61 protein-coding genes, 2 pseudogenes and 1 riboswitch are annotated in these 56,995 nt (G+C 36.2%); of the genes and pseudogenes, 7 read left to right on the forward strand and 56 right to left on the reverse strand.

Translation table 11 applies throughout. The features are described from left to right. Both HMPREF0072_RS01440 and HMPREF0072_RS01445 read right to left on the reverse strand, forming a co-directional pair. A pseudogene (locus tag HMPREF0072_RS01440) lies at positions 1-290 on the reverse strand (chromate transporter); the annotation flags it as partial. Next, positions 280-837, reverse strand: a complete 558-nt coding sequence (locus tag HMPREF0072_RS01445; protein WP_004826919.1) for a chromate transporter — start codon at positions 835-837, stop codon at positions 280-282. The gene HMPREF0072_RS01445 and the pseudogene HMPREF0072_RS01440, both read right to left, overlap by 11 nt. A gap of 88 nt (positions 838-925) precedes the next feature. Between HMPREF0072_RS01445 and HMPREF0072_RS01450 the strand changes: the two genes are divergently transcribed. Together HMPREF0072_RS01450 and HMPREF0072_RS01455 are read left to right on the forward strand one after the other, a co-directional pair. After that, entirely contained in the window at positions 926-1,414 is a 489-nt protein-coding gene (locus tag HMPREF0072_RS01450) for a dihydrofolate reductase (RefSeq protein ID WP_004826920.1), read from the forward strand. After that, positions 1,411-1,656, forward strand: a complete 246-nt coding sequence (locus HMPREF0072_RS01455) for a hypothetical protein (RefSeq protein WP_004826921.1) — start codon at positions 1,411-1,413, stop codon at positions 1,654-1,656. The genes HMPREF0072_RS01450 and HMPREF0072_RS01455 overlap by 4 nt, the downstream gene beginning before the upstream one ends. Positions 1,657-1,706: 50 nt before the next feature. On the opposite strand, the gene HMPREF0072_RS01460 is transcribed toward HMPREF0072_RS01455, so the two are convergent. From HMPREF0072_RS01460 to HMPREF0072_RS01490, 7 genes are all read right to left on the reverse strand, one after another. Further along, a complete protein-coding gene (locus HMPREF0072_RS01460) occupies positions 1,707-2,384 on the reverse strand; it encodes a transaldolase family protein (RefSeq protein WP_004826922.1) in 678 nt (225 codons plus the stop codon). 12 nt (positions 2,385-2,396) lie between these two features. Beyond that, positions 2,397-3,047 carry a ribulose-phosphate 3-epimerase gene (locus HMPREF0072_RS01465; protein ID WP_004826923.1) on the reverse strand — a complete coding sequence of 217 codons (651 nt, stop codon included), beginning with the start codon at positions 3,045-3,047 and terminating at the stop codon, positions 2,397-2,399. Between the two features lie 9 nt (positions 3,048-3,056). After that, a complete protein-coding gene (locus HMPREF0072_RS01470; protein WP_004826924.1) occupies positions 3,057-3,965 on the reverse strand; it encodes a class I mannose-6-phosphate isomerase in 909 nt (302 codons plus the stop codon). 59 nt (positions 3,966-4,024) lie between these two features. Further along, on the reverse strand, positions 4,025-4,852 hold the full coding sequence (locus HMPREF0072_RS01475; RefSeq protein ID WP_004826925.1) for a PTS system mannose/fructose/sorbose family transporter subunit IID: 828 nt from the start codon (positions 4,850-4,852) through the stop codon (positions 4,025-4,027). Between the two features lie 12 nt (positions 4,853-4,864). Then, entirely contained in the window at positions 4,865-5,689 is an 825-nt protein-coding gene (locus HMPREF0072_RS01480; RefSeq protein ID WP_004826926.1) for a PTS mannose/fructose/sorbose/N-acetylgalactosamine transporter subunit IIC, read from the reverse strand. 61 nt (positions 5,690-5,750) lie between these two features. Next, positions 5,751-6,245 (reverse strand): PTS sugar transporter subunit IIB, encoded by a 495-nt coding sequence (locus HMPREF0072_RS01485; protein ID WP_004826927.1) that lies wholly within the window; start codon positions 6,243-6,245, stop codon positions 5,751-5,753. A gap of 17 nt (positions 6,246-6,262) precedes the next feature. Then, complete coding sequence (locus HMPREF0072_RS01490; protein WP_004826928.1) at positions 6,263-6,688, reverse strand: PTS sugar transporter subunit IIA; 426 nt, start codon at positions 6,686-6,688, stop codon at positions 6,263-6,265. A gap of 161 nt (positions 6,689-6,849) precedes the next feature. On the opposite strand from HMPREF0072_RS01490, the gene deoC reads away from it, so the two are divergent. Together deoC and HMPREF0072_RS01500 are read left to right on the forward strand one after the other, a co-directional pair. Beyond that, the gene (deoC, locus tag HMPREF0072_RS01495) at positions 6,850-7,557 is read left to right on the forward strand and encodes a deoxyribose-phosphate aldolase (RefSeq protein WP_004826929.1); all 708 of its coding nucleotides are present in this window, start codon (positions 6,850-6,852) and stop codon (positions 7,555-7,557) included. Positions 7,558-7,564: 7 nt separating this feature from the next. Then, on the forward strand, positions 7,565-8,275 hold the full coding sequence (locus HMPREF0072_RS01500; RefSeq protein ID WP_004826932.1) for a GntR family transcriptional regulator: 711 nt from the start codon (positions 7,565-7,567) through the stop codon (positions 8,273-8,275). 287 nt (positions 8,276-8,562) lie between these two features. Here HMPREF0072_RS01500 and thiE read toward each other — a convergent pair whose 3' ends face one another. The 35 genes and pseudogenes from thiE to HMPREF0072_RS01675 all read right to left on the reverse strand — a co-directional run bounded on the left by thiE (position 8,563) and on the right by HMPREF0072_RS01675 (position 40,037). Further along, a complete protein-coding gene (gene thiE / locus HMPREF0072_RS01505) occupies positions 8,563-9,177 on the reverse strand; it encodes a thiamine phosphate synthase (RefSeq protein ID WP_004826935.1) in 615 nt (204 codons plus the stop codon). Further along, complete coding sequence (gene thiM, locus HMPREF0072_RS01510) at positions 9,174-10,001, reverse strand: hydroxyethylthiazole kinase (RefSeq protein ID WP_004826937.1); 828 nt, start codon at positions 9,999-10,001, stop codon at positions 9,174-9,176. Before thiM ends, thiE begins: the two co-directional genes overlap by 4 nt. Beyond that, positions 9,970-10,509, reverse strand: a complete 540-nt coding sequence (thiW, locus tag HMPREF0072_RS01515) for an energy coupling factor transporter S component ThiW (protein ID WP_004826938.1) — start codon at positions 10,507-10,509, stop codon at positions 9,970-9,972. Before thiW ends, thiM begins: the two co-directional genes overlap by 32 nt. A gap of 311 nt (positions 10,510-10,820) precedes the next feature. Further along, positions 10,821-10,916, reverse strand: a riboswitch (TPP riboswitch). Between the two features lie 47 nt (positions 10,917-10,963). Further along, positions 10,964-11,155, reverse strand: a complete 192-nt coding sequence (locus tag HMPREF0072_RS01520; protein WP_004826940.1) for a hypothetical protein — start codon at positions 11,153-11,155, stop codon at positions 10,964-10,966. Continuing rightward, positions 11,142-11,573, reverse strand: a complete 432-nt coding sequence (gene sufU / locus HMPREF0072_RS01525) for a Fe-S cluster assembly sulfur transfer protein SufU (protein ID WP_004826942.1) — start codon at positions 11,571-11,573, stop codon at positions 11,142-11,144. The genes HMPREF0072_RS01520 and sufU overlap by 14 nt, the downstream gene beginning before the upstream one ends. After that, a complete protein-coding gene (locus HMPREF0072_RS01530) occupies positions 11,573-12,793 on the reverse strand; it encodes an aminotransferase class V-fold PLP-dependent enzyme (RefSeq protein WP_004826944.1) in 1,221 nt (406 codons plus the stop codon). The genes sufU and HMPREF0072_RS01530 overlap by 1 nt, the downstream gene beginning before the upstream one ends. Position 12,794: 1 nt before the next feature. Continuing rightward, entirely contained in the window at positions 12,795-13,838 is a 1,044-nt protein-coding gene (locus HMPREF0072_RS01535) for a SufD family Fe-S cluster assembly protein (RefSeq protein WP_004826948.1), read from the reverse strand. Then, positions 13,838-15,250: a Fe-S cluster assembly protein SufB gene (sufB, locus tag HMPREF0072_RS01540; protein WP_004826951.1), complete on the reverse strand. Its 1,413-nt coding sequence runs from the start codon at positions 15,248-15,250 to the stop codon at positions 13,838-13,840. The genes HMPREF0072_RS01535 and sufB overlap by 1 nt, the downstream gene beginning before the upstream one ends. Position 15,251: 1 nt before the next feature. Then, complete coding sequence (gene sufC, locus HMPREF0072_RS01545) at positions 15,252-15,983, reverse strand: Fe-S cluster assembly ATPase SufC (RefSeq protein WP_037328009.1); 732 nt, start codon at positions 15,981-15,983, stop codon at positions 15,252-15,254. 131 nt (positions 15,984-16,114) lie between these two features. Further along, a complete protein-coding gene (locus HMPREF0072_RS01550; RefSeq protein WP_004826954.1) occupies positions 16,115-16,381 on the reverse strand; it encodes an HPr family phosphocarrier protein in 267 nt (88 codons plus the stop codon). Between the two features lie 268 nt (positions 16,382-16,649). Then, on the reverse strand, positions 16,650-16,832 hold the full coding sequence (locus tag HMPREF0072_RS01555; protein ID WP_004826956.1) for a hypothetical protein: 183 nt from the start codon (positions 16,830-16,832) through the stop codon (positions 16,650-16,652). A 130-nt stretch (positions 16,833-16,962) separates the two neighbouring features. Then, positions 16,963-17,469, reverse strand: a complete 507-nt coding sequence (locus HMPREF0072_RS01560) for a hypothetical protein (protein ID WP_004826957.1) — start codon at positions 17,467-17,469, stop codon at positions 16,963-16,965. Positions 17,470-17,479: 10 nt separating this feature from the next. Then, a pseudogene (locus tag HMPREF0072_RS01565) lies at positions 17,480-17,812 on the reverse strand (alpha/beta fold hydrolase); the annotation flags it as partial. Beyond that, positions 17,812-18,438 carry an L-2-amino-thiazoline-4-carboxylic acid hydrolase gene (locus HMPREF0072_RS01570; protein ID WP_004826959.1) on the reverse strand — a complete coding sequence of 209 codons (627 nt, stop codon included), beginning with the start codon at positions 18,436-18,438 and terminating at the stop codon, positions 17,812-17,814. The gene HMPREF0072_RS01570 and the pseudogene HMPREF0072_RS01565, both read right to left, overlap by 1 nt. A 53-nt stretch (positions 18,439-18,491) precedes the next feature. Beyond that, positions 18,492-19,319 (reverse strand): class I SAM-dependent methyltransferase, encoded by an 828-nt coding sequence (locus HMPREF0072_RS01575; protein WP_004826960.1) that lies wholly within the window; start codon positions 19,317-19,319, stop codon positions 18,492-18,494. Positions 19,320-19,819: 500 nt separating this feature from the next. Further along, positions 19,820-21,220: a beta-Ala-His dipeptidase gene (pepD, locus tag HMPREF0072_RS01580; RefSeq protein ID WP_004826965.1), complete on the reverse strand. Its 1,401-nt coding sequence runs from the start codon at positions 21,218-21,220 to the stop codon at positions 19,820-19,822. Positions 21,221-21,223: 3 nt separating this feature from the next. Beyond that, positions 21,224-22,525 (reverse strand): radical SAM protein, encoded by a 1,302-nt coding sequence (locus HMPREF0072_RS01585; protein ID WP_004826967.1) that lies wholly within the window; start codon positions 22,523-22,525, stop codon positions 21,224-21,226. A 45-nt stretch (positions 22,526-22,570) separates the two neighbouring features. Then, positions 22,571-23,209: a CpXC domain-containing protein gene (locus tag HMPREF0072_RS01590; protein WP_004826969.1), complete on the reverse strand. Its 639-nt coding sequence runs from the start codon at positions 23,207-23,209 to the stop codon at positions 22,571-22,573. A 55-nt stretch (positions 23,210-23,264) separates the two neighbouring features. Next, on the reverse strand, positions 23,265-23,807 hold the full coding sequence (locus HMPREF0072_RS01595; protein WP_039930944.1) for an ECF transporter S component: 543 nt from the start codon (positions 23,805-23,807) through the stop codon (positions 23,265-23,267). Positions 23,808-24,011: 204 nt separating this feature from the next. Beyond that, a complete protein-coding gene (locus HMPREF0072_RS01600; protein ID WP_004826972.1) occupies positions 24,012-25,136 on the reverse strand; it encodes an ABC transporter permease subunit in 1,125 nt (374 codons plus the stop codon). Continuing rightward, positions 25,129-26,205 (reverse strand): ABC transporter permease subunit, encoded by a 1,077-nt coding sequence (locus HMPREF0072_RS01605; RefSeq protein WP_004826974.1) that lies wholly within the window; start codon positions 26,203-26,205, stop codon positions 25,129-25,131. The genes HMPREF0072_RS01600 and HMPREF0072_RS01605 overlap by 8 nt, the downstream gene beginning before the upstream one ends. Continuing rightward, entirely contained in the window at positions 26,198-27,775 is a 1,578-nt protein-coding gene (locus HMPREF0072_RS01610) for a sugar ABC transporter ATP-binding protein (RefSeq protein ID WP_004826976.1), read from the reverse strand. The genes HMPREF0072_RS01605 and HMPREF0072_RS01610 overlap by 8 nt, the downstream gene beginning before the upstream one ends. A gap of 71 nt (positions 27,776-27,846) precedes the next feature. After that, positions 27,847-29,223, reverse strand: a complete 1,377-nt coding sequence (locus HMPREF0072_RS01615) for a DUF3798 domain-containing protein (RefSeq protein ID WP_004826977.1) — start codon at positions 29,221-29,223, stop codon at positions 27,847-27,849. 156 nt (positions 29,224-29,379) lie between these two features. Beyond that, positions 29,380-29,874 (reverse strand): FUSC family protein, encoded by a 495-nt coding sequence (locus tag HMPREF0072_RS01620; RefSeq protein ID WP_004826978.1) that lies wholly within the window; start codon positions 29,872-29,874, stop codon positions 29,380-29,382. Continuing rightward, the gene (locus tag HMPREF0072_RS01625) at positions 29,865-30,659 is read right to left on the reverse strand and encodes a nucleoside hydrolase (protein WP_004826979.1); all 795 of its coding nucleotides are present in this window, start codon (positions 30,657-30,659) and stop codon (positions 29,865-29,867) included. Before HMPREF0072_RS01625 ends, HMPREF0072_RS01620 begins: the two co-directional genes overlap by 10 nt. A gap of 67 nt (positions 30,660-30,726) precedes the next feature. Continuing rightward, on the reverse strand, positions 30,727-32,376 hold the full coding sequence (locus tag HMPREF0072_RS01630; RefSeq protein ID WP_004826981.1) for a permease-like membrane multi-spanning protein: 1,650 nt from the start codon (positions 32,374-32,376) through the stop codon (positions 30,727-30,729). Continuing rightward, positions 32,369-33,091, reverse strand: coding sequence for an ABC transporter ATP-binding protein (locus HMPREF0072_RS01635; protein WP_004826982.1), 723 nt, complete (start codon positions 33,089-33,091; stop codon positions 32,369-32,371). Before HMPREF0072_RS01635 ends, HMPREF0072_RS01630 begins: the two co-directional genes overlap by 8 nt. A gap of 73 nt (positions 33,092-33,164) precedes the next feature. Next, on the reverse strand, positions 33,165-33,491 hold the full coding sequence (locus HMPREF0072_RS01640; protein WP_039930946.1) for a hypothetical protein: 327 nt from the start codon (positions 33,489-33,491) through the stop codon (positions 33,165-33,167). A gap of 91 nt (positions 33,492-33,582) precedes the next feature. Next, positions 33,583-34,605 (reverse strand): sigma-70 family RNA polymerase sigma factor, encoded by a 1,023-nt coding sequence (locus HMPREF0072_RS01645; protein WP_004826986.1) that lies wholly within the window; start codon positions 34,603-34,605, stop codon positions 33,583-33,585. Between the two features lie 30 nt (positions 34,606-34,635). Further along, the gene (locus HMPREF0072_RS01650; protein ID WP_004826988.1) at positions 34,636-35,160 is read right to left on the reverse strand and encodes a YacP-like NYN domain-containing protein; all 525 of its coding nucleotides are present in this window, start codon (positions 35,158-35,160) and stop codon (positions 34,636-34,638) included. Next, positions 35,147-35,851, reverse strand: coding sequence for a 23S rRNA (guanosine(2251)-2'-O)-methyltransferase RlmB (gene rlmB / locus HMPREF0072_RS01655; protein ID WP_039930949.1), 705 nt, complete (start codon positions 35,849-35,851; stop codon positions 35,147-35,149). Before rlmB ends, HMPREF0072_RS01650 begins: the two co-directional genes overlap by 14 nt. After that, positions 35,851-37,269 carry a cysteine--tRNA ligase gene (gene cysS / locus HMPREF0072_RS01660; RefSeq protein ID WP_004826992.1) on the reverse strand — a complete coding sequence of 473 codons (1,419 nt, stop codon included), beginning with the start codon at positions 37,267-37,269 and terminating at the stop codon, positions 35,851-35,853. Before cysS ends, rlmB begins: the two co-directional genes overlap by 1 nt. Further along, positions 37,269-38,750: a glutamate--tRNA ligase gene (gltX, locus tag HMPREF0072_RS01665; protein WP_039930950.1), complete on the reverse strand. Its 1,482-nt coding sequence runs from the start codon at positions 38,748-38,750 to the stop codon at positions 37,269-37,271. Before gltX ends, cysS begins: the two co-directional genes overlap by 1 nt. A gap of 181 nt (positions 38,751-38,931) precedes the next feature. Next, positions 38,932-39,390: a PTS sugar transporter subunit IIB gene (locus HMPREF0072_RS01670; protein WP_004827000.1), complete on the reverse strand. Its 459-nt coding sequence runs from the start codon at positions 39,388-39,390 to the stop codon at positions 38,932-38,934. Next, entirely contained in the window at positions 39,390-40,037 is a 648-nt protein-coding gene (locus tag HMPREF0072_RS01675) for an HAD family hydrolase (protein ID WP_004827001.1), read from the reverse strand. Before HMPREF0072_RS01675 ends, HMPREF0072_RS01670 begins: the two co-directional genes overlap by 1 nt. A 151-nt stretch (positions 40,038-40,188) precedes the next feature. On the opposite strand from HMPREF0072_RS01675, the gene HMPREF0072_RS01680 reads away from it, so the two are divergent. After that, a complete protein-coding gene (locus tag HMPREF0072_RS01680; protein WP_004827002.1) occupies positions 40,189-41,631 on the forward strand; it encodes a nicotinate phosphoribosyltransferase in 1,443 nt (480 codons plus the stop codon). A 31-nt stretch (positions 41,632-41,662) separates the two neighbouring features. Here HMPREF0072_RS01680 and HMPREF0072_RS01685 read toward each other — a convergent pair whose 3' ends face one another. The 3 genes from HMPREF0072_RS01685 to HMPREF0072_RS01695 are packed head-to-tail and all read right to left on the reverse strand — an operon-like array spanning position 41,663 to position 44,742. After that, complete coding sequence (locus HMPREF0072_RS01685; RefSeq protein ID WP_004827003.1) at positions 41,663-42,925, reverse strand: beta-N-acetylglucosaminidase domain-containing protein; 1,263 nt, start codon at positions 42,923-42,925, stop codon at positions 41,663-41,665. A 1-nt stretch (position 42,926) separates the two neighbouring features. Next, entirely contained in the window at positions 42,927-43,871 is a 945-nt protein-coding gene (locus HMPREF0072_RS01690; protein WP_004827005.1) for a type I phosphomannose isomerase catalytic subunit, read from the reverse strand. A gap of 1 nt (position 43,872) precedes the next feature. Then, on the reverse strand, positions 43,873-44,742 hold the full coding sequence (locus tag HMPREF0072_RS01695; protein ID WP_004827006.1) for a D-alanyl-D-alanine carboxypeptidase family protein: 870 nt from the start codon (positions 44,740-44,742) through the stop codon (positions 43,873-43,875). Between the two features lie 211 nt (positions 44,743-44,953). Between HMPREF0072_RS01695 and HMPREF0072_RS01700 the strand changes: the two genes are divergently transcribed. After that, positions 44,954-45,823 carry an NAD(P)/FAD-dependent oxidoreductase gene (locus HMPREF0072_RS01700; protein ID WP_004827008.1) on the forward strand — a complete coding sequence of 290 codons (870 nt, stop codon included), beginning with the start codon at positions 44,954-44,956 and terminating at the stop codon, positions 45,821-45,823. 61 nt (positions 45,824-45,884) lie between these two features. Here the strand turns inward: HMPREF0072_RS01700 and HMPREF0072_RS01705 are convergent, their stop codons facing one another. The 4 genes from HMPREF0072_RS01705 to HMPREF0072_RS01715 all read right to left on the reverse strand — a co-directional run bounded on the left by HMPREF0072_RS01705 (position 45,885) and on the right by HMPREF0072_RS01715 (position 50,483). Further along, entirely contained in the window at positions 45,885-47,444 is a 1,560-nt protein-coding gene (locus HMPREF0072_RS01705; RefSeq protein ID WP_081447015.1) for an FAD-dependent oxidoreductase, read from the reverse strand. Further along, positions 47,431-47,733, reverse strand: coding sequence for an FMN-binding protein (locus HMPREF0072_RS11040; protein ID WP_004827011.1), 303 nt, complete (start codon positions 47,731-47,733; stop codon positions 47,431-47,433). The genes HMPREF0072_RS01705 and HMPREF0072_RS11040 overlap by 14 nt, the downstream gene beginning before the upstream one ends. An 85-nt stretch (positions 47,734-47,818) precedes the next feature. Next, positions 47,819-49,189: a DNA repair protein RadA gene (radA, locus tag HMPREF0072_RS01710; RefSeq protein ID WP_004827013.1), complete on the reverse strand. Its 1,371-nt coding sequence runs from the start codon at positions 49,187-49,189 to the stop codon at positions 47,819-47,821. Beyond that, the gene (locus HMPREF0072_RS01715; RefSeq protein ID WP_004827014.1) at positions 49,182-50,483 is read right to left on the reverse strand and encodes a glutamate-cysteine ligase family protein; all 1,302 of its coding nucleotides are present in this window, start codon (positions 50,481-50,483) and stop codon (positions 49,182-49,184) included. The genes radA and HMPREF0072_RS01715 overlap by 8 nt, the downstream gene beginning before the upstream one ends. A gap of 64 nt (positions 50,484-50,547) precedes the next feature. Between HMPREF0072_RS01715 and HMPREF0072_RS12410 the strand changes: the two genes are divergently transcribed. After that, positions 50,548-51,006 carry a methylated-DNA--[protein]-cysteine S-methyltransferase gene (locus HMPREF0072_RS12410; protein ID WP_004827015.1) on the forward strand — a complete coding sequence of 153 codons (459 nt, stop codon included), beginning with the start codon at positions 50,548-50,550 and terminating at the stop codon, positions 51,004-51,006. Between the two features lie 107 nt (positions 51,007-51,113). Here HMPREF0072_RS12410 and HMPREF0072_RS01725 read toward each other — a convergent pair whose 3' ends face one another. The 5 genes from HMPREF0072_RS01725 to HMPREF0072_RS01745 form a co-directional block, all read right to left on the reverse strand. Beyond that, entirely contained in the window at positions 51,114-52,199 is a 1,086-nt protein-coding gene (locus tag HMPREF0072_RS01725; RefSeq protein WP_004827018.1) for an ABC transporter ATP-binding protein, read from the reverse strand. A gap of 4 nt (positions 52,200-52,203) precedes the next feature. Then, the gene (locus HMPREF0072_RS01730) at positions 52,204-53,097 is read right to left on the reverse strand and encodes a sugar ABC transporter permease (protein WP_004827019.1); all 894 of its coding nucleotides are present in this window, start codon (positions 53,095-53,097) and stop codon (positions 52,204-52,206) included. 1 nt (position 53,098) lies between these two features. Further along, complete coding sequence (locus HMPREF0072_RS01735; protein ID WP_039930989.1) at positions 53,099-55,129, reverse strand: ABC transporter permease subunit; 2,031 nt, start codon at positions 55,127-55,129, stop codon at positions 53,099-53,101. A gap of 5 nt (positions 55,130-55,134) precedes the next feature. Continuing rightward, positions 55,135-55,449 carry a hypothetical protein gene (locus HMPREF0072_RS01740; RefSeq protein ID WP_248601156.1) on the reverse strand — a complete coding sequence of 105 codons (315 nt, stop codon included), beginning with the start codon at positions 55,447-55,449 and terminating at the stop codon, positions 55,135-55,137. A 137-nt stretch (positions 55,450-55,586) separates the two neighbouring features. Next, positions 55,587-56,921, reverse strand: coding sequence for a sugar ABC transporter substrate-binding protein (locus tag HMPREF0072_RS01745; RefSeq protein WP_004827027.1), 1,335 nt, complete (start codon positions 56,919-56,921; stop codon positions 55,587-55,589). Positions 56,922-56,995 lie beyond the last annotated feature (74 nt).

The raw sequence follows: 56,995 nt of genomic DNA on the forward strand, positions 1-56,995 counted from the left end.
TAAAAATATGATAGGGCGCCTACTATAATGGCTGATGGTAGGATGCAGCCTATTGTTGCGGCTAGGCTTCCAGGGAAGCCTGCCACTCTTTGGCCTACGAAGGTGGCTGAGTTTAGGGCGATTGGTCCTGGGGTCATTTGACTGATTGTGATTAGGTCGTTGAATTCTCCTACAGCTAGCCAGCTATTTTCGACTACTACTTCCTGTTGGATTAGGGCGAGGGCTGCGTAGCCTCCACCAAAGGAGAAGAGTCCAATTTTAAAAAAGCTTATGAATAATTTAATTAACATGGCTCCTCCTTTTTGCTAGAGAGTTTATTAGTCCCAATAGGATGAGACTGCCAATTATATAGACTATACTTACCTTGAGAAAATATCCTAATATGAAGGCTGTGACCATTATTGCCGGAACTATTTTGGATTTTTCTTTTAAGAGGTCACGCCCCATATCAAAACTGACTTTGAATATTAGGGCGGCTATGGCTGCTTGCATGCCTTTTAGAAAGCTTGCTATATAATAATTTGCTATGAAGGCTTCATAAAACATTGATATGACTGAAATTATTATGAGGGGTGGGATGGCTGTGCCTAGAATAGCTACTGCCATGCCAGGAAGGCCTGATATTTCATAGCCTACTACTATCGAGGCATTTATTGCCACTGCCCCAGGTGCCGACTGGGCTATGGCTGTCATGTCTAGCATTTGATCTTTGTCTATCCATTTTAATTTATCTACAAAGGTATCTTTCATCAAAGTTAGTATGACATAGCCCCCACCGAAGGTGAAGGCTGATAGGTATAGGGTTGATTTAAAAATTTTCCATAATTTATTTTCCATAAGTCTTTCTTTCTAAGTATATCTTACAATTTTTCTAAGTATAAATATATTTTACTATCTTTCTGGGTATAAGTAAGGTGAGGTGGATATGAAATTAATACTTGCAGTTGATAAAAATTGGGCTATCGGTAGGGATAATAAGATGCTTTATGACCTAAAAAAAGATCTTAACCACTTTAAGGAAATAACTACTGGTGGCCTTGTAATAATGGGAAGAAAGACCTTCGATTCTATTGGCTTTGCCCTTCCTAAGAGGGAAAATATAATTTTGACAAGGGATGAATCTTTGAAACGAAATGGAGCTTTGGTTTTTAATAATGTTTCTGATGTGATAAATTATGTGAATAAATCTCCCAAAGAAGCCTTTGTCATTGGTGGAGCGGAAATTTGCGAGCTTTTCCTAGCCTATATTGATGAAGCAATCATAACAAAAATTGATTCTTATAGTGTGGCCGACACCTTCCTCCACAATTTTGATGAGGATTCTGATTTTGAATTGGTCGAAGAAAGTGAACCCATAGATGATGAAGGAAAAAAGATAAAATTTGTAAGATACAAAAGAAAGGAAAATAAATGAAAGATAAAATATTATTTGTAAGTGACCTATGCCCAGATTGCGCAGGAATTTTACAAAAAATTAAAGAAGGCTCAGAAAAATACAATGAATATGATGTTGTAAATATCACATCTTCCATGCCAAGCTTAAAACTATTTCTAAAATACAGGGATACCCTTCCTGGCTACGAAGAAGTAAGAAAAACCCACAGGGCAGGCGTACCTTCTGTGGTAATCGGAGAAAGTGATGTTGAATTTCTATAAACTTTGCAATAAGAAAAGATGTAGCGAATTTATTGCTACATCTTTTTTCTTTAAATATAATCCAACCAAGTTTTTTTGCTTGAATCTAATTTGGAAAAATCATTCTTGAATGCGCTAATAGCGCTATCTATATTCTTATCATCAATTAGTTTGAAAATTACATCTGATGAACAAGTTGACGCCCCAATTCCAATCTCAGCCAATCTAATTAATTGGTTGCTATTTTTGAAACTAGCGGCTAGGATTTCAGTTTCGTATTTATTTTCAATTAGTATCTTCTGGATGTTTTTTGCTATGTTAATACCATCATAACCAAGATTATCTATTCTGTTAATGTATGGAGCTAAATAATTTGCCCCTGCTTGGGCTGCTAGATATGCCTGGTTTATTGAATATATGGCTGTAGCTGTGATTTTAAAACCTTTTTTAGAAAGGATTTTAATAGCTTTTAGACCTTCCGGATTTACAGGAATCTTAACATAGGTATTGGCACCTAGTTTTTTATTTAGAAACTCTGCTTCCTTAATTATCCTTTCAGCGCTATCCTCTAGTACTTGTACATGAAGTTCATCTTCACCAATGACTTGTCTAATCTTTATCAAATGTTCAAGTGGATTTCCACCAGCTTTAGCTAGGATGGACGGATTGGTAGTAACGCCCGATACAGGGTAATAATCGTATATTTTTCTTATATTTTCAATATTTGCATCATCTATTATTAATTTCATTTTCGCCTACTTTTATGATTTCAATCTCTTAATGATTTCTTCATATGATTCATCTTTGCCAAATAGAGCAGATGTTCCTAATATAAACCCATCTACCCCCTTAGTTTTTAGGTAGTTTACCTTTTCTTCAGATATGGCTCCGTCTACAAATATTTCAAAATTATATTTAGACTTTAGGTCTGCGAGTTTAAATATTTTTTCATCTACATAATCCAAATACTTTTGGCCCGCAAATCCTGGATTTACTGTCATAACCAGAACTATATCTACTAAATTTAATAGCTCTTTAATAGAATAGATACTTGTGCCTGGACTAACTGCCAAACCAACTTTCATTCCATTTTCTTTTATTTTTGCTAGAGTTGTTGATATTAATGAATCCCCTTCTGAATGGACATAAACTATATCTACTCCAGCTTTTTTAAAAAGCCCTATATGGTCAGAAGCATTTATTGACATTAAATGAACATCAATTTCCTTATTAGTGTTTCTCCTAACAGTATCAATATCTTGTAAACCCATACCAAAATTTGGCACAAAGTTTCCATCCATAATATCTATGTGAAATATATCTGCTCCAGCCTTATCTAGGCTAACTACTTCTTTTTTTAAATTGTCAAAATTTGCACACATCAATGATGGGCATATTTTAATATTACTCAAATCGTCTCCTTATAAAAAATATAAATTTGGTGTTGCAATCACCACTTCATCTGCTGGTTTATCAATATTAACACTTTCTCCAGGTAAAATCAAAACACTCTGACCCTGAATAAGATCATGGCCATCTATAACAGCACTTCCATTTGTAATTGTAATTGCTTGGGCTACATTGTTATTATTTATATATTCACCACTAATTTTTGTTCTTAATAAATCAAAAGGTTTATATTTTAATTCACAATCATTTTCAAAGTTTTTTATAGAAACTTTGTTGCTAGATACAATTGTATTGATTCCGTCTTCTAAGTGTAACTGTCTAGGATTGCCGTCTTTATCTAACCTATCGTAATCGTAAAGTCTATAGGTAATATCTGAAGATTGTTGAATTTCATATACTAATGACCCTTCTGTTAGGGCGTGAATAGTTCCAGCCTCTACAAAAACCATATCATCTTCATCAACTTTTACTTTATTTACAACTGACTCATAGTCTTTATTCAAAATTTTCTCTTTGATTATTTTTTTATCATCAATGTCAGTTTCTGCATATATCCAACCTTTGTTTGGTTTTTCTATGAAATACCAAGCCTCACTTTTGCCAATCATTTTCTTTTCATGCTCTTTCGCATAATCATCAGTTGGGTGAACTTGTATGCTTAGGTCCTTATCAGCAGATGTAAATGAAATTATAAGTGGAAAATCAACACCATTAGCTAAGCCAAATTTTTCTGGATTGGCCTTAACAGCTGAATAAAGGTCTTTATTCTCATCTCCATATATAATTTCGCAAGAAATTTCTTTAATTCCACTTACCGTATATACTGAACCGATTTTTTCAATGCCGGGATCCCCAAAATAATCATGCAATCTGCTTGTTCCCCAAACTTTTTCATTTGAAACTGTATTTAATATTATCACCTAAGATCCTCCTATAAAAAATAAACTGTTGCAGAGTGCTCCCTGCAACAGTCTTATACTTAAAATACTCCCAATACTACACCAACAGATACTAAAGCAACTTGGATTAAAATTACTTTTGTAGCTGATACCTTCTTATGTTTTAGTAACCAATAAGATAGCATTACAACTGCAAATGGTAGTAATTTTGGAAAAATACCATCTAGTAGTGCTTGTAATTGTTGTACTTCTGTTCCCATTGGAATCTCAATCTTAGTAGTTAGGTTTATATTTGCAGCCGCTAAAGCCCCTACTACAATAACTCCTATTACGTTAAATGCACTAGTTATTCTTTGAGCATTTTCACCAACAATTGTATCTATAGCATTTACACCGAGTTTATAACCGTAGTTAAAAGAAATGTAAGTTATAAATGTTCCTATGATTGCATAAGAGATGATATAAAACAATGGACCTAAGGCACTTCCTGATGCTGCAAGTCCCATACCAATTGATAATAGTGTAGGAACTATAATTCCTTGGATGATTGAATCACCAATACCAGCAAGAGGTCCCATAAGTGTTGTTTTGATATTAACTGGCATATCTTCAGAAATATCTTCACCTAGAGCAATTTGTTCTTCTAGTGATGTTACAATACCAGTAACAAGCTGACCTGTCTGAGGCTCGGTGTTATAGAACATCGAATGTCTTTCCATCAATCTTTTTGCCGCTTCTGGATCATCGCTATAATATTTTTTTGCAAAAGGTGTAAATGTGTATGCCCAAGCATGACCTTGTAATTTTTCATAGCTCATTGAAGCTAAGTGAGAGCATCCCCATCTTTTCCAAATTTGTCTTCTTTCATTTGGAGTTAATTTTTCTTTATTATTAGTATTAGTCATCATTACCCCCGTTAATTAAAATAAATCATCATCTTCATAGAAATCTGAATCTTCTGCTACACTTGCAGCCTGAACAACTGTTTTATTTCCTGAAGCAAGATAAACTATATAAGCAATTAGAGCAGATAGTATAACAACTGGAATCATAGGAAGTCCTGCGAAGGTTGTTAATGCAAATCCAACTAGGAAGAATATAAAATGAACCTTTTGTTTAATTACAATATTCATCAACATAGCAATACCTAGTGCAGGAAGAACACCACCTAAAATAGTAATAATATCAGTTACTTTTTCAGGAATGCTGTGTAATAACCAGTCTACAATAGGTTGTCCAAAATATACAGCTAAGAAAACAGGGACTGCTCTTAGTAAGAATGTTGTGATTGCTGGACCGATTATATGATTAAATCTAATTCCATTATAATCTAATTCTTCTGCCGCTTTTTGTGCACGGGTATTCCAGAATGAATATCCTGCCCTACCTGTATTATAGAAAATAAGTCCAAATGTTTGTCCAATCAAAATAGATAAGGTAACTGCTACAGCAGGATTTCCTCCGGTAGCCATTGCTAGACCAATACCACCATAACCTGCGTATGTGATTTCACTGTTAGTAGTACCACCTGTTGATAGGTTAGCTATAAACACACCTTGAACTGCAACACCACACAAAACACCTGCCTTAACATCGCCAAATGCCAAGCCCATAATAAGTCCTGCTACTAGAGGTCTACCTAAGATATAGAATCCTCCGGTCATACCAAATGCGAACGGAGTTTCAATGGCACCTAGAAAACAAAATATGCCCGCAATAAGAGCTGGTAAAAATAAATTATCCATAACTTCTCCTTATATAATATTTTTAGGTTTTAAAAAGGCACCTAAGACCTTAATAAATAAATTATTCTGCAGCATCGTACAATTTTTTAATTTGTTCCCATGTTCTTATAGAATCTTCAGGGATTATTTGAAATTGAAGTTCAATGTCATGGTTGTGCATATACTCAAAAGCATCATAATCAGCTTGGTCAATTGCTGTTGTCTTTCCTAATACTTTTGCACCTGGTCTTGTATTCATTGGTCCAATATTTAATACCTTTCCAAAATCTCCACCCATTTTTAAAATCTCAGCAAAGTTTTGTGGAGAGTCAGAAATAACAAAGAAATCTTTATTTGATTCACTCGCCATCTTTATTTTTTCTACAGATGTTTTATTATCATATATACCTAGTTTATGAGGATTAGCAGCTGATTTTAAAACTTTTTTTCTTAATTCATCACCTGCAACCTTATCACTTGCGATTACAAATGCATCTAATTTTCTTGATGCTGCCCATCTTGTCATTGTTTGTCCGTGAATAACTCTGTCATCAACTCTTGCTAGTGTAATTGTCATATATTCCTCCTTATAAATTAAAACTCTAAATCGTCATCATCGTCGTCTGAATCATCTATTTCACATTTTACAATAGAATCTTTACCGACATTTAATCCAATATTTACCAATTCTTCAATAGAAGAGCCTATATCAAGGCTTGTACCACACTCTATTAGCATAGGTAGGTTCATACCTGTTAAAATTTCTACTTTATCAGGATTTTCTAGCTTAAACCTATAAGCTTCATTATATGGAGTTCCGCCCTGGATATCAGAAAGAACTAAGACCTCGTCATTCTCAATTAATTCAGTAAGTTTACTTCTTAATTTTTCAGAGAAGACGCCTATTCCATCATCGCCTAAGCTTATTGAAATAATATTATCATTTTTACCTGCTATCATTTCATAGCTTTCTTTTATCCCGTGGCAAAAATTACCATGAGATACTAATAGTAGCTTCATAATACCTCCTAAAAAATGTATGTAAATACATATATATTCTTAGTTATTATGATAACCTTTACAAATCTAATTGTCAAGTGGTTTTTCAAATATTTCTTGCTATTTATTCAGAATATGGTAATATATACTATGTAATAACATATACGTGGAGGTTTTAAAAAATGACAAAACAGTATACACTCAAGGAACTAAGAAGATTTGTTGATCACACAAACTTACATGCTGATGCAAGCAGAGAAGACATGAAGAAATTATGCCAAGAAGCTATGGACTATAATTTTAAAATGGTTGCAATCAACTCTGTTCAAAGCAAGGCATGCGCAGAATTCTTAAAAGACTCAGATGTTCATGTTGGTGCTGCTATAGGATTCCCTCTAGGCCAACAAACAATAGCTACAAAAGTTTTTGAAACAGAAGATGCAATTAAAAATGGCGCTGATGAAATTGATTATGTTATCAATTTGACAGAAGTTGTTGATGGAAATTTTGACTATATTAAAGATGAAATGGAACAAATTGTAAAAATTTGTAGAGATAATGACGTAATTTCTAAAGTTATATTTGAAAACTGCTACCTAAACAAAGATCAAATAAGAAAACTTGCTGAAATATCAAAAGAAGTTAAACCTGACTTTATTAAAACATCAACTGGATTTGGTCCTTCAGGTGCAACTGTGGAAGATGTGAAACTTATGAAAGAAGTAGTTGGTGATACTGTTAAAGTTAAGGCTGCTGGTGGAATTAGAGATGTAGATACATTTATAGCTATGATTAAAAATGGGGCCGAAAGAATTGGTACTAGTTCAGGTATAAAAATTAGCGAAGAATTAGAAAAACTAGTATCTGATCAAGGCACCATCGAAATTTAAATAAAATTTGAAAAAAAAACTTTATGAAATCATTAGAGACGATTTATTAGAAAGGATCAAAGAATCTACTTATAAAATAGATGAAATGATACCTAAAGAAACCGATTTAGCTCTTGAATATGGGGTAAGTCGACCTACTGTTAGGCAAGCCATACAATCCCTAGTAGATGAAGGCTACCTTGATAGGGTAAAAGGTAAGGGTACTTTTGTAAAAAATAATAAAATAACCCAGGATTTTACAAATATAATAAAGAGTTTCGATGATGATATGAAGGCCAAAGGTATTAGACCTAAAACTAAATTAATATCTTCTGACCTTGTCGAATGTCCAGAACGTGTCGCTAATGCACTACATCTAAAATCCAAAAGCAAAGTAATTAAAATATGTAGACTTAGATACGCTGATAGTATACCAGCAGTATTGGTAAACACCTATCTTCCTTATGATGGGTTAGAAGATTTAATGGGAATAGACTATTCTTCAGTTAGTTTATACACTTGCCTAGACCAGCTAGGTTACAAAATAAATAAAGTTAGCAGAATACTAGAGATGAAAATATCTGATGAACTTTCAGCATCACTATTAAATATAGCTTGTGGAGACCCACTATTTTTCTTTAAAACAATAGGTTATCACAATGATTTACCTCTAGAATACTCTGAAGCTTGGTATAACGGAAATGTAAATTCCTTTAAATTTGATATTACAATTAGTTAATATCTAAGTTATCAAATACCTTAAAAGCACCTCCAGTTAGCTAGACTAATTGAAGATGCTTTTTTAATTTAAGCTAACTTAGCAAATTTTAGAAATAATATATAAGTTATATTAAAAACCACATCATGAAATATCAATACTAAGCAAAAATGTCGTTTTTATCACATGTTCTAAATCCTGATTAGGGATTTAGTTTTTATTATAAAACGTCTGAATATCTTATAATCCTTGTAAAATATTAGGATTAATTGCTTATCTCTTGTAAAATATTAGGATTAATTCCTTATCTACAGAATTTTATTTATTTTTTCCTTCAATTTTCTTGTGTCTTCTTCTACATTTGGGCTATCCATAATGGCCCTTACTACGCAGATGCCGTCTACTTCTGTGCCTTTTAGGATGTCTACATTATCAATATTTAGGCCACCTATGGCGTAGACTTCTATGCCTACATTTTTCTTGATTTCCTTTAGGGTTTCGACACTTGTTCTTTTGGTTTTAACGTGGGTTTTGGTTTCAAATATAGCTCCCACTCCAAGGTAGTCAGCACCTTCCTTTTCAGCTTTTTGAGCAGCTTCAACGGACTTAGCAGTGGCTCCTATGAGGGCCTTTTCTCCCAATAATTTCCTACCAAGAGCGATTGGCATATCATCTGCGCCGAGGTGAACTCCAAGGCCTAGCGCCCAAGCTATATGTGGTTTATCATCGATAAGCATTGGCACCTTGTATGAATCGCAAAGGGCCTTAACTTTTTTTCCAAGATTAAGAATTTCAAGGTCAGACTTGTCTTTTTCCCTCAATTGAAGAATGTCAACCCCTCCTTTTAAGGCAGCCTCTACTCTTTCCAAAAATTCTTCTTCGCTATACTTATCCGAATTTGTTACAAGGTATAATTTTTTCAAAATTTTATCTCCCTTACTTTTGCTTTTTTACTTATTTCTTCATTGCTAATTAGGCTTATCTCGTCCATGAGATTTACAAAAAATGTGTAAAGTCTATCCGTATCTATTTTTTCTGCGGCAATTTCCATCACAAGTAGACCACAAATAGCAGCAGAAACTGGGTCAGTAACTGCCATAAAACTTGAAATCATTGCAGTTAGCATACATCCTGTACCTGTAATTTTGCTTAGGTTTTCTACACCATTATCAATGGTGAAATAAGAATTTTCTCCTACAACTAAGTCTGTTTTTCCTGTGACTAGGACTATTGTATGGTATTTCTTAGCAAGTTCACATGCTTTCATAGAAATTTTTTCTATGTTAGCACCTTTAAGCTCATCAGCTTTGCCAACATCAATTCCTTTGGCGTTTGATGCCCCACTTGCAAGGGCCCTTATCTCCGAAGCATTGCCCTTGATGAGGTCAAATTTATACTTACTTAAAAGTTTATTTGCAAACTTATAGCGAAGAGTCGATGCCCCAACACCAACCATATCAATAGTTAGGGGGATATTTTTTCCATTTGCTGCATGACAAGCCTCATCAATGGCAACCATTCTCTCGCTTGTAATATTGCCCAGACTTACACTTAAGCAATCAGACATCCCTACAATTTCAGCCACTTCTTCGGGATGGGCTGCACAAATCGCCTTGGCTCCCATAAATAAAATGACATTAGCAACCATATTTATAGCGATTGGATGGGTGATGGCGTGGACTAGGGGCGATTTTTCCCTTAACCTATCCCTAGCCTCAATTATCTCTTCTAGATTTATCATAAACATTTACTCCTATATTTCTTTGGATTGGGTATAAGACTTTTGCCCTTTGCAAAGTTTTTAGGAAAATATAGGCAACTGATCCTCCCATTATGGTAGCTATCAAAAAACTTGGTAGGTAGAAGTACCAGGTAATATCTCCCTTGCCCCAAAGAAGGGTCATTACTGGATAGGATGCGATAGAACCTATTATTCCTGTACCGATTATCTCTCCTATAACGCAAGCAAGGATAGACCCCTTGCTTTTCCTATAAAGAAATCCTGATAAAAAGGCACCAAATACCTGACCAGTGATTGCAAGTGGTGGTATATTCAAAAGACTCATTCTTATTATCGCTGTTATTATTGCATTTGCCAAGCTATACCAAGGACCTAATACTACAGAGCAAACTATATTTACAAAGTGGGCTGTGGGTGCAAAACCTTCAAATCTCAGTATCGGTGATATAACTACCCCTATGGAAACAAACATAGATAGGGTTACTAAAATTAATATTTTTTGTCTATTTTTCATTTCTAACTCCTCTAAAATAATACACAAGACTCTTATAGGATAAGAGTCTAATTAAAATTGTTGCTAAGCACTTGTTTAATCATAATTTTTTCTATAAGATCCAATAATTTTCTCTTCAAAATGTGCTATGTACTTTGTTCGACCCGATTGTTTCTAGCTAATATAATATTATTCTCTCGCCTCCCTCAAAAAAAAGGCACAAAAAGGACAACCATACCCGAGGTGGTATGCCCCTTTAGTGCCTAGACTCTCTTTTTTTTATTTTTTTATAAGCCTTTCCCATTAAAAAAAGACCCTTCTAGGGGCCTTTAAACTCTTCTTTCTAGCTTTCTTACGCAGGTTCTAACCTAACAAGTTTAAAGGGTTGATGAATCATCTCTCAGCTAAAAGCACCCCTAGCTAATATCATTATAAGGCATATTCAAAATAATTTCAATTTTATTTTTGCCTCTTTTTAATTATTTTTACTTTTTTCAAGCTTTCTGTATTTCACATAGGCATTGGCAGTCATTAGGATGGCGGCAATTAGGATTAGCCACCAACTATCCTTACCCTTCCTATATTGGAGGAAGGCTAATATATAGACCAAACCTGCACTTGCAAATGATGTATAAAACTCTAACTTGTCTAAGTTATTTTTTCTCATCTATAACAGCCCTTAGGGTGTTCCAAGAAAGTAGGGCACAATTTACCCTTTGTGGCATGTTTTGGATATTTTTGAAGGCCACAGCATCTTCGAGCTCTTCAAGTTCTTCATCTGTCACATCTTCTCTTTTGATCATCCTTTGGTAGATGTCAGCCATTTTGTCTGCCTCTGCCATGGTTTTTCCAACCAACATATCGCACATTACTGATGTGGCAGCTTGACTTATGGCGCAACCATCACCTGTGAAGGCTGCGTCCACAATTTTGTCTCCATCTAATTTTAATTGTAAAACTATTTCATCGCCACAAGATGGATTGTGGCCGTCTTCTTTTATGTCAGGGTCTTCTAGGTCATGCTTGTTGGCTTGGTTCCTTGAATGATCTAGGATAATCTGACTGTAAATTTCTTGCATATCCATTATAGTCCCATCACCTTTCTAACTTCTCTTAAACTTTTTGCAAAGATTTCAACTTCTTCTTTTGTGTTATAGATTGCAAAAGATGCCCTGGCTGTAGATGAGATTCCTAAATAAGTGTGTAAAGGCATGGCACAGTGGTGGCCACTTCTTACAGCTACATTTTTAGAATCTAGGATAGATGCTATGTCGTGTGGGTGGATATCTTCAAAGGCAAAGGCAATTAGGGCCCCTTCTTCACAACTTGTTGGATGGATAATTTTTATATTTTCTATGTCCTTGATTAAATCGTAGGCATAGTGGGTTAGTTCCATCTCGTGGGCGTGGATATGATCCATGCCAATTTCTTCCACATATTTTATAGCTTCTATTAGACCAATAACCCCACCAACATTTGGTGTTCCAGCCTCAAATTTTAGAGGAGCCTTGGCAAAGGTTGAATAATCTTCATAGACATATTCTATCATATCTCCGCCCAAGTTAAAAGGTTTCATCTTATCAAGAAGGTCGTATTTTCCATAAAGAACTCCAATTCCCATTGGAGAATAAATCTTATGACCAGAAAACACTAAAAAATCACAATCAAGATCCGTAACATCAATCTTTTTGTGGGCAATTAACTGAGCTGCATCTACAATGGTTGTTGCTCCCACTTCTTTTGCCCAACCGATAATTCTCTTTAGGTCTGTGATTTCTCCAGTCACATTTGATGCACCTGTAACTGAAACTATCTTGGTTTTACTATTTATCTTCGCCTTTAAGTCCTCATAGTCAAGCGAATGATCGTCATTAAGGTAGGCAAAAACAAGCTTAGCGCCAGTTGCCTTTGCCACCATCTGCCATGGAACAAGGTTGGCGTGGTGTTCTAAAATAGTAATTAGAATCTCATCGCCTGCCTTTAAATTATCAAGTCCATAAGAATAGGCAAGGAGGTTCATAGCCTCTGTTGCAGTCTTTGTATAGACTATTTCATTACGAGATTTAGCATTTATAAATTTTTTTATTACTTCCCTACCATTTTCATAGGCTTCTGTGGCTACCCAAGAAAGGAAGTGTGCTCCCCTGTGGGGGTTAGCGTTTTTATATTTATAATAGGTGTCAACCGCTTCGATGACTTGCCTTGGCTTTTGGCTGGTGGCAGCTGTATCTAAGTAAATTACATCCTTTCCAACCTTGGCCCCATCAAGATAGGGGAAATCTTTTCTAATTTCTTCGATATTCATACTAATTCCTTGAATTTAGTGCATGAACTTCGTCTGCTATTTTTTTGCGAAGAGTTTCATCTTCAATCTTATCAAGGGCTGGAGCAAAATTTGCCTCAAGCATCATAGATTCTGCTTGTTTTTTGCTAAAACCACGGCTCATGATATAAAATAACATTTCCTTATTCATCCTGCCCACACTTGCTGCGTGCTTACCAGTTACTTCCTTTTCTTCATTTAAAAGCACTGGTGCAGATTTATTAACCACCTCATCTGAAAGCATCATTGAGTAATCACCAATCTTGCCATCAGCCTTAGTGCATCCACGTCTAAGATCAACAATTCCCTTGAAATTTTTAACAGCCTTATCTTTTAAAGCGCCATTAAATAGGGTATTTGAATCTGTATTTATGCCATAGTGTTTATTTACAGTTAAAATGTCTAAGTATTCTTCCTTAGATTTGAAGTAAACACCATTTTCTACAACCTTAGCTTCTTCACCCCTTAGGATGTTTCTAATGTTAACCATGGACTTAGTTGCTCCAATTTCAATATAAGTCACATCAAGCTCTGCCCTATCGGCAAGTCTGGTTGCAATTGAATTTAGGTTAGTAGATTCGTTTTTAAGGTCAACTACAACTACAAGTTTCACCTTAGCTTCTTTTTCTAAGTTAACTAAAATTTGTGAATTTATAAAAATCTTTCCCTCAGCAAGGTCTGAGAAGTTTACTAAAAACGAAGAAGAAGTATTGGTCCTTGCATTTATTTCTATATTTGATACAAGGATATTATTTTCGTCATTCATCTCTAAGTTTATAAATTCAGTTTCTCTGTTTTTGTCTATATCAAAACTTAAGAAGTGATTTCTAAAGTCTTCATTTTCTTTATTTATTTCCGCAGAAAGGCCATAGGTTTCGCACTCAAAAGCTTTTTTAACTTCGCATTGTTCCTCGCTAAGAGATTTTCCATAAAAAGGCTGGTTTTTTATTTCAACTAGGTTGTAATCAGCATTGTTAAGACCTAAGTAGGCCCAAGTATGGGCCCTCATTTCATTTATCTTTGCCATCAGCCGTTTGCTCCTTCCAATTCCATATCAATCAAATTATTCATTTCAACTGCATATTCTAGAGGTAGAAGTTTTGAGATTGGCTCTGCAAAACCTCTTACAATCATTGACTTAGCCTCTTCTTCGGGAATACCCCTGCTCATTAGGTAGAATACTTGGCCTTGGTCAATTGAACCAATTTTTGCCTCGTGGCCACAGTCTACATCGTCATTTCTAATGTCTAAAACTGGGATGGTATCTGATTGACTTTCTTCTGAAATCATGAGGTTTTCGCAATCAACAGTCGATTTTGATCCTTGGGAATTTTTCCTCATGGCAACTAAGGAACGGGTCATGGACTTGCCATTTCCTGCTGTAATTGACTTGGTTAGGGCTGTTGAGAAGGTATTTGGGGCAAGGTGAATCATAGAGCAACCGTTGTCTATATATTGACCGTCACCTGCAAAGGTAATACCTGTATATTCCGCTCTAGCCCCTTCACCAGCAAGGATGCTTGTTGGGTAAAGCATGGAAACTTTTGAACCAAAAGATCCTGATACCCAAATCATCTTTCCACCTTCTTGTATAATGGAACGCTTAGTGTTGAGGTTGTACATATTTCTAGACCAGTTTTCTATGGTAGAAAATCTTACTTCGGCGTTTTTTCCAACGAAAATTTCTACAGAACCTGCGTGAAGATTTACAACATTATATCTTGGCGCAGAACATCCCTCTATAAAGTGAACCCTAGAATTATCCTCAGCGATAATCATTGTATGCTCAAATTGGCCAGCACCTGGAGCATTAAGCCTGTAGTAAGATTGAAGTGGTATATCAACCTTCACTCCTTCTGGCACGTAAATAAGGGATCCGCCTGACCAAACAGCGCCATGAAGGGCTGCATACTTGTGGAGTGTAGGTGGAATTGCCTTTTGGAAATATTTTTTAACTATGTCTTCGTGTTCCCTAACAGCTGTTGAAAAATCAATGAAAATTACGCCTTGATCTGATAAGTGTTTTTGGATAGAGTGGTAAACTTCCTCACTATCGTATTGGGCACCAACACCAGCAAGACTTTCTTGCTCAGCTTGTGGAATACCAAGCCTGTCAAAGGTATCTTTGATGTCTTCTGGAAGGGCTTCCCAAGTAGATTTTTTATCTGTAGGTGGTTTTACATAGGTTGTAATATCAGCCATATTGAGTTCTGAAAGATCTGGTCCCCAAGATGGATTAGGAGTTTTTTCAAAAATTTCTAGAGATTTTAACCTTCTCTTTCTCATCCATTCTGGTTCATTTTTCTTATCGGATATTTCATTTACAATTTTAGCATTTAAGCCCTTTTCTGTAATATCTGAATATATAAATTCATTAAAGAAATCATAGTAACCGCGGTCTATGTCCTTTAATTGTTCTTCAATATTAATTTCTTTCATATTACACCCATTCGTAGCCACAGGCCTCAATCTTATCCATTAAGCTATCGTCTCCAGTTTCCTGAATAACGCCGTCTTTTAGGATATGAACATAATCAGCCTTAATATTAGACAAAATTTCCCTGTGGTGGGTAATAAGAATTACAGATTTTTCACCATCTAGGAAGTTTTTGATGCCATCAGATACAATCCTAACCGCATCTACGTCTAGACCAGAATCGGTTTCATCCAATAAAGCAAGTTTTGGACTTAGCATTTGCATTTGTAAGATTTCTGATTTCTTTCTCTCACCACCAGAAAAACCTACATTTACATACCTATTAGCATAGGAAGAATCTAATTTTAAATTTTCCATTTGCTTAGTAAGTTCTTTGTTAAAGGCCAAAATTTTTGGTTTTTTGCCAGTGATTTGTTCTTCTGAAATTCTTAGAAAATCTGAAAGCTTAACTCCTGGAATCTCATCTGGGTATTGGAAGCTCATGAAAATACCAAGTCTAGCCCTCTTATCAACGCTATAATCTGTGATATCTTCACCTTCAAAGAAAATTTTTCCTTCATTTACTGTGTAGGCAGGATTTGCCATAATTGTATTCATAAGGGTGGACTTGCCAGAACCATTGGCGCCCATAACAACATGGACTTCGCCCTTGCCAACTGTCAAATTTATTCCCTTAAGTATATCCTTATCTCCAGCCGAAACATGGAGATTTTCAATCTTTAATAAATCGCTCATCATTTACCTCTTTTATCTATTATTAACTCTTTTTAAATCATACCTTTTTGCTAGGGATTATCAATATTCCGCATTAACCAACATACCATAAAAAATAAAAAAAACGAGCCAAAGCCCGTTAATTATAAGTTCTAAAATTCATTCAATTTATTTTCAACTAAATCGATAAGACTATTTACAGCTTCTTCTTCCGCATCACCATCTGCTCTTATAATTATCTCGTCGCCTTTAGAAGCACTCATGCTCAGAACTGACATGATAGACTTAGCATTATAACTCCTTCCAGCTTTCTCAACAGTTATATCACAAGGAAACTGCACAGCTTGTCTTATGAAAATAGATGCTGGTCTAGCATGCAAACCAATTTCGTTAGAAAGTGTTACTTTTTGTTCGTACATAGGGCCTCCTTTGTCAAATATTTATCATCCTACAATAGATATTACTATCATTTAGAAAATTTGCAAACGATTTTTTGTTTAAATATCCAAGATATTTATGATTAGCTATTTATTAATGTATATTTTTTTATTTTTATTTATACTATTTTAGTTTCCCCCTGTGGGAATGAGTTGGAGGAATGTTTTTTTAATAAATCTGTGTAAGATTTTTTATTTATAATTGTTTCTTTAATATTTTTATTTACTTAGATTCTCAAAATTCTTATTCCTATAATTTATTTTCATCGACAATTACATTGCCAAAAAATTTAGGAAAATCTAAAATATCGTTTAAGGATTCCAGTTCTATTTCTACTGTCCACTTATCATTCCAAGGTGGAGCCTTATAGACATCTACCATTAACTTTGCTAATTCTTCTAAATCTGATTTTGATATTTTTCTAATTTCCAAATTTCTCTCTTCGTGATTTTTACTTAAATTTATTTTTCTTATTATTATCGTATATCAGTCACATTTTTTAAAGATATTTTTCTTGTGATTCTTATGTGTCACAAATTAATCATATCTTTCAAATTATATTTTATAATCCAAGTAATACCACTAGCCAAGCTTGGACTATAGATACGATTGGAATTATCAAAAATGGCATTAAGATAAAATGTTCCTTAATGGCCAAATGTTTCATCCAATTTCCAAATTTGTAATCCTCATGCCCTTCTGTGCCTGGTATGACTATCCTATCCTTGTACTTGCCTTGGAACAAAAGTAGATCCAACAAGAGGAAATCTCCCAAGTTTAATATTATCCACTGAATATAACTCATACAGAAAAGATCTCTAAGTCCTTTTATTCCTGTATGTAAAAGAGAGGTCACTCCATATATAAATACGATTCCTGAAATTATAATCGTAAGTATAAAATTTATTCTTTTTTCTTCTTTTGTCATCTTTTCTGGAGCCGAATTTTGTATTTCTTTTGGATAGGAATCGAAGAAAAATCTCGGGTCAATCAGTACAAAAGCCGCTACTGAACCGTTAAAGATAGCAACCATTGCAATTCCATCTAATATTGCTCGTCTTATATCCATAATATTCTCCTTATTTATTTTCCAAAAATATCTTTAATTTCTCAGCATATTCTTTGGGATGTTCATGGAGAAATTGTCCGTGACCCATTACTTCAAATACTTCTGTTTTCATTTGCGGAAGATAGTCTCTTAATATCTTTTCACTTTTTGCAGGGATTGGCTCTTCACTTCCCCTCCAAAACATTATTGGATTTGAAAACTTTCTTAAATTCTTTGGAGGCTTGTAATGATAGATAAACTTACAGGCATTTTTTATCGTATTTTTCGAAATTTGCGGATAGGTCATTTCTATTACGCTTAGATTATCCTTGCCCATAAGCTTATCTAATAAAAATTTAGGTATTACTCTTTATCTCCCACGATGAAGTAATCACAGTAATCTCCTCCCTTGGCGATAGTTTCTTTTCTGTGTAAAACTCCATGTTGAAAGCTTATCATAAGCTCATCAAGTTCACAGAATAGTGGCATTAATTCATCTACACTCAACTTCTTTGTATAAGCACAAATGGGACAACGTGTAATCCTATAGTAACAAGCACCCTCATAGGGTTGACCTTCAAAGTCAACCTTAAAAGAAGTTGGATAGAGTTTTTCTTTTTCCTCTGTATACCACTTGTAATACTTAAGAATATTTTTCTTATTGGCCTCTTTTCCCCTTTTAGTATTGAGATTAATCAAGGAAAAAAACCATTTGAAAGTATAAAGAGAGCAACGCATCATTTCCTGGACGGTCTCCGGCGGAATTTTTTTCTCACTTGCTATATATGGAGCAACAAAGACAAGGGCGAACATCTCATTGTATGCCATGGGATTATCCTCGCCTATATCGTCCATATTTTTTACAAGTTCTCGATAAACTTTTTTGCTCTTTTTAATAATTTCTGAAGCATATGCTTTATTATATTTTTCTATAAGAACTTTCTTCATTGGACCTTTAAATAATAAGAAATAAAAACCCTTGTATTTCATCTTACATACCCCATCAATTTTCTAAAATTTTTTATTTTGATTTAAATACAATTTTATTTTCTCCCAATTAGAAGAGTTGATCCAGAAAGCCCTAACAATAAAGCTTCTTTGTGGCCCATAAAAAGACCCTTTGTTGTATCAATTAATTGCACATCTTGGTAGCCATCCTTTTTCAGCTTTTCCATAAATTTATTCATATCTCCATAGCTTGACTTATTCATCAAATCGTGGATAACAAAGACTCCACCTTTTTTAAGTACACGAAAAGTTTCTAGTAAAAGTTTTTGTTTGTTTTGCCCTGCAATATTGTGATAAACATAGTTGCTTGTCACTGCATCAAAACTTTCATCTTCAAAAGGGAGATTCACTGCATTTCCTTCTTCAAATTTCACATTTTCTACTCCCTCTAATTTTGCATTGTCTTCACAGAGTTTTTTAGAAAATTCACTTTTATATGTCCCACTCCATATGTCGCAGCCCACCATGGTCGCTTTTGGATTTTTCTTTGCGCAAGCAATTGTAAGTGCACCGCTACCACATCCTACATCTAAACCCACGCCACCATCTGGGATCTTTACATAGTCGGCAGTCCCCTCTATTATGACTTTGGCAAGCTTTCTTTTCCCGTTGTAATCAAAAGCCCTATATAAAAATCTCATCCAGCTTGCAAAGAAAATAAGTATCAACGTTGCAAGCCCAAGAATAAGGGCACATATTAGACGAGTTCTTCCACTAAATACAAAATCACTGACACCAAAGGCTATAAATAGGATGAAAGCTGCAAGGCTTGCAAATATTAAATTCTTTAACAAGCTTTTGGGAACCCAATTTTTGTAGTCAGCCTTTGTTTTATCGTCATCCATAAAATTTACTTGTTTCATAAAATTTCCTCCTGTAAATAATAAATTATATAAAATTTTCCTTTAACAACTAAAACAATAATTTTAATCCTTTACTTTATAATCTTATAAATTGATATTAGTATAATTTATCAATAAAGATAAGTAGTAAACAAAATATATTAAGTTAAACCAGCCTCCGAGAATAATCATATGCAGTCCCTTTGGTAACCTGTCAGCAAGGGAAATAAGGATTAAAAGAAATATAGGTGTGAATAGGGCTTGCCATCTTGGAAATACTGTGTATTCAAATAGAATTACCAAAGTTAATCCTATGTTGCTAAAGCCGCAATCACAAAAACATCAAGAACGAACCCAAAAGATCTATCCATATAGTCTTGTACAAAGTCACAATTAAAGACCCTCTCTCATTATATGATATCGATTATTAGTTTCATTGTACCCCTAGTTTATCACATATTTTCTAATTTTACCAACAAAAAATCACCCCGTTTAAAAACAGGGTGGTTTTAATTTTTCTCTTAAATTCTTTCTAATAATTCTATTAAGAATTCAAAGTTATTTGCTATTGATTTTATGTTTACTCTTTCTTCTGGGCTGTGGGCGCCTTGGATTTCTGGGCCAAAGGAGATCATTTCGGTGTCTTTTAGGGTTTTCTTGAAGAGTCCGCATTCAAGACCACCGTGGGTGGTGGCTATTTGCATTTCATCTCCGTGAACGTCTTTCCAAACCTCTTTTGCAAGGTCAATTATTGGACTGTCTTCCCTTTGCCAACCTGAATATTCACTTGTGATTTCTGCCCTTGCCCCAAAACTTTCTACTATTTTCTTTGAGATAGCTGCCTTGTAGAATTTTTGAGAGTCAATTTCTGATCTAAACATTGATGATATCCAGATTACACCTTCCCTATCTTCGATTAGGCCAAGGTTTGAGCTTGTTACTATTGAATCTCCTACTTTTTTGTAAAGGCCATCTGGGATTACAAAAAGTAAATCTATTATATTTTTAGAAAGCTCTTTTGTGAGTACTTCCCCATCAAAACTAGCTTCTTTTACCCAGATTTCTCCCTTTGGGTCCACGTCTTTATATTCGTTTTTAATTTCTGCAATTCTTTCTTTGATAAGGCTAATTGCTTTATCTTTATTAGGAACTGTAACAAGAGCGTTTGCTTTAGATGCGATGGCGTTTCTCTTTACACCACCTGAAATTGTAGCGATTTGAACGCCGTCAATGCCTTCTAATAGTCTACCTAGAGTTTTGTTGGCATTTAGCCTAAATTCGTCAATTTCCATACCTGAATGGCCACCTGCAAAGCCCTTTAGGCCTACTTCTATGAAGTCTCCATCTGCTTTTTCAAATTTTTTGTCAAATTCGATTTCAAGGTCAAGACCACCTGCGCAACCTACTGTAAGAATGCCTTCTTCTTCGGAGTCGATGTTTATTAGGTATTTAGCAGTAATTTGTGATAGGTCAAGCCTTCCTGCACCTCCCATAGAAGTTTCTTCTTCTGTGGTAATTATCGCTTCGATTGGACCATGTTTTAGGCTATCGTCATCTAAAACTGCTAAGATAAAGGCAACACCAATTCCATCATCAGCGCCTAAAGTTGTGCCATCAGCTGTAATCCAACCGTCTTCTTCTAATAATTTGATTGGGTCTTTTTCAAAGTCATGGTCAGATCCTTCAACCTTGACACAAACCATATCCATGTGGCCTTGGAGGGCAACAATAGCATGGTCTTCGTAGCCTGCGCTTGCTGGTTTTCTAATAATTACATTTAGCGCCTCATCTTGAGTTACTTCTAAATTTCTTTCCTTGGCAAAGTTTACCAAAAAATCTGAAACTTCTTTTTCGTTGCCTGATTCCCTAGGAATTTTAGCGAGTTGTTTAAAATATTTTAAAACTTGGTCAGAGTAATTCATTTTTTATCTCCTTAATTCTTCTATCATTTCATTCTTGGCTAAGAGATTTTTTTCAAAATCCTGGTAGTAGTCCCTAAGATTTCTCGGATTTCTAAACTTTTTGCCAGTTAACAATTTTGAATTGGCATTCATCCCAAGCCCAAGAATTGATCCGATTTCTTCATTTATGATTACATTATACCTCTGGGCAGTATTATTTCTTTGGTAGCCTACATTTTCTAAGTTCGAAATAATATTTTTTTGTCTGTAGAGGTAATAGGGCTCGTAGGCATTTTCCCTTGTAAAATCACCTATCTTTTCAGCAATTTTTAAGGAATCCTCCCTCTCACCTGTTGACCCTTTTTCATTGTATTTTGAGCCAGACTTTATGGCGAGGGCGTGGAAGGTAATATTATCCGGAAGGAGGTCTTGGAGGATAGGGAAATTTTTAGAAAAATCATCCACGCTTTCACCTTCAAGACCCACAATAAAGTCCATATTGACAATAAATCCTAGGTCCTTAGCAGCCTTATAAATCTTAAGGAAATGATCCATATCTATATCCCTATTTAATTTTTGCAAAATTTCCCTATTAAAGGTTTGAGGATTCAAAGAAATCCTTAACACTCCCCCTGCTTTTAGGATTTCAAGCTTTTTAATATCCAGGGTATCCTCCCTGCCAGCCTCGAATGTAAGCTCCTTGTAGGTGAATTTTTTATTTATACTTGTTAGGATTTTTTCAATTTCATCTGCAGTTAGGTAGGAAGGAGTCCCACCACCAATATAGATGGAATCAAGGTTTGAAGGCAAATTAATTTCCTCAATCTCTCTTATGAGATAGGCCACATAGGTTCCCTTGTCGTGGTGGGATCCGATTAGGGTTGGGTAGGAACAATAATCACACCTAGTCGGACAGAAGGGGATGTTGATATAGAGGCTAAAATCATCTTGGCAGACACTAAGCCTACCTTGATTTTCCTTAACTTTTTCTAAAAGCTTAAGTTTTTCATCTGAAAGTTTGTAGGTATTTTTGATTTCTCCTAGACTTTTATTTTTCAAAAGCTTTGATGGTTTAGACCCTGTGAGCGTCCCCCAAGACGACTTGTAGCCTGTTTTTTTTGCCAGATAATCATATAAAATAATTTTCAATTCTTGGTTTGTTTTAAAAAAGAAATTTAGGCCGGTAATATCAACCAAACCATCCCCAATTTTGATTTCTGCATCACTTTCATCGTCAGTAAAATCCATCTCTTCATGGTCTAGGAAAATATTTAAAATATCATAGGCTATTTTTCTTTTATTATTGTCTTTAAGGTATATTTTCATTTTTATCTCTCAAAATAATAAAGTAAAAAAGGGCATAAGCCCTCTTTAATTTGTCTTTAAAAAATTTTCTGCCCAGGTCCTATCAACTAAAAAACTCCTATCCTTTTTGGTAAATTCCCCGTAGTTAGTTAAGATTGTCTCATAAAGAATGTCAGAAAAATCTAGTTTAAGTCCCACATTCAAAACAGTTTCTAAGTAAAACTCCTTATTTTCTGTAAAAATAAAATCCTTAATCTGATTAGGTTTGTAGGCAAAGTCTTCGCTATTGATAATAAAATACTTCATAAGCTCAATTACCCTATCATCAAGACCAGCTTCAAAAATATAAATCTTCTCCTTCAAAGCTTGATAATCATAAGTAATCCTTAAATTATGCTTGATAAGTTCGTCTTTTCTTTCTGCACCAATAAGGCCTAGGCCTGTCGAAAAAGCGAGCCTTGCCTTCTTATCCACAAAGGCAGGGTCGTTTACAATCATGAAGAGGTTTATTTCATCTGTGTAGGCAAAACGATAATTTAAAATAAATTCATTTGCACATGACGGACAGGTGATGTCAGCAAATTTTCCTTGGAAAATCTCATCTCTTTGTTCACCCAAAGAAAAAATCGCTGTTGGTAAACTCTTTTCAAATTTATTGCTACACTTAGGACAAGTTATTTCAAATACTTTTTCTCTCTTTTCCATATCAAACCTTTCTCTTTCTTAAGCTTAACTTATACTTACCCAAAAAAGAGGACTATTATTCAAATTTTACAGCCTTAAGGAGAGGGATAGCAACAATTGTAGCTACAATTACAGATATAACTGCATTTACCATTGAAACTGAACCTTTTTGGATGACTTCTGCCATGGTTGCTTCCATAGTTAAACCTAAAATTAGTCTGTTTTTAATAAAGGTCTTGCCTAAATATAAAATTACGTAGGTGATTTGACCTAGGGCGCCAGCGATAACTAGCTTTTGAGTATTGACAAGCCTATCCCTGTTCTTATAAATCATTCCTGCCACAAAAGCCATGGCGAATTTTGTTATGAAGGTGATTGGAGCACTTGTAAAATATACCGGATCAAATAAATCAAAAAGTGCAGAGCCAACTCCAGCTGAAATGCCACCATATATAGGCCCTAATAAGAGACCACCAAGTAGGCAAAATACGTTTCCTAAGTGGAACCTTGTTTGACCAAGAGGGGTTACTATTGGTATTTGGAAAAATCGTGAAAATATGTATACAAGAGCTGCAAAAAGTGCCATATATACCAATTTCTGTGTGCTTAATTTTTTCATTCTAACTCCTTTTTTTATTTTTGACACCACGTCCCATACATTATACCATAAGAATAAATCTGTTAAAATTTTATCTAAACTAATTTCCTTTAAAAAAATCCAAAGAAATATTAAATCAATTTTAATCTCTATTTTTTTCTTAGCTTTGAAATCAAAAAGAAGCTAGACTCCTAGCTTCTAAAATCTATGAAAAAATATTTTATCTTAAGCACCAACCTTCTCAGCTTTTTGGTTAGCGTCTATTGCTTTTAGCCTATTTTCCTTGATTTCCTTTTTCCTATTATATTCGTGAAGGATTAATGAAATTGTAACTATGGCATAGGATATAAAGGTCCTTAGGAATTCACCGACCATGGCATCCCCTGTAACTTCCTTGCCAGCAAGAGGCATGATTATGAACATCAAGTGGAAGAGGGCTGTACCGATTATAGCATTTACAATAGAAGCCTTAAGGATTGATGCACCTCCAACCAGGAGGGCTGCGGCTGCATATAAGGCTGCCTGATCTAGGCCTGCGTAGGTAGCAAGTGTACCTATATTTTGCAAATAAATTAACTGTCCAAATGCAGCAAGAACTGTAGAGTAAATAATTGATTTTACCCTTATCTTATCGGCATTAAGACCTGAGTTGTTAGCTACATCTTGGTCAAGACCTACAGCTCTCATGTTTTGACCAAGCTTGGTCTTTTTAAAATATGTGATAAAGACACATAGAAGACCAATAATAAAAATAGTTAAAACTGGTACATCAAATTTAATCTGATCTTTGCCTAGGGGAATTTGAATCCTGTATTTTAAGGCATTATCAATAGCACCTGCAGTTGCAAGGCTAATTGAATTTTTAATTCCCACTCCAGATGAAAGAAGCATTGACTTATCTCTGATAGGAATGATGGTGCCTGTAAAAAACATGATTACAAGCATGTAAACACCTAACATGAAAAATGAAAGCATCATAGATGTAATCATCTCACGACCCTTGGCCCTATTTAAAACATTGCCCGAAAAAATACCGAGAACAATGGCAATAGGAAAGGCGATTACAGCAGCCACTGCTATGCCCAGGAGACCTGTAAAACCTAAATCTTGGGAGAAAATTAGGCCTACCTGAGCAGCCATGGCTCCAAGTGGGATACCGAAGTTTATGCCCATTCCTGCTATAATTGGGATAATCAAGCTTAGAACTAAGAAGGTATTACGAACAAGCCTATTTGCAAGCTCACTTGTAATAAATCCTAGCTGGGCCCCACTTAGGATATAACCCACCACGCATATCACCATAAACATTATAGGTACAAGGTGTCTGGTTGAAATTTTATTTTTAATCATTGTCAATCCTCCTTGTGAGGGCATAAACTATCATTCCGTTTGTTATGATAAGTCTCATAACCTCTGAGACGTCTATAGACAAAAGTCCGTTGATAACTGTAGGTGTTAGGGTAATTACTCCTTGAAATAAGAGGGTACCAATAATAACGTGGCTAATTTTTGCCTTATTCAAGGTCGCCCCACCTATTAAAATTGATGCAACAGTCTGGAAAGTGAAGGATGCTGGTGCTTGGTAAAGCTGGATGAAACCGTAAGATTGTTGATATACAACTATACCCACAGCAGCTATAGCTGTTGAAAGCACTATGGCTTCAAGCCTTACTTTTTTTATATTAATACCACTTGCCTTGGCATATTCGTAGTTAGATCCTACTACAGACATGGCTGTTCCAGTTTTTGTCCTAAAAAGTCCCCAAACTAGGATGGCTGCTAGAGCAAAAAACAAAAGCATCCCTATAGGAATCCTCACCCCAAAAAGGTCAAAGGATAGAAAATCTGATAGTAGCCCCACAGAATTGACTCCACCGGTGGAATTTTGAATATTTTTCATCCAATAGTCCCCAACAGGAATTTGCTGGCGAAGACCAGTTCCCCCGTAAGAAAGGACTGAAACAGGATTTTTAAATGGTAAGAATACATAGGCTATACACATAAAGGCTGTGAAAGAAAATCCAACATAAGTTGAAATCAGCATCTCATCGCCGATAATTTTGTTAAGTAAAAGTCCATAAACAAAACCAAAAACCACTCCAATTGTAGCGCCGATAAGCATGGCAAGGAAGATGCCTCCAAAGCCTGCGATATTAAATTCTAGGGAAATAACTGCACCTAAAATTCCTGCCACTATACCGATTGGGATGCCGAAGTTAAGACCACAACCTGATTCTATCATTGGAATTAATGATAGGACAAGGATGGCAAACATACCAAATCTCGCGATTACATTTTCTAAAGAACTTTTTACGCTAATACCTGCGGCAGGAGCAGCTATGAATAAGCTCAACAAAAATAGGGCGATGATAAATCTTGCTATCCCAACTTTTGCGACAAAGTTTTTAATTTTATTCATTTACTAACTCCTCTCCACTCATCAACAGACCGAAGTCTTCAGCACTTGCTGTAGGATCTAGGACGCCAACGATTTTACCCTCGCAGACAACTCCTATCCTGTCACAAACTGATTGAAGTTCCTCAAGTTCTGAAGAAATCATAATTATGGTTGTCTTATCTTCCCTATTAGCTTTTTTTAGGGAATCTAGGACAAGTCTTTTTGCCCCGATGTCAATTCCCCTAGTTGGCTCTGATACAAATAGGAGGTCCGGGTTCATTGTGAAAGCTTTGGCGAGGCATACTTTTTGCTGGTTGCCTCCAGAAAGCCTGCCTACAAGTTCAAAAGGCCCTTGAGTCTTTATGGCGAGGCTGTCTATATATTTGTTGGCATTGGCAATAATGGCCTCGTCATCCCTAAATTTGAAAGTGAAAATTTTCTTAATAAACTTATCAAAAACCTCCATAGCGTTAAAGGCAATATTTAGGGCTATATCTTCGCCTAGCAAGAGTCCTACTCCACGCCTGTCCTCGGATACAAAGGCGATTTTCTTTTTCAAAATTGAACTGGTATCAGAAAGTTTCAACTCTTCACCATTAAAGATTGCCCTACCCTTAACTGGATAGGTGCCCAAGATGCCATTGGCTATACCAAGTTTGCCTTGGCCAGCAAGACCTGCTAGGCCAAAGATTTCTCCACGTCTAACCTTGAAGTTAGCATCATAAACCATCTCGCCCGGCATTTCTACGTAGAGGTTTTGGACTTCGAAAATAATATCATCCTCGTCAATTTCTCTTTGATCATCATCAACATAGGCTTGCCTATTGGATTTTCCCATCATCCATCCTGCAATTTGCTTAATCTTAAGACCCTTAGCCTCTCTATCTTCGACTATTTCTCCATCTCTTAAGACAATCACCTTATCGCAAAGATCTAAGATTTCCCTTAGCCTGTGGGAAATGAAAATAACAGCTATACCTTTTTCTGCAAGTTTTTTTAGAGATGAAATTAGGATATCTGCTTCACTTTCAGTCAAAACTGCTGTTGGCTCGTCCATAATTAAAAGCTTGATATTTTCTCTTTTTATTTCTCTTGCTATTTCTATGAATTGTTTGTGGCCAACTGGTAATTCACTTACATATTCTTTTGGATTTAAATCTAAGCCTAGTTTATCTAGAGTTTTTTCTGTATCTTCTATATTGGCCTTGGCATCTATTAGTTCATAGCCCCTGCCAAAGACTTTTGAAATTGGACTTTGTTTGGTTTTTTCCATATTTAAAGTCACATTTTCAGCCACAGTAAAACCTGGTATGAGAGAAAACTCTTGATGGACCATCCCAATACCTGCTTTTAGAGCATCGGTCGGATTTTTGAAGTCGATTTTTTCTCCATCAAGGATTATCTCTCCCTCATAGCCACCAGTATCTTTTATAAATTCCATACCAAAGATTATATTCATAAGGGTTGACTTGCCGGCCCCGTTTTCTCCAACAAGGCCAACAACTTCTCCCTCATCTATAGTAAAATTTACATTTTTTAAAACATTATTTTGACCAAAGCTCTTACTAAGGCCCCTAATTTCCATTAACATCTATAACCCACTTCTCTTTTACTTAGCAAAGCCTAAGCAGAGGAAAATTTTCCATCGCTTAGGCTAAAAAATTATTCGAATTTACCTTCGGATTCTTTTTGCTTTTCAACCATATCTTCTACGTTAACGTTAATTTTTCTATACTTTTCGTCAACTTTTTCTTCTGTCATTCCTAGGTATCCCTTACCAAATACATAAGTATCTTGGGCAACTAGGGCGTAGTTAGGAAGTTCCTTACCATTTGCCATATTAATCATCTTAGAAACAACCCACTTAGCTCCAGGAGTTTCACCTTCAAAAGCCTTCTTAATATCATCTTGATTTGTAATATCTGCTTTTCCCTTTAAAACATCAATAACTAGGTCAACAGCAGAAACTGTACTGGTATATCCAAGTGAATATGCCCATGTACCCATCCTGTCCTTACCACCTTTTTCGATTACAACTTGTTCTACTCTCTTTAGGATTGCTGGCCAATCGCCTGCTATATCATCAAGACCTATAGAGAAAGCTGATGGATAACCCATGATTGGGCTTGGAAGGTCTGGCTCAACAAAGATTGCTCCACCAGCAGCAACACCTCTTAGGAGTGGTTCTGTAAGTGCATCGTTTGTTGTAAAAAATGCTGTGTCTTTGCCGTATTTTTCAATCCATGGTCCTATGTTTTCAGCCAAGTATTGTTGGGCACCTGGTGTACCGATATCTGTTGTAGGATCTGGTGCGTTTAGGGAAATAAATTCCATACCAAGGTCCTTACAAGCTTCTTCCATGATAGCACGTCTTATAGCAAGAGTTTCAATTGCCATGTGCCTTGGGAAGGTGATGTGAGCAAATTTCTTAGCACCCATCTTTTGTGCTGCCTTAACCATCCTATAACCTCTTGAAATATTATCAGCATCTACTACTAGGTCTGATACACCTGAAGTCATTAGGATGTCTTCTTGAGGTGTAAGGTTAACAAGGATAATGTCAGGTCTAGACTTTCTAATTTCTGTAAAGGCTGCTGTTGTACCTGGCACTGATTGGTTTACGATAATTGCCTTCATTTCTGGATCATCAGCCATAGCCTTAATCTTAGAAATTGTTGTTTCCATTTCAGTCTCAATCTTGTCTGGGTATGTATCATGTACGATTATTCCACCTTCAGACGCTTTTCCATACTTGTCCATAACAGCTTGGGCACCACGGAACTCGTCCTCACTTTGAGATACAGTTGAAGTGACAAGACCTATGTGGAATTTTTCGCCCTCTTTAAGCTTTTCAAATTTCGCCTTGTTGTTTACGGCTACTTCACTAGCATCTTTATCAGCTGTATCCTTTGTTTCAGTTGATTCTTGCTTTGAAGCAGCATCTTCAGCTTTATCATCTACTTTTTGACATCCAACTAGGCCCATAAATACAAAAGCCAATAAAAATAGTGATGTCATTTTCTTCATCATCGGTTTCATTTATTACTCCTTTATTATGTTATAGTGATGATTATATACTTACTTTACCACATTGTCAAATAAATTTAGCAAATTCTTTCGCAAGTATTTTTTACAATTCCCAACATCCTAACCTTGTTATCATTTTCCTCAAAGAAAAAATCTCCAAAATTTAGTTCAAAATTTTAGAGATTCTTTTAATCTAAAGTCTATATAATTTACAAGAAAGGCTACGATTACACCGATGAGGGTATCTATCACCCTGTTTAGGGCAAAATTAAAGGGAACTAGGTCTCCTGCGTGGTTTATTGTTACCGATAAAAACACAATACCTGCTATGGATACAGCATCCTTTTTATTTATCATGGACATGACCCAGATAATTATCGTAACAAGGATGGCAATTACAAAAAGACCCACAATATCTGGAATTTTTTTACTTGGAAAAGTCAAAAGATAGGTAAGGCCTATAGTGCCGCCAAAAAGAGTACCGATTATCCTGCCTAGTCCCTTATGAAAAGTTTGGTGGACATTTTGCTGCATACAGATAATGGCCGCTATGGCCGAATAAAAGGCGAGGCCTTCTCCAGGTCTGTAGTGGGAAATTATCATTGATATTAATACAGCAAGACCTGTTTTTCTTATCCTTGGTCCTGGAAATTTTACTTGCATAGGATAGCTCTTAAATAATCGTAAAAACTTTCTTCGTTGACCTTATTTACCATATAGATCTTAGGTCTTGCTTCTGAACTTTCTAGAGATTTTTCATCAAAATTGACTTTAAGACCTGCCTCCTCAAAAATAAAAGCTTCTGGTCTTTGGGATAAGTAAAGAAGAAGGGCACCTGTGAGGGCTTCTTGGTCGTAAGTTTTTAAAAGTTTTTCCATTTGTGGATGATTTTTTAAAATATTTTCCAAATCTTTTTCTTCTAAGATAAAATTATCGGCAAATTTTTTGTCAATAACAAAGATGTTTATACCTGAAGATAAAATCAAATCTAGGTCTGTTAATTCTTCTTTTGTTAGACTTTTTAAGTCTGGGATAGACAAGAAAATGTGGTCAATAAAGTCGGTGAAATCTTCAAATTCACGACAAGCCTTGGCTATATTTGCTAAATCTCCAGATGCGATTATATCTAGCCTGCCACAGTCAGATGCCAAGTCATAAAGATTTTCATAGGCGTCCATATCCTCGAGATAATCAGCTTCTGGAATAAAAATTTCTTCATCAAGCTTTGATTTTTTATCATCAAAGTTTTTTGCCACTGACAAAAATAAGTCTTCGCTATTAACCAGACCCAAAATATTTTCCCCGGCAGCTGCACTTGACATATAGGACCTGTTTGCAGATAAGCCTACAAGTTCAAAATCAAAGGAATCTAGCGCCATTTTTATAAAAAGTCCGTCAGCCGGACTGAAATTTGTATCTATATAAATAAAGGGTTTTTGATATTCCATAATTCTTCCTTTCTGATAAATTACTATACTAAAAAACCCAGCTTTTTAAAGCTGGATTTTTTTTAAATTAAACGTCCATAAAGCCCTTTGTATATTTTTTAAGAGTAGCCCTATAAACTAGAAATACTATTATTAAAACTACAAGAAGACCTGTGCCTGCACCGATAAGGATATTGTCAGTAAGTTCTGTGATAGCAAATACAGTAAGTCCTAGTAGACCCATAACTAGCAAAGAGCCTAAGTAAATCCCAACCGCCTTTAGTCCTCCACTTTGCTGGATTTCCTGAGGTTTCTTCCACTGGGTGTAGACCATAAAAGTTCCAAAGTAAAGGCTAACCATAGTGGCAAAGGCACATGTTAGAGAAAGTCCTACAAATATTACCAAGCCTCCTAAAATCGTAAGTTTGAGTAAAAATGTGTATGCTAGAGCAAGAATTAGGTTTATCCCACAGGCAACCACGTAAGCTGCAGCAAATCTCGCCCTCATATGGCTTTTTGGGTCAATTGGCAGGGTCTGGATGAGATAAAAACTCTTGCCTTCCCTTGATAGGGCGGTATTGGCAAGGCCACCGTTTAGCCAGATGAAAAGCCCAACTCCAAGGGAGATCAAAAAGGCAAATAGGAGAAGCTCTGGACTAGCTGGGTCAACTCCCGATTCTTCCATAGCAGTTCTCGCTTGGACAAAGCCCATAACTAAGATAACCATGACCATACCAAGAGGTCCTGACAAAAAGACTATATTTGAAAAAAGTGTTTTTAAGTCTTTTTTGAAGATAGCCTTAAATTGGCTGCCCGCTTCGATTTTTATATCCTTGCTTGGAGTCGCTTCTTTCTTTGATGTATCAAGGTGTTCATCAAAGACAGCTTCATAGTAGAATTTATTGGCTATCTTATAGGAAATAAATGCCAAAAGTAAGCACAAAGCAAAAATAAGACCTGTAAAAATAAGCCTTTGGCTCATTGTTCCTGCCACAGCAAGGCCGTATATTTTTGCATTGAAAAACACATTTGAGACCATGCTTAAAGTTTGGGTAATTTGATTTATGTCTACATTCATCTTTCCCATTCCACTTGAATTTGATGCCGAAAAGGAGAAGTAATAAATCACTCCCATAATTCCAAACATGATTAAATAGCCGATTGTCTTAAAGAGTTTTGCATGCCTATTTACATTGGTAAACTTTTTTATTACAAGTAAGAACAGTGACAAAATCCCATAAGGTAGGTAGACCATTGGCAAATACAATAATATCCCCATGACTAAAACCCAAGGATCAAAACCAGCTTCCCCGAAATAAATTACAAGACCAATTACTAAATATAGTAAAAAGTCAACAAAGCTTAAAACTCCACCAAAAGCTTTACCCACAAAGAGCTCTCCCTCGCTAATAGGCATAGTTTGGTAATTGGCTATTGCCGACTTAGTGTAGAGGTTTGAAAAAATTTGTGGCAGGTAAAATAGAAAGACCATGAGAGTCATGGACATGCCAAAGCTTGTAAAATACATAAAGTCCATGTCGTTTGCCACATAAAGGTAGGCACTCGCCTTGAAAACACCTGTGAAAACTGCTCCAAAAAATATATAGGTCCAGATTAAAAGTAAAATCCTACCTAAAAATGATTTTGGCATATTTGGGACAGTTTTCCTTGGCATATAAGGGAAAAATGACTCCTTGAGGCTGTATTTGGCAAGTGTTAGGATATTAGACTTATTCATCTGTAAGCTCCAAGAAGATTGATTCAAGAGACCCGTCATTGTTGGCTATGTGTTTGATTTCATCAAGAGTCCCGATAGCTATAAGCTTACCCTTAGAAATTATGCCAATCCTGTCGCAAAGCTCTTGGGCAACTTCCATGACGTGGGTTGAAAACATGACGCACTTGCCCTCATTTGCCCTTTGTCTTAAAATCTGTTTGAGATTAAAGGCAGACTTGGCATCAAGGCCAACCATTGGCTCATCAAGAATTAAAACCTGTGGGTCGTGGATTAGGGCACCAATTATGGCAAGTCTTTGGGCCATACCATGAGAATAGGTTGAAATTTGGTCTTTCATAGCCTCTCTGATGTCAAAAAAGTTTAGGTAATAATCAAGCCTTTCCTTCCTAGTCTCAGTGTCAATCCCATAGATATCTGCGATGAAGTTTATATATTCATTTCCCGAATAATTTTCAAATAATTCTGGATTGTCTGGAACATAGGAAAACTGGCTCTTGTATGCCATTGGGTCGTCTTCTAAGCGAATGCCATTGATAAAAATCTCGCCCTTGGTCTTTGAATTTATCCCTACAATGGACTTGATGGTAGTAGATTTGCCAGCCCCATTAGGGCCTAAAAATCCAAAGATTTCCCCATCCTTAGCCTCAAAAGAAATATCATCAACAGCCTTTTTCTCGACTGTGTATTCCTTGGTAAAGTTCTTTACTTCTATCATATTTATCTCTCCTTATGAGTTTTATTTCCTATCGCTCATTTTATCTTGTCCTAACCATCAATAAAAATATTTTTCATAATTCAGCAGAAATATTAGTAGGTTTTATTAGCCTTAACCACTTATATATTCTCTTGGTAACTTTCCAAAACCCTAATCCTACAGAAGTTAATATTGCTTCAACAATTAACGAAATAATTAATTCACTGAAAGCTCCTAGATTGAAGGCAGTGTTCCCTAGCCAAGCAGTATCTAAGCCCAATACTCTTGTAAGAAATTTTATGATTGATAAGACTATAGCAAGTGATCCACTAACCATAAAAGCCCAAGCGCATATTCCAGTTATTGGAAATATAAATATCCATACACAGGTTGCAATAAAATACCACTTTGCTTTTTCCACAACATTCTCCCTGTAAAAAATTTTAAAAATACCCGACTATCACTAGAAAATAGCGGGTCGGGTATTTATTATTTTATTTTGTTCTTATTTTTTATCCAATTGAATCTGAATAATCTTTTAATTTGCCTAAGGCCTGGTTTTCTATTTGACGGATTCTCTCACGAGATAGGTCGTAGATTGCTCCGATTTGCTCTAGGGTCTTTGGTTTTTCGTTATCTAGGCCGTACCTGTAGATTATAATTTGCTTTTCCCTGTCTGTTAGCTGGTCAAGGGCTTGCATGAGGAAATTTTCCATATCCTTTTCAAGAATTAGCATATCTACTGGGGTTGACTCGTCGCCTACCATGTCCATTAGCTCATCACCTGTGGAGTCTTCACTATCGAGGTTGATGTTTAGGGATGTTGAGTTTACTTGGTTTCTATTAATTAAGAATAAATCATCTGCTTGTTTTTTATTTATTCCTTCGTTTTCTAGGATTCTGTAAATCTCTTCATCGCTTGCTTCTGGGTTGGCTTTTAGAATTTGTTTTAATTTATTTAATTTTAAGTACTTACCTGCTGGTATTCTGATTGTATGTCCTTCTTTGTTGATGGCCTTTCTGATTGCCTTGTCTATCCATTTGTAGGCGTAGGTTGTAAATTTGTATCCTAGGGTTAGGTCAAATTTTTCTGCAGCCCTTATCATGCCAAGCATGCCAGATTGGACCAAATCTTCTAGGTCTAAATCATTGCCATGAGACCTAAAGAAATATGAGGCTCTGCTCCTTACAAGTCCTTGGTTTTTTTCAACAAGGGCTGCTAGAGCGTTTTGGTTGCCTAGTTGGAATTGCTCCACTATTTCTTCGTTGTTTAGGTCAGATAATTTCATCATATCCTTGCGTCTGATAGGGGCAAGGGAAGTATTCACTCCCTTTTTGGCAGAACCAATTAGGTCGTCGTCATCATCAAAGTCTTCATCGTCTTCTTCAGAAATGATGTCTAGAATTTCTTCTCTTTGCTCATCGGTCATCGCTTCTACAATTTCAGTGAGCTCTTCATCACTCAAATCACTTGTATCAAGATAATCTCTAAGCTTTTCTAAAGTTTCCTTATCTTTTAAATTTATTTTATCCATCTTATCACCCGTTTGAATTTATTTACCTACCTAGTCATCTAGGTCTATTTTAAGCTCATCTAGCTTAGCTTTTAAGGTTTTAGAAATGGGATAGGCATCGTAGTTTTGGTTAAAACTTGCCTTCTTAGTTTTTTTAATCTTGGACCTTAATATATCAAGATCAGTTTTAAGTTCAAGGGCTGTCATCCTGCTTGCCCCCTTCACAAGGGCCATGTTTTGGACTTGCCCATCGTCTGTAACTACCTTGACGTTGTGCCTTCTGGCAATCCTAGATAGTTCCGCCTCGATATAGGTATCAGCCGTTTGAAACCTCTTGGTAAAAACTATCTTCATCCCATATTTTTCGATGCTCGTTTCCTTGAGCCTATCAAGGTTGTAGGCATCAAAAACTATCACCAATTTTTCCCCAGTAAGAAAGCTATACTCAGCCAAATCTTCTATGAGATTATCCCTTGCTGTTGCTAAGCTTTCTCTAGTGGCTTCCCTTAGTTTTGGCCACTTATTTATTACATTGTAGCCATCGACATAGGTTATATTTTTCTTAACTAAAACCATTTTGTCTTAAAACCTCATACATGGCAATGGCTGAGGCTACAGATGCATTTAAGCTATTTACAAAACCCTTCATTGGTATATTTATAAGTATATCACAATTTTCCCTTACAAGTCTAGATAGGCCCTTGCCTTCGTTACCAACTATCAAACAAACCTTACCCTTAAGGTCCACTTGATCGATTGGCGAAGAGGCCTCACCAGCTAGTCCATAGACCCAAAATCCTGCTTCTTTGATTTCTTCTATGGCCCTGTTGGTGTTTTTAACCATGATAATATTTATATTGTTGATAGCTCCAGCACTGGTTTTATAAACTATTGGACTTACGGATGCACTCCTTCTTTCAGGAATAATCACCCCGTCAAAGCCAAAGCTTTCTGCGCTCCTGATGATTGCACCAAGATTGTGAGGGTCCTCGATTTGATCAAGGATAATGAGTCTTTGGTATTTATCCAAATCTCTTAAGTCCTTGTACTCAAATGATTCTGCCTCGACCATAACACCCTGGTGGTTCAATTCTATTTTATCAAAAAATCTCTTATCTACAAAATTTATCTCAACATTCGCCTTATTGAGCTTTGCAATAATTTCTTCGACAATCTTAGAATTCTGTTTGATAACAAAGGCCTTATAGATTTTTACACCTGAATCAATGGCGTCAATTACAGGTTTTCTGCCGTAAATCTTATCCATCAGCCTATCTCCCACTTGGTGCCTTCTCTGGTATCCTTAAGGATGATGCCCATTTCCTTAAGGTCATCCCTAATTTTATCAGCTTTAGCAAAATCTTTTGCCTTTTTAGCAGAGTTTCTCTCTGCAATTTTTTCTTCTATAAAGGCTTCGTCTACTTCGCTTTCCTTCTTCTTGGCAAGAAGTCCAAGGACATCATAGAGTCTAGAGTATGTTTCAAAAGTTTTTTCCACAAAATCTTTTGAAGAATCACCCTCTAAATTTGTATTGATGAATTTTGCTAAATCAAATAAAACTGTGATGGCATCTGCAGTGTTTAGGTCATCTTCCATTACACTTACAAATTCATTTTCCTTATCAACTAGGATTTGAAGTAAATCTTTTTCCACACTTGAAATTTCTTTTTCGCTTGTCTTTGCGAGTAATTCTTCCGCCTTGAAATAAGCATTGTTTAGCCTATCTAAAGATGCTTGAGCCTGGTCGATTATTTCCTTAGTAAAATTTATTGGCTGCCTATAGGATGTTGTAAGAAGCCAAAACCTAATGGTCATCAAGTCGTATTCCTTCTTGATATCATCAAGGGTAAAGAAATTTCCGACAGACTTACTCATCTTTGATCCATTTACCTGAATCATCCCGTTGTGCATCCAATAGTTAGCAAATTTTACATCATTTAGGGCTTCAGATTGGGCAATTTCATTTTCGTGGTGAGGAAATTCCAAATCTTCGCCACCGGCATGGATGTCAATTGTATCTCCCAAAATTTTCTTATTCATGGTAGAACATTCTATGTGCCAACCTGGCCTACCCTTACCCCATGGGCTATCCCAAGCGACTTCGCCGGAAAGCTTAGTAGCCTTCCAAAGGGTGAAATCTGCAGGATTTTTCTTTTTTCCTGCGTCATTGTCATCTAGCCTTTGGCTGGCACCATGAACTAGGTCGTCAAGATTTTTTCTTGATAATTTGCCGTAGTCAGTTTTTTTGCTTACATCAAAGTAAACATCGCCGTCTGAAACATAGGCCATGCCCTTATCAATAAGACCCTTAACGAAGTTTATGATATCATCCATAACCTCGGTTGCCCTTGGGTGGATAGTATCTTCTTCGTCTAGGTTTAGGGCTTTGGCATCTATCATGTATTGAGCAATGTAACGGTCTGTGACTTCCTTGGTTGTGATGCCCTCTACAATAGATTTTTTTATAATCTTATCGTCAACATCGGTGAAATTTACCACATAGGTCACATCATAACCCCTATAGGTCATAAAACGCCTAAAGGTGTCAAAAATCACCAAGGGTCTGGCGTTTCCTATGTGCATATAATCATAAACTGTAGGTCCGCAGACGTACATTTTTATTTTATTTTCTTCAATTGGTTTAAATACTTCCTTAGTTCTGCTAAGAGTATTGTAAATCTTCATTAAAAATTATCCCTTACGTATTCTAGCCTATCCTTAACTAGGTCCTTACCCATTATTAAAAAGGCATTTGATAGGTCTGGTCCATGAACTGAACCTGTAACTGCCGCCCTTACTGGGAACCATAGGTCCTTACCCTTGATACCTGTTTCTTTTTGGATAGTTTTCATAACTGATTTAGCAAAATCAGCGTCAATTTCGTCTACTTGGTCAAGTTGGTTTAAAAATGCAGCAAAGAGAGTTTTAGCATTTTCTGTTGAAATTGCTTCTTTTGCGTCATCATCATATTCTATTTCATCGCTCTTGATATAATAATTTTTAGCAAGCTCTGGTGCGTCTGAAAACTTATCGATGGCTGATTGCCATGTTTCTGCAAGGAGAACTAACTTATCTTCTGGATAAGATTCATCAATTAATCCTGCTTTAATCATGTATGGCTTGATGTCTTTGGCAAGTTCTTCTGGACTTAATTCTCTTACATAGTGACCGTTAACCCAGTCAAGTTTTTTCTTGTCAAAAACAGCACCAGTTTTATTTACCCTGTCAAAATCAAATTGTTTTGCTAATTCTTCCATGGTGAAGATTTCTTCTTCACTGTCTGGTGACCAACCTAGGAGTGAAAGGAAGTTTATAAGACCTTCTGGTGTATAGCCTTCTTCGATGAAGTCTTCTACCATGCCGTCGCCGTTTCTCTTTGAATATTTTTTGTGGTCCTTGTTTAAAACTGTAGGTAGGTGGATATATTCTGGAGCTTGCCAACCAAAGGCTTCGTAAAGATAAACGTGCTTTGGTGTTGATGAAATCCACTCATCGCCACGTACAACGTGGGTAATACCCATCAAATGATCGTCTACAACTACAGCAAAGTGGTAGGTTGGGTAACCATCTCTTTTTATAAGGACTTGGTCGTCTTGGTCGTCAGTATTAAAGGTAATCTTGCCCTTAATCCTGTCATTAAAGGAAATATCATAGTCCTTAGGTAGTTTTAGTCTAACTGTGTGCTCTTCCCCATTAGCAACCCTTTGTTTGGCTTCTTCTAGTGGGATAGAACGGCAAAGACCATCATATTTTGGTGTAAGACCGTCGGCTCTCATTTGGTCCCTGACCTTGTCGACTCTTTCTTGGGAGCAGAAGCAATAGTAAGCCTTACCTTCTTCGATTAATTGGTCGATGTATTTGTCATAGATGCCTGCCTTTACCCTTTCTGATTGAATATATGGACCACAGTCACCTTTTTCTGTAACATGACCATTTTCATCAAGCATAACACCTTCGTCAATTTCTACTCCAGACCATTTTAGAGCCTTTAGAAGGTTCTCTAAAGCGCCTTCAACAAACCTAGTCCTGTCTGTGTCTTCTATTCTCAAAAGCATCTTTCCACCAGTATGCCTTGCGTATAGGTAATTAAATAGGGCTGTCCTAAGACCACCTATATGCAAATATCCTGTTGGGGATGGTGCAAATCTTACTCTAACTTCGCTCATTAATAACTCCTTTTTCTTTCTATTTTTCATCAAATTCGTCTTTTAGATAGATAAGTAAATAAGGGAAGTAAAACTTCCCCTCCTAACTTAACCTTAACTCATCTAATTATAACATCTATTACTACAAAAATCAACCATGTCAAGGTTGATTTTTATTTTTTTGATAATTTTTTGCCTTTTATTAAATTATTTTTTCTTCATCGTCAAAAACCGAAGTCCTAATAAAAATTTTTGCTCCCTGATTTTTGATTTTATCGAAGATTCTCAAATCATTTTCGTCCACAGCTACAAGCTCTGTGAGAGATTTTTTACCTATTGACAAATGAATTATGCCAACATTCACTTCTTTGATTGAAACGCCAGCATCCAAAATTTTTTCTAAGTCGCAAGTTGTTTCTACAAGCAAAAAATACGCTCCCTCATTTTTGTATAGAAAATCTTTTACACCTGCCACCTTCAAATAAGTTGATTCTATTTCTTCCGGAATTGTAAGGTCCATCACCTCAATTCTAATTGAATCTTCAGCAGTCCTATCATTGGCAATTATTACCTTTTTTAGGCCATATTTCTCACACCAGTCCTTCACAACCTGACCACTTGCCAGCCTAGAATCGATTCTCGCTAAAAAAATTTCTCCCATTAGGCTCTCCTAATGACCATCTGGCTTGGATCATCAATTATAAGATCTGGATTGGCATCTTCAAGAACCTTCCTATCTCTGAACCCCCAAGATACACCAACAGTGAAAATCCCAGCATTTTTTCCACACTTCATATCTACTTCGCTATCACCAAAATAAATAATATCTGAAAAATCAACCCCAAACTTTTCCTTTAAAATAATTATGCCTGCAGGTGATGGTTTCCTTTCATAATCTCCCCTATAACCAAGGATAGCATCAAAAAAACCTTCCCCAAAAACAACAGGAATGACCTTCTTACAAGTTTCGTCAGGTTTGTTTGAGAAACAAACAAGAGGCTTTCCTGTTTTCTTAAGTTCATCAAGCGCCTCTTTCACTCCGTCATAGGCCTTAGTAAGGTAGGCTGGGTCATCATCGTAGGCCTTGTTATAAGAATCTAGGAAATTTTTCCTAAAAGCTTGATCCTTGCTTGCATCAACATAGTCGAGCGTTTTTTCACATAGGACAACCGGTCCATTTCCCACAAAAGCCTCAACCTTATCTTTTGGGCAAGACGACAAATCAAATTTCTTTAAAGTTTCATTTATAAAATAAGTTATGGTATCTATTGTGTATAACAAGGTACCGTCTATATCAAATATATACATCTAATCCTCGCTTTTTTTATTATTGTACTTTTCTTTAAAAATTTGTGTACGATAAATATTTAAAGAAAGTTTTTAACTTTTAGGGTATAAATATAGGTAGGATAATATTTGCAATAAAATATTAAATTAGAAAATATTTAAGAAGGAGTTTATGAAAGAAATTAGAAACCTAACCATGCTTAGTGATTTTTATGAGTTCACTATGGCTAATGGTTATTACGAAAACGGTATGAAAGACACCGTCGCAGTTTTCGATGCCTTTTACAGAAAAAATCCAGATGGGGGTGGCTATGCAATTTTTGCAGGCCTAAACGATATAATTTCCTATATAAAAAACCTCCACTTCACCGATGAAGACATAGAATATTTCAGGGCCCAGGGTTGTTTTTCTGACGGATTTTTGGAATATTTAAAAAATTTTAAATTTACTGGTGATGTTTACGCCTTTCCTGAAGGATCAGTTATGTTTCCAGGGGAACCAATTGTCACTGTCAAGGCGCCAATCATAGAGTGTTCTATAATTGAAACCTATTTGCTCTTGTCAATGAATTTTAATTCACTTATAGCGACCAAGACCAACAGGATTGTATCTTCTGCAGGGGACAGACTTGTTATGGAATTTGGGGCAAGACGTGCCCAAGGTGCTGACGCTTCTATTACAGGTGCGAGGGCTGCCTACATAGCTGGTGCCCCTATCACATCCAACACCTATTCGGCCAAAAAATATGACTTTAAGGCCTCAGGCACCATGGCCCACTCTTGGATTCAGGCCTTTGATTCAGAGTATGAAGCCTTTAAAACCTACGCAAAAATGTACCCAACTAATTGTATCCTTTTAATTGATACCTACGACACACTTGAATCTGGCCTTGTAAATGCCATGAAGGTCTTTAAGGAAGAACTCGTGCCAAGGGGACTTACAGGTGGAGTTAGGATTGACTCAGGAGATTTGGCCTACCTTTCTAAGGAAGTTAGAAAAAGACTTGATGAAAATGGTTTTAAGGACTTTAAGATTGTCGCTTCAAATTCACTTGATGAATTTAAAATTGAATCCCTCCTTGCCCAAGGAGCAAAAATCGACTCCTTTGGTATAGGTGAAAGACTAATTACTGCCAAGTCTGACCCTGTTTTTGGTGGGGTTTATAAGCTTGTTGCAATCGAAAAAGAAGGTGAGCTTGAAGCTAAAATCAAAGTCTCTGAAAATGTAGAAAAAATTACAACTCCAGGCTTCAAGAAAGTCTACAGGCTTTATGATAAAGAAACCGGCAAGGCAGAGGCAGATTATATAGCCCTTAGGGACGAAGAAGTTGACGATTCCGAACCTCTTGTAATCTTTGACCCACTTTTCACTTGGAAGATGAAAAAAATGAAAAATTACAAGGCAAGACAAATGCAAGTTAAAATCTTCGAAAAAGGTAAGCTAGTCTACGAGGAACCTTCCCTAGAAAAAATCGCCGCCTATAGAAAAGAAGAAGTCGCAAGCCTTTGGGATGAAGTTAAGAGGTATGATGCCCCACACAATTATTACGTAGACCTTTCCCAAAAACTTTGGAATTTGAAACAAAAATTAATTATAGAAGCAAAATCTAAATAAAAAGAGGCAGCTTAGGCTGCCTTTTTTGTGCTTAATTTTTTTGGTAAATTTCTTCCAGGACTTCGCTGGTTTTTACGTTGACTTCTTCTAAACCTTCGTCTCCCAAGACTTGGATTTTAATATTTTTAGATTCTTTATATAGGTTTTCTGCCTCGTTTATATTTCCATCAAACTTTGCTAAAATAGCTTTCGAAAGATTTTGTAAGCTTACTACAAAGGGTTTTATTTCCCTATATAGGTCTTCATTTGCGTGATTTTTTTGGTAATATTCTGCGGCCTTTATTTTTTCTCCCAAAAGATAGTTTAGAGTTTTTAAATCTTTTTGATCAAAGGCTCTTTTAATCTCCCTATCTTCACTAAATTTCTTTCCCTCTGTCCTCTCATAGACCAAGGACCCACAAAAACTAGAAGCAAGTTCAAATAAATCCCCACTCGCCTTTGGCTCTAAAAAATTTATTGCCTTTATAAAGGCATCTTCCGGCTCGTATGCTAGAGGATTTTTCAAATATTCGCCCACTTGGTAGATTGCTATTTTTGACGCTTCTGCCTCATTCATTGGATTTAAGTAAAAGCCGTCAAAATTTATTTCCCTAGAATCATAAAATTCAAAACTTTCTAGAAAAATTTTATCTGGCCTATAATCATTTACTGGCCAATTAAACCAAATATACGGCTTTTTGCCGGTTCTTTTTCTGAAGTCTTCGTTTGACTTATGAGAAATCGGTGCGACAACCTGGTTGCCGGTCCACATGACGTTAAGATTTTTAATATCCCTCAAGAGGGCTTCGTATTCATAACCCTGCTCGTTAATCCAAGCGTCATTGTACCAAGGGTGGACAAAGTAAAGCCCATTTCCCGTTTCCTTTTCCACAAAATCTGCCAAGTCCCTTATGAGATTCATGTGGGCCTTTCTTTTTTCATAGGCGACTGCTTTGTCAATATCATCCATGCAAAGCCCAAAAGACCTAACACCAGCATCCATCAATTGCCTGTACTTGGCAAAAATCTTAGAAATTTCTTCATCATAAAGATCAAAGTCAAAGGGATTTTGCCCTGGATGGATAGCCCAGGTAAATTCTATACCTTCTTCCCTGCTAAGCTCTGCTAGGGCCTTAATCTTTCCAATCTCTTCTTCTGGATAAGGCTTGCGCCACTCTTTGTTGTGGTAGGGATCGTCTTTTGGTGCATAGATATATTGGTCCATGTCGATCTCTGCGAGAAATTTTATCATCGACATTTTTTCTTCAAAGGTCCAGGGAATACCATAAAATCCCTCTATAATACCTTTTTTCATCTTAGACCTCCATAGGATTCGCTTCTATGATTGTAAGTTTTCCTGTAATTTTATAATCCTTAGCAAAATTTGTAATTATAAAGAAATCTCCTTTTTTAAGAGGATAAACTTCTCCGTCTATTTCAATTTCTCCTGCCCCTTCAATTACAGATTCTAGGAGGTAAGGCTTTGCTCTTTTAAAAACACCTTCGGATTTAAACTTAAATTCTCTAACTTCAAAGTATTCATTTTCCGTTAGGATTCTCTCCTCATAACCTTGTTGGGATATTTTTTGGATTTGTCCTTCTTCCTTGATTATTTTTATGACTTCTTTGGATTTTTCTAAGTGAAGCTGTCTTAAATTTCCATCAGCATCCTTCCTATCATAGTCATATAGCCTATAGGTGATGTCTGAAGCTTGTTGTATTTCAAGGATTAGGGAGTCTTTTTTTATGGCGTGGACTGTGCCAGCCCTGACAAAGAAAAAATCACCTTTTTGGGTAGGCACTTCCCTTAATAGGTCAGTCCATTTTCTTTCATCAATTAATTTTATAGCTTCTTCTTTGCTTTTAACCTTTAGGCCAAAAACAATTGACGCATCTTCCTCATTTAGGATATACCAACACTCAGTCTTGCCCTTTGAATTTTCAAGGCGAGCTGCCATTTCATCATCCGGGTGGACTTGAATTGAAAGGTCGTCTGCTGCATCAATTATTTTTACCAAGAGTGGAAAATTTTCTTCTTTAGAATTTCCAAATAAATCCTTGTGGTTTCTGTAAATATCTCTTAGGCTTTCTCCCTTAAAGTCACCATTTGTGACGACAGACGAAGCACCTTCCATGCCAGAAATCGCCCAATACTCTCCTGTCTTATCTGATGGAATAGGGTAAGCATATTCGGTTTTAAGCCTAGCTCCTCCCCAAATTTTCTCTGAAAACTTCCCTTCTAAAAATAAAATTTTTTCCATTTTAGTCTCCTATACTCTCGTAAATCCTCAAAGTTTCTTCTATGTGACCATCGTTTAGGTTGTTGATGTCATCATAGGGCACGCCCATTACAACCAGGATGTATTCCTTGTTGTTTTTCACAGCAAGAGTTGCCCAGCAAAGTCCAGCGTCATCAGTTGTTCCAGACTTGCCTCCAATTATTTCAAAGCCATTTTGCTGGTATTTTTTTAGGTGGTAAAAAATTGTTGATTCTAGGTAAACCCCGTCTGGGTGATTGACTGTTGGACTTGTCTTGAAGTCTTTTTTTGTAAAAATCGCCCTAAAATTTCCATCCTTAAGACTATCTTTTATAAGCATGGCACAATCTTTGGCAGATTGGTAGTTTGAAGGATTATCCATGCCGTCGGCATTGGCATATGAGGTGTTTTTCAATTTCAAATCTTTTGCTTCCTGGTTCATGAGGTCTACAAACTTATCCATAGACCCAGATATATTTATGGCAAGACTGTCTGCAGCTTCACCAGCTGACCTTAGCATGGTTGCATATAACAAATCCCTATAAGTTGTGGTTTCCCCTCCGTTAAAGCCTGCCATTGATGCATTCATTTCAACCGCTCTGTAATAAGCATCTGTATCTACAGGAGCTATCTGGCCAAGATCTCTTATATGCTTTAAGGCTACCCTTACAGTCATAATTTTTGTAAGTGAAGCCATTGGCAACCTTTCATTTTCGTTTTTAGCAAGGACTTCCTTATCATCAGTTAGGTCGTAAAGGTAGACTGCCTTTGATATAAAATTTTGATCCTCAGCCTGTTTTTTGACCCTAGTGCTAATAAAAACAGCTATAATCAAAAGTAAGGCAATTATAAATAAATTTCTAATCTTTCTCATACTTCTATTGTACACTAAATTTCATTTTAAATAATTAATTTTTTTGTAAGTTTTAAAGATTACTCTTAAAAATTTCTAAGCTTAAAAAGAATCTGTTAAACCTTATCTGCTTTAAATCGCCCCGGAAAAATTTAGAAAAGCAAGCCTAAAATCTCTTATAAATACTTGCAATTGATTATTTCTATCAGATAGTAATATCGAGGTGAAAAATATGAAAGATATAATTATAATTGGAGCAGGCCCTGCCGGTGTAAGTGCAGCCTTATATGCAAAGGCTCGTGGCAAGGACCTACTTTTACTAGAAAAAGATAGGGTAGGTGGTCTAATTAGCCATGTTTCCAAAGTTAGTCATTATGCTAGTCTTGCCGATAATGAATCAGGTGAGGAATTTTCACAAAAACTAAAAGACCAACTCGCCTTTTCTAAGATTGACGTAACTTATGAAGAGTGTTTGTCTATAGAGAAAAAAGACGACTTTTTCCTTGTAAAAACAAATAAAAATACCTATGAATGCAAAAAACTTATCTATGCGGCAGGTTCTCACTTAAAAGAACTGGACATAGACTACAAGGGCTTTGAGGTTAAACATTGGCCATATGGCAATGAAGAAAGCCTAAAGGGAAAAACTGTAATTGTAAACGGTGGATCTGATGGAGCCAGCAAGGAAGCCTTATATATATCCAAATTCGCCAAAGAAGTCCACATAGTTCAAAATCAAGATGCTCTTATGTGCATTGACGAATTTAAAAAGCAAATCGAAGCTTCAGATAAGATAAAAGTCCACACATCTACAAGCCTTAAAGATATAGAAGTAAGAGATGATAAGTGTGTTAAGGCCATCTTAGATGATTGTGTAATTGAAGATAAAGAAGGCATAGAAATCTATGTACAAATCGGTCAAAACGGCAATACCGACCTAGTCAAAGACCTAGCCGAAATAAAAAATACCTTCCTTACTGAAGACATAAGCTCAAAAGTTGACGGCTTATTTTTCGCAGGAGATGTTAGGATTAAAGATGTAAAACAAATAGCCACAGCTGTTGCCGATGGCACCCTTGCCGGTATAAAAGCAAGCAAGTAAAACGACAAAAATAGGGCTCCCCTTTCCAAGTGGATAAGGGGTGCCCTTTTTAAATTTTTATTTAATTTTTATTTTTTAAATAGTCGCTAATTGTTCTACCAGCTTCATAACCTGATGTTACTGCCCAACCAAAGTCTGCTCCTGGTATAGAGTCATCTCCACGAGCACCACCGGCTACATCACCTGAAGCGAAGAGACCTTCAATAGCCTTACCTTCTTTGTTGATTACCCTTAGTTGGTTGTGGATTTTTAATCCACCCAAGGTTGTTGCATATCTTGGCAATTGTTCAACAACATAATAAGGACCATTTTCGCTAATCTTAGCCTTCATATAGTTAGGATCTCTGCCGAAATCTTCATCTTTTTTATTTGCTACAAAACCATTGTATCTCTCAACAGTTTTCTTCAATCCTTCTGGATCAATTTTTACCTTTTTAGCTAGTTCTTCTAGGCTATCAGCTTTTGCAAAATAAGGAATTTTTGCTCCATCTGTTGCTATCCAATCATCAAGCATTTTCTTTGTAATACCATAGCCTGCAACATTATCTTCAAAAGCCTTGTAGGTAGCAGCATCCATTATCAAGAATAGTCTTCCATCTTCTTGTTTTTCCATTTCCTTAACAATGTTAATACCAGCAGATCTTTCATTTACAACCCTGTTTCCTGCCCTGTCAACCAAGATTCCTGATACATCCCAAGTTGCCATAGAGCCATTATAGGTTGATTTTGCTATGCCTGGTTTCCATTCAACACCATTTTCAAAAAGTTCAACATAGCTTTGATTTACAACATCTGCACCAATGTCTTGAGCCATCTTTTGACCTTCACCTTGGGCAAGTTGAGCACCATAAAATACAAATTTATCCAAGCTTTCAGGAAGCATTTCTTTATTGGCACCATAAGAACCTGTCGCAAGAAGAACTGCCTTAGCATTTACTTCTACAGGTGTACCGTCAGACATTGTAGCCTTAGCACCAACAACCTTGCCATCTTCATAAATTAGTTCAGTAACTTTAGTATTTGTTCTTAAATCTATCTTAGTATCTTTTATTTTATCCAACAATGATTGAACAAAGCCAGCACCTGCTCCTTCATAGATCATAGCCCTATCTACGCTATTTTCACCAAGTGGAGTTAATTTTTCAGGGATTTTTGAACCAATATAATCAACAGTCCAATCTGTTGCTTCTCCCATCTTCTCAGCATAAAGCTTCAAATCTTCTGGTATAGACTTTCCACCACCATTTTTCATATTATCTTCATATACAGACTCTACGCTATCATTTTTAACACCATAGACATCTTTTTGAGTTTTGGAAGCAGTAATCAAAGCAAAACCACCAGATAAGGCAGTATGGCCACCTGGCATAGCATTTTTCTCTAAAACTGTAACCTTATTACCTTCTTGGTCTGCTGACAAAGCTGCACTAAGTCCAGCTCCACCACCACCTACAACTAATAAGTCAGTATCTATATTGATTGCTTCTTTTGGTTCTTCTTTTACTTCTTTTTTGAAGTCTTCACTACCATGAGCTTCATCTATTGCCTTAGATACTACTTGTTTAACAGCATCAGATGTGACAGTTGCTCCGGTAATATTATCAACCTTACAGGTTTTGATGTTCTAAAATTCTATTAATTATTTCTTTGAATCCTGTATCTGCAATTGTTGGTGTTTCAGAAGATTCAACTACATCTATTTTTTCAATCTTATTATCTTTAAAGGTCACAGATAATTTGATATCACAATTATGTCCTGTAGCTACTTCTTCAAAGCTACCATCATCAATGCTCTTTTCGGCTTTTGCAGGTTGTTCTTTTTCTTTGGTGTCCTCACTTGCCTTCTCATCTTTGCTACAAGCAGAAAGAGGAAGAAGGCAAGTGCGCCTACTAAGAATATATTTTTTCATATTCCTTAAAATATTCTGTTTGTGTAATATTTACTTATAAAGTACACCTTCTATTTACCTAAAAATCAAGGATAATCCCCTTGATTTACACTTTGAAGACGTTTGTAATAACCTCTTTTATATTTGCTAACTGAATAATTTTTATTGCTTTAAAATCCTTTTGCTCTAGGCTATTTTTTGCTAAATAGACTTTTTCATAGCCAAGTCTTTCTAATTCCTTAACTCTTTGCTTGGCCTGAGGCACTTTTTTAAGTTCGCCAGTAAGACCTACTTCTGCTATAAAAACCACCTTATCTGAAACTGGTTTTTTAAGGTAGGAAGATGCTATCGACATAATTATAGCGAGGTTTACAGATGGTTCGGATAATTTAAGCCCACCTGTAGTTTTTATTATGACATTCATGTCAAATAAGTTAAGTCCTGCTCTTTCCTGAAGGATAGAAATTAGGGTGTTTAGGTCATCTCGCCTTAGGGAATCGCCAATTCTTTGGGGATATGGCATGAAGGACTTTGACACAAGCGACTCTATTTCCACTTCTAAAAGCCTTGAGCCTTCCTTGGTCACAGAGATAGCTGAGCCTTCGATTTCGCTATCCCTTTGTGTGATGAAATATTCACTCGGATTTGTAATTTCTATTAAGCCTTCCTCATCCATCGAAAACAATCCAATCTCCCCTGTCCTTCCAAACCTATTTTTGCTTGAAGTTAAGACTCTTAGGTCTTCATCAGGACTTCCATCTAGGATTAGGACTGTATCTACCAGATGCTCGAGGGTTCTTAGACCTGCCATTTCACCAGTCTTTGTCATGTGGCCCACCATGATGAAGGCACGTTTTTTCTCTGGATTTTTTGCCATTTCCACAGCCTTACCTGCGACTTCTATGGTCTGGGTAGGAGATCCTTGCTTGTTGTCAAATTCTTGGAGGGAAAAAGTCTGGATGGAGTCTAGGACTACTATGTCAGCACCAGTTGCCTTTATTTCCTTAATGGCAAGGTCCATAGAATTTGTCGAAAGGATCCAAAGATTTTTTGGTTCATCTTTCATTATCCTTTGCGACCTTGATTTTATCTGACTTTCACTTTCTTCTCCTGATACGTAGAGTACTTTGAGCCCCTCGTCAGCATAAGATTTTGATAATTGTAATAAAAGTGTAGACTTACCTGCACCCGGTCTAGCTGTAAGGATAGAAACCGAATCACGAACAAGTCCTCCTCCCACAGCTCTGTCGAATTCTTCGTAGGCTGAGTGGATTCTCTCCGATTCATTTATTTCGATTTCCCTTAGCATTTTAGCTTTTTTATCATCATCAAGGACGACTTTGTTTCCCACTTTTTCTTCCTTGATGGTTGTTTCAACTAGGCTTCCCCACTTCTTGCAAGCTGGACACTGGCCTGCCCAAACATTTTGGATATGTCCACAGTTTGTGCATTCGTAGGCTTTTTTTACCTTAGCCATTGATTGCCTCCACAAATCTATTTACAGAAAATTCATAAACAGCCCTCTTTGGATTTTCCTTATAAATTTTCGCAAAAATATCCCTTGGTACAATCCCAAAATCAAGCATAGACTCAAGTTCGTCTAGGTATTTATTTTCATTTTCCTCAAGAACCGGCCTAATTATGTCAATTATATCTAGGACGTGTTGGAAAATTTCTACATTTTCATAAAGAGCAAAAATCCCCATCCTAGTTGCATTGCTCTTAAGCTTTTGGGCCTGGTCATAAGTCATATCAGAAAAAAGTTCATAGACCTTATCTAAAGTTTGATCATCAAAAAATATGCCCTTTATTAGAGCAGCTGCCGCCATGTTGTAAGGATATGGAATATTATCCGGCATCCTGATTTCAATGTAGGATTTCACCCTCACATCTGGGAAGACTATAGAAAGGGCGTGGTTTACCATTTCATCAGCATTTTCTTCTGTCATTAATTCGTCTAAGGTTTTCCTGCCTATATAAGTTTCACCATCAGGTGTTGGCATGAAAATCATAGGTGTATCAAGAATTTTTTCGGAATATTTTTTATAAGATAGGTCAGAATCAAAGGCAAAATCATAAAGCCCAGTCCTATCCCTGTCTGTATATTCCCAAATTGTTTGTCTTAAGTTTCTATCGATATAAATTTCACCTTCAAATATCAAGGAATTATCAAAGACTGAATACAAAAATGGGCTAAGGGCAGAAGCTAGAAAATATTTCTTTTTGAAATCTTCTTCGTTTTTGAAATCCACTGCCAACTGCATGGAGCTAGTCCCCTTCATCATATTGTGGGCAAACTCTCCCCCATATTTTTCAAAATACTTGTACATGAAATCGTAGCGAGTCTTTGGAATAATCTTTATTTCATCAATTTTAGATTTTGGATGATAGCCGAGAGCAACTAAAAGAAGGCCCCTTCTTTCAAAAATAGGAACAAGTCTTTCCATGTGGGTCTTGTAAACTTCAAAAAGTTCACCAACAGAGGCCTTAGCCCTTAGGGCAAGCTCAAATTGACCAGCAGGCTCTATTGAGATATCGACACTGCCATCAGAAAAAGCCATGCCAGTTTCATCAGCTTTTTTATAGCCAAGGCTTGCTAAGTCTTCAAGGATCTCGCCTACCCCATCGTGGCCATAAAAAGATTGGCTTTCTAAAGTATCCTTATTAACAACAAAGTGTTCTATTTCAAAGCCCAACCTAAAGTTCTTTTCGTCCTTTTCACCAGCCTTAATAAAATCTACAATTTTTTGAATCTTTTCTAATCTTTCCATAATAACCCCTTTACTCCTATCATTATACGAATTTTTGCGAAATAAACCATGGTATAATGATTACATGAAGTATGGCTATTTTAAATCTCAATTGGGAATCATAAAAATTTCCTACGAGAAAAAGATAAGGAAAATTGAATTAGTGGATAAAATAGATGAAAATAGCGAAGAAAATGAGCTTTTTAATATTTTTAAAAAACAGCTTTTAGACTATTTTGAAGGAAAAAGAACAGACTTTGACCACCTAGACCTACTAGACCCAAAAGGCACAGCCTTTCAAAAATCAGTCCGGGAGGCCCTTTTAAAAATCCCCTACGGAAAAACTCGATCTTATAAAGAAATCGCAAAAGCCATAGGAAAGCCAAGGGCGACCCAGGCTGTAGGTACAGCCATCGGCAAAAACCCAATACTAATCATAGTTCCTTGCCACAGGGTAATAAAAGCTGACGGATCTCTAGGTAATTTTTCCTATGGAAGCCAAATAAAAGCAAAAATATTAAAAATCGAGGGGATAAATTTTTGATATTTTCCATACACAAGAAAGTTTTACAGCAAAAATTTCAAAAACTTTGAAAATAAAATTTCTTAAATTTTCCACACAAAAAGAGTCGGGTGTCCGACTCTTTTTTTTTAGTTAATTCTATTTGTGGTTTCTCCGTCAAAGAAGTGGAGGGCTTCTGGGTCTAGGCTGAAGGTGTGAGTTTCACCTTTTCTATACTCATAATGGCCTGGCTGGCTTACTACGAGCTCTGTGCCATCTTCCATTCTTGAGTAGATTATTTGTTCCTTACCTAGCATTTCTATAACTTCGATAGTTGCTGTTACAGAGTTATATTCGTGTTCTCCTGGTATAAATCTTTCTGATCTGATTCCAAGATAAACTTCCTTGCCCTCATAATTTTTAAGCGCTGCTGCATCTTTGTCATTTGCTTTTATTTTCATAAGTCCAGACTTATTGACAAACATACCATTTTCTATCTTACCTTCTATGATGTTCATAGTTGGTGAACCGATAAAGCCTGCTACAAAGAGGTTTTCTGGTCTTTGATAGAACTCATTTGGTGCTCCTACTTGTTGGATTTTACCTTGATCAAGAAGGATGATTTTTGTTGCCATTGTCATAGCTTCTGTTTGGTCGTGGGTTACATAGCAGCTGGTTGTTTCTAGCTGGTTATGAATCCTTACAATTTCAACTCTCATGTGCTCACGAAGTTTAGCATCAAGGTTTGAAAGTGGTTCGTCCATTAAGAATACTGATGGTTTTCTTACTATAGCACGACCTAGGGCTACCCTTTGTCTTTGACCACCTGATATGTCTGATGGTCTAGAATATAGGTAGTCTCTTAATTGCAAAATGTCTGCTGCTTCTTGCACTCTTTGGTCTATGACTTCTTTTCTCTCATTTTTCATTTTTAGGGAGAAGGCCATGTTATCATATACTGTCATGTGTGGGTAGAGGGCGTAAGATTGAAATACCATGGCAATGTCCCTATCCTTTGGCTCTACTGTGTTCATTATTTTGTCGTTAAAGTATAGGGTACCTTCTGTTATTGAGTTAAGGCCCGCTATCATTCTTACTAGGGTTGATTTTCCACAACCTGAAGGACCTAGGATAGCACAGAAATCTTTATCTTTGATATCAAGATCGATATTTCTAATAGTAAACTTATCCCTTCCTTCATATTTTTTTCCTAAATTATCTAATTTAACTCTCATTATTTTATCCTTTCACTGCACCTGATGACAATCCTCCAACTAACTCATCTTGTAGGAACAAGAAGAGGAGCATAACAGGGATGGCTGATAAGAAGCCTCCTGCTGCAAAGGCCGGTTGGTTCATATTTCTAACGTCTGATATTAGGGTGAATAGGCCTGTTGCCAAGGTGTAATCTGCTGGATTTGTCAAGAGTATTTTTGGCATCATGTAATCAAGAAATGGTCCTATGAAACATTGAAGGGCTATGATTGCTAGCATTGGTCTTGCAAGTGGCATTATTATTAGCCTATATACTTGGAAGTTTGAACATCCATCTATCCTTGCTGCCTCATCAAGCTCTTGGGATATAGAATCAAGGTAACCTTTTAAGATAAAGGTATTACCTGCTATGGCCCCACCAGAATAGATTAAAATCAGCATCATTGTACGAGAAAATACTGGTACTACACCTGAAATAATTGTGTGAATAGCATAGTAAGCAGTGATTCCTGCGAAGGCTGGGATAATCTGAACTAGCATTATGGTTATAAGACTTGCTTTCTTGCCCCTAAATCTGAATCTTGAATAAGCATAGCCTGTGAAAGATACAAAGATTAGGGTGAGGATTGTTGTTGCTGTTGCTATTTTCAATGTATTTACTACCCATCTTAAGAACTGAGTTTTTTCAAATAAATACTTAAAGTTATTTACAGAAAATACAAAGTCACCTGTCATTGATATATATTGGCCTTGGTTGCCATTGAATGATGAAACAACCATGATTACGAGTGGTACAACGATAATCGCAGCCCATATAAATAAGATTAGGTAGGAAAGTGTCAAGGCTACCTTGCCTGCAGCTGTAAGTGGCTGGAGGTCTGATAGGTAGAGGTCTTTATTTTTCTTTTTCTTAAACATACTAATACTCCTTGAAGGCTGATGATTTCATGTAACCAAAGAAGGAAATGATTATGAGTATTATAGAGATGAATACTGTAATCGCAGCTCCTATCGCCTGGTACTGACTGTTCATAGTCAAGTTATAGATGTATGAAATCAAAATATCACTTGATCCCGCTAAGTTACCATAAACTTGTGGATTGAATGGTCCACCGCCGTTAAAGAGGTAAATTATTGAGAAGTTGTTAAAGTTAAATGTGTATTGGTTGATTAACATTGGAGATATTTGGAAAAGCACCAAAGGAATTGTTATCTTTAATGTCCTTTGGAATCCTGTAGCTCCGTCTATGCTTGCAGCCTCATATAAGTCCTTTGGTATAGCTTGGAGTACACCTGTTGTAAGAAGGAATATATAAGAATGTCCCAACCAACCTTGAAGTAGCACTAGGGCTGTTCTTGTTTGAACTGTGTTATTTTTAATGTCTAACGATGTGTTAAACAAAGAATTTACAGCCTCTGTTATTACACCCCCACGACTGGTCATGATTGAGAAGAACATGATTGTGATGAAGGCTGGTATTGCCCATGGCAATAGATAAATAGTTCTAAAGAACTTTTTACCTTTGATCCTTTCATTATTAACCATAAGAGCAAAGATGAAGCCCAATACAATCGCAAGTGTAGAAGCTGCGATTGTCCACATAATTGTCCAGCCAAAAATATGCCAGAAGGCCTTACCTGCTATTCCTTGACCACTTGCTATAGAAATATAGTTATTTAGACCAATCCAAGTGAACTTGTTTTGGTGTTGTGGATCCATATTTGTAAAGGAAATTAGAATAGCTGTTACGATTGGTACTATTACTATAAAAACAATTACCAAAAGAGCTGGTGAAGTTATTAGGTATGGGAACCCATCAGTTCTTAGGTACTTCCTTGTTTCAAAGAATGAATTTGGTCTTATACCTTGAATTTCTCCCTTTTCAGCCCTATAGGCATCTAAAAATGATCCTATGAGGATGCAAAGTCCGATTAGGATAAAGGCTAGAGCTAAGATTCCCTCTATCATAAAGATTATAGACCTATCAAGTCTCTTGCCACCTTGGGCTAGGGAAATAAGACCTGCGATACCGTCTCCTTGGTAATTTCCAAAGCCAAGCGCATAAGGAATAGCTATAAAATATACAAATAAGGCACCGATGAAAAACATCAAAGCTTTTTGCCATTGACCATTTAATAGTTGGCCAAGACCTGGGATTGGTGCTGTAATTATAGATTTAAAAGGTCTTTCCTTTTCTACTTCTATAGGTGTCCTTCTCCTAGCATCTGATCTTTCTTCTTCCAAAATCTTTAAGGAGTGTTTAAGATCTTCTTTAAGCTTATAGTTATAAGATTCAATCTCTTCTTTTATTGATCTTTCAGGATTCCTGTAGTCTATCTTTAGGTTTTGATCTTTAAACTTTTGTTTTAATTGTTCTTTAGTAGCCTTATAGGCTTTTTTAGATATTCTTTCTTCTTTGAAAGCCTCTTCGATTTCGGCTACATCGTGTTCATATCTTTCCTTAAGAACCTTCCTATCAGCTTCGATAAACTTACTTTCTGCTTCGATATATTCGCTAGTCAAGTTTTTTTGACGTTCTAAAGCATCTTTTAAGCTGTCTTTTAAAAATTTATCGTGGTCTAAGATTTTTGGTATCTCATTTACATCAAGCTCATTAAGCCTGTAGTCAAGAAGACTATCATAAGATAAATCTTTGTTTTCCTCATAGAAAGACCTCATCTTCTCTGCCACGAGTTTTTCTATATATAGGTCTTTTAATTTACCATCTGTTGGAAGGTGTTTATCAGAACTAGCCTCACTTTTCGCTTTTTCTAGGAGGGCTTTTTTCTGATTTTCATATTCTTTTAACTTAATATTGTATGGATGGTTTGCTTTAGTATATTTAGGGCTGGAACCGATTTCTTTAGCTTCAATCAAATCTATAATGTATTGATTCTTTCTTGGATAAGTCCTGCCCCTCCTATCTATAAGGCTTTTTTCATAAGTCATTATCATTACCTTTCTTGTCTTGTTATTACTATTAATAAGAAAATATTTAGTATAAGTCCTAGATAATAAAATACAGATCCTATGCTAAATGAAAAAAATAGGTTGACTATACTAATAAGAGTCATTGCCCCAAAAAATAGCTTATAGGTTTTGTTAATTCCGTATTTTTTAATAGTAAAAAAGGTGTATAGGGATATAGTTATGGGATTTATAACCTTGATAAATAATGAAAAAATAATCGAGTTTAAAAAATCATCATAACTTAGTTCTGGGTTAATTTTAGAAATAGTTGTAAAAACACTTGGATCTTTTGCCATCATCATAGCTTCTAAGCTAAAATTAAGGATGATTAGCGCAGATATTATTAGTATTTTTAATAAAAATTTATTTCTTTGCTTTACTTTCTCCATAACTTTGAAATATAAGGGGCTGTCCTAATGGACGCCCCTTAATAATTTTAATGGTTAAAGTTTGCCATCATTGCTTCGAATGATGCCTTTAATTCTGCGTATGCAGCTTTTTCGTCAGCTGGTTTTACAGAGTTCCAAGATAGTATTGCGTTTTTGTAGGTATCCCATACATCGCCCCACTCTTTAAATAGTGGTCTTGCTGGAGCTTCTTTGTAAGAAGTGATTGTAGCTGCGATGATCTTCTTATCAGTTTCTGGGAGGTCCATTCCTTGATATTTTTCAGCGCTTACATTTTCTAGTACCTTACCTGTTGCCTTGTATAGGTCAGCAGCGAATTCTGGATTTACAATTTCTTTGATCATTGCTTCTGCAAGAGCTACCTTGTCAGCATCTTCTTCGATTCTAGCGTTCATTGCAAGTCCCCATCCACCTTGCCAGTGAGTAAGTGGTTTGCCTGCTAGAGTTAATTGTCCAATTGGGAAAATTTCTAGGTTGCCTTCGCCTGCTTGTTCAGATATAGGAGCTGCATCCCATGGTCCACCAAGTCTAGCTACGCCGCCCTTGCCTGGTTTGAATGTATCATCAATGTATCCCCAACCAGCGTCAGCATCGAATAATTGTGTACCAGCTTCGTTGTGTTTTTTCCAATACTCGAAAAGTGCCTTAACTGTAGCTTGTTTTTCTGGTTCTAATTCATCCCATTCTTTTGTGAAGTCTGAGAATAATTTACCATCTTTATCTTTTCCAAGAAGTTCGATTCCTGAAGAGTTTGTTGCTGCAACACCGTACCAAGCATCAAAAATTGGTAGTAAAACTGTTGATTCATCAGCTACATCGTTGATTTCAATTGGTTTTGAAAGGTCAACTTTCTTTTCTTCAGCGTTTTTCTTGTTTACATAAGTAATAAGTGTTTCAATGTTGAATGGAAAAGCAAAATATTCATCATCGATTTTGAAGTTTCCACCGATTCCCTTATCAAAATCATCCCAACCACCAATTTCTTTAGCAAGTTTTTGAGAGTCAATAGCTGCTAAAATGTCATTTCCATGTAGACCATAAAGCCTGTCTGCTGGAATTGCAAATAGGTCAGCAACGTCTTCGTTAGTTGCAGCTGTAGCATCGATTATATCTAAGTGGTCGAATGAGCCTACAGTTTTGATTTCGATGTCTGCATTTGGAAACTGTTTTTTTACACGTTCTGCAGCAGCTTTGTAATAATCTACCCAGCCTTCTTCTGCTTGCACAGTTAATTTTGCGCTTGTATCTTTATTAGCTTCCTTACCGCCTTCAGCAGCTTCTTTGCCACCGTCTTTAGCTCCACCACATGCTGCCATAACAAAGGCAAGTGATAGGGCCATTATTGTTTTTATTCCTTTTTTCATATTTCCTCCTAAAAAATGATATGAAAGCGTTTATCATATGCTTATTATATATAATAATTAGAATTATGTCAATT

Source organism: Anaerococcus lactolyticus ATCC 51172, from assembly GCF_000156575.1.
Classification (GTDB): Bacteria; Bacillota; Clostridia; order Tissierellales; family Peptoniphilaceae; genus Anaerococcus; species Anaerococcus lactolyticus.

Bases quoted from the DNA above. Each gene is read 5' to 3' on its own strand.
- rlmB (WP_039930949.1), bottom strand. From the start codon at position 35,851: ATGGATAAGATTTACGGCAGAAAACCTGTAATTGACGCCATTGATTCA.
- HMPREF0072_RS01570 (WP_004826959.1), bottom strand. From the start codon at position 18,438: ATGAAATACAAGGGTTTTTATTTCTTATTATTTAAAGGTCCAATGAAG.
- HMPREF0072_RS01735 (WP_039930989.1), bottom strand. From the start codon at position 55,129: ATGACTTATGAAAAAAGCCTTATAGATAGGAGGGGCAGGACTTATCCA.
- gltX (WP_039930950.1), bottom strand. From the start codon at position 38,750: ATGAGCGAAGTTAGAGTAAGATTTGCACCATCCCCAACAGGATATTTG.
- HMPREF0072_RS01450 (WP_004826920.1), top strand. From the start codon at position 926: ATGAAATTAATACTTGCAGTTGATAAAAATTGGGCTATCGGTAGGGAT.
- HMPREF0072_RS01715 (WP_004827014.1), bottom strand. From the start codon at position 50,483: ATGGAAAGATTAGAAAAGATTCAAAAAATTGTAGATTTTATTAAGGCT.
- HMPREF0072_RS01670 (WP_004827000.1), bottom strand. From the start codon at position 39,390: ATGGGAGAAATTTTTTTAGCGAGAATCGATTCTAGGCTGGCAAGTGGT.
- deoC (WP_004826929.1), top strand. From the start codon at position 6,850: ATGACAAAACAGTATACACTCAAGGAACTAAGAAGATTTGTTGATCAC.
- HMPREF0072_RS11040 (WP_004827011.1), bottom strand. From the start codon at position 47,733: ATGAAAAAATATATTCTTAGTAGGCGCACTTGCCTTCTTCCTCTTTCT.
- HMPREF0072_RS01745 (WP_004827027.1), bottom strand. From the start codon at position 56,921: ATGAAAAAAGGAATAAAAACAATAATGGCCCTATCACTTGCCTTTGTT.
- HMPREF0072_RS01480 (WP_004826926.1), bottom strand. From the start codon at position 5,689: ATGGATAATTTATTTTTACCAGCTCTTATTGCGGGCATATTTTGTTTT.
- HMPREF0072_RS01560 (WP_004826957.1), bottom strand. From the start codon at position 17,469: ATGGATATAAGACGAGCAATATTAGATGGAATTGCAATGGTTGCTATC.
- thiW (WP_004826938.1), bottom strand. From the start codon at position 10,509: ATGAAAAATAGACAAAAAATATTAATTTTAGTAACCCTATCTATGTTT.
- HMPREF0072_RS01630 (WP_004826981.1), bottom strand. From the start codon at position 32,376: ATGAATAAGTCTAATATCCTAACACTTGCCAAATACAGCCTCAAGGAG.
- HMPREF0072_RS01700 (WP_004827008.1), top strand. From the start codon at position 44,954: ATGAAAGATATAATTATAATTGGAGCAGGCCCTGCCGGTGTAAGTGCA.
- HMPREF0072_RS01725 (WP_004827018.1), bottom strand. From the start codon at position 52,199: ATGAGAGTTAAATTAGATAATTTAGGAAAAAAATATGAAGGAAGGGAT.
- HMPREF0072_RS01730 (WP_004827019.1), bottom strand. From the start codon at position 53,097: ATGTTTAAGAAAAAGAAAAATAAAGACCTCTACCTATCAGACCTCCAG.
- HMPREF0072_RS01530 (WP_004826944.1), bottom strand. From the start codon at position 12,793: ATGAATATCGAAGAAATTAGAAAAGATTTCCCCTATCTTGATGGGGCC.
- HMPREF0072_RS01475 (WP_004826925.1), bottom strand. From the start codon at position 4,852: ATGATGACTAATACTAATAATAAAGAAAAATTAACTCCAAATGAAAGA.
- cysS (WP_004826992.1), bottom strand. From the start codon at position 37,269: ATGAAGATTTACAATACTCTTAGCAGAACTAAGGAAGTATTTAAACCA.
- HMPREF0072_RS01595 (WP_039930944.1), bottom strand. From the start codon at position 23,807: ATGAAAAAATTAAGCACACAGAAATTGGTATATATGGCACTTTTTGCA.
- HMPREF0072_RS01455 (WP_004826921.1), top strand. From the start codon at position 1,411: ATGAAAGATAAAATATTATTTGTAAGTGACCTATGCCCAGATTGCGCA.
- HMPREF0072_RS01740 (WP_248601156.1), bottom strand. From the start codon at position 55,449: ATGATGGCAAAAGATCCAAGTGTTTTTACAACTATTTCTAAAATTAAC.
- sufB (WP_004826951.1), bottom strand. From the start codon at position 15,250: ATGAAAGAAATTAATATTGAAGAACAATTAAAGGACATAGACCGCGGT.
- radA (WP_004827013.1), bottom strand. From the start codon at position 49,189: ATGGCTAAGGTAAAAAAAGCCTACGAATGCACAAACTGTGGACATATC.
- HMPREF0072_RS01635 (WP_004826982.1), bottom strand. From the start codon at position 33,091: ATGATAGAAGTAAAGAACTTTACCAAGGAATACACAGTCGAGAAAAAG.
- HMPREF0072_RS01575 (WP_004826960.1), bottom strand. From the start codon at position 19,319: ATGAAACAAGTAAATTTTATGGATGACGATAAAACAAAGGCTGACTAC.
- HMPREF0072_RS01610 (WP_004826976.1), bottom strand. From the start codon at position 27,775: ATGTTAATGGAAATTAGGGGCCTTAGTAAGAGCTTTGGTCAAAATAAT.
- HMPREF0072_RS01460 (WP_004826922.1), bottom strand. From the start codon at position 2,384: ATGAAATTAATAATAGATGATGCAAATATTGAAAATATAAGAAAAATA.
- HMPREF0072_RS01520 (WP_004826940.1), bottom strand. From the start codon at position 11,155: ATGAGAAAAAATAACTTAGACAAGTTAGAGTTTTATACATCATTTGCA.
- HMPREF0072_RS01445 (WP_004826919.1), bottom strand. From the start codon at position 837: ATGGAAAATAAATTATGGAAAATTTTTAAATCAACCCTATACCTATCA.
- HMPREF0072_RS01695 (WP_004827006.1), bottom strand. From the start codon at position 44,742: ATGAGAAAGATTAGAAATTTATTTATAATTGCCTTACTTTTGATTATA.
- HMPREF0072_RS12410 (WP_004827015.1), top strand. From the start codon at position 50,548: ATGAAGTATGGCTATTTTAAATCTCAATTGGGAATCATAAAAATTTCC.
- HMPREF0072_RS01535 (WP_004826948.1), bottom strand. From the start codon at position 13,838: ATGGCAAAGATAAATGAAATGAGGGCCCATACTTGGGCCTACTTAGGT.
- HMPREF0072_RS01605 (WP_004826974.1), bottom strand. From the start codon at position 26,205: ATGAATAAAATTAAAAACTTTGTCGCAAAAGTTGGGATAGCAAGATTT.
- HMPREF0072_RS01690 (WP_004827005.1), bottom strand. From the start codon at position 43,871: ATGGAAAAAATTTTATTTTTAGAAGGGAAGTTTTCAGAGAAAATTTGG.
- HMPREF0072_RS01615 (WP_004826977.1), bottom strand. From the start codon at position 29,223: ATGAAACCGATGATGAAGAAAATGACATCACTATTTTTATTGGCTTTT.
- HMPREF0072_RS01600 (WP_004826972.1), bottom strand. From the start codon at position 25,136: ATGATTAAAAATAAAATTTCAACCAGACACCTTGTACCTATAATGTTT.
- sufC (WP_037328009.1), bottom strand. From the start codon at position 15,983: ATGAGCGATTTATTAAAGATTGAAAATCTCCATGTTTCGGCTGGAGAT.
- thiM (WP_004826937.1), bottom strand. From the start codon at position 10,001: ATGTTTATGATAAATCTAGAAGAGATAATTGAGGCTAGGGATAGGTTA.
- HMPREF0072_RS01675 (WP_004827001.1), bottom strand. From the start codon at position 40,037: ATGTATATATTTGATATAGACGGTACCTTGTTATACACAATAGATACC.
- HMPREF0072_RS01620 (WP_004826978.1), bottom strand. From the start codon at position 29,874: ATGCAAGTAAAATTTCCAGGACCAAGGATAAGAAAAACAGGTCTTGCT.
- HMPREF0072_RS01685 (WP_004827003.1), bottom strand. From the start codon at position 42,925: ATGAAAAAAGGTATTATAGAGGGATTTTATGGTATTCCCTGGACCTTT.
- HMPREF0072_RS01550 (WP_004826954.1), bottom strand. From the start codon at position 16,381: ATGTACGAACAAAAAGTAACACTTTCTAACGAAATTGGTTTGCATGCT.
- pepD (WP_004826965.1), bottom strand. From the start codon at position 21,220: ATGAATTACTCTGACCAAGTTTTAAAATATTTTAAACAACTCGCTAAA.
- HMPREF0072_RS01490 (WP_004826928.1), bottom strand. From the start codon at position 6,688: ATGAAGCTACTATTAGTATCTCATGGTAATTTTTGCCACGGGATAAAA.
- HMPREF0072_RS01485 (WP_004826927.1), bottom strand. From the start codon at position 6,245: ATGACAATTACACTAGCAAGAGTTGATGACAGAGTTATTCACGGACAA.
- HMPREF0072_RS01645 (WP_004826986.1), bottom strand. From the start codon at position 34,605: ATGGATAAAATAAATTTAAAAGATAAGGAAACTTTAGAAAAGCTTAGA.
- HMPREF0072_RS01585 (WP_004826967.1), bottom strand. From the start codon at position 22,525: ATGAAAATATACCTTAAAGACAATAATAAAAGAAAAATAGCCTATGAT.
- HMPREF0072_RS01590 (WP_004826969.1), bottom strand. From the start codon at position 23,209: ATGGAAAAGAGAGAAAAAGTATTTGAAATAACTTGTCCTAAGTGTAGC.
- HMPREF0072_RS01680 (WP_004827002.1), top strand. From the start codon at position 40,189: ATGAAAGAAATTAGAAACCTAACCATGCTTAGTGATTTTTATGAGTTC.
- sufU (WP_004826942.1), bottom strand. From the start codon at position 11,573: ATGGATATGCAAGAAATTTACAGTCAGATTATCCTAGATCATTCAAGG.
- HMPREF0072_RS01625 (WP_004826979.1), bottom strand. From the start codon at position 30,659: ATGGAATATCAAAAACCCTTTATTTATATAGATACAAATTTCAGTCCG.
- HMPREF0072_RS01650 (WP_004826988.1), bottom strand. From the start codon at position 35,160: ATGGTTTTAGTTAAGAAAAATATAACCTATGTCGATGGCTACAATGTA.